The 42,257-nt window shown below is 70.6% G+C and carries 35 protein-coding genes (1 of these 35 cut by a window edge); 12 read left to right on the top strand and 23 right to left on the bottom strand.

Translation table 11 applies throughout. The features are described 5' to 3' along the window. Positions 1-322: 322 nt before the first annotated feature. The gene (locus tag ACIQFU_RS02155; protein ID WP_402548321.1) at positions 323-1,687 is read right to left on the bottom strand and encodes an SGNH/GDSL hydrolase family protein; all 1,365 of its coding nucleotides are present in this window, start codon (positions 1,685-1,687) and stop codon (positions 323-325) included. A gap of 198 nt (positions 1,688-1,885) precedes the next feature. Between ACIQFU_RS02155 and ACIQFU_RS02150 the strand changes: the two genes are divergently transcribed. The 3 genes from ACIQFU_RS02150 to ACIQFU_RS02140 all read left to right on the top strand — a co-directional run bounded on the left by ACIQFU_RS02150 (position 1,886) and on the right by ACIQFU_RS02140 (position 5,267). Then, the gene (locus ACIQFU_RS02150) at positions 1,886-3,271 is read left to right on the top strand and encodes a DUF445 domain-containing protein (protein WP_402548320.1); all 1,386 of its coding nucleotides are present in this window, start codon (positions 1,886-1,888) and stop codon (positions 3,269-3,271) included. An 84-nt stretch (positions 3,272-3,355) separates the two neighbouring features. Then, a complete protein-coding gene (locus tag ACIQFU_RS02145) occupies positions 3,356-4,861 on the top strand; it encodes an MFS transporter (protein ID WP_402548319.1) in 1,506 nt (501 codons plus the stop codon). Positions 4,862-4,907: 46 nt separating this feature from the next. Then, complete coding sequence (locus tag ACIQFU_RS02140; RefSeq protein WP_402548317.1) at positions 4,908-5,267, top strand: VOC family protein; 360 nt, start codon at positions 4,908-4,910, stop codon at positions 5,265-5,267. A gap of 15 nt (positions 5,268-5,282) precedes the next feature. Here the strand turns inward: ACIQFU_RS02140 and ACIQFU_RS02135 are convergent, their stop codons facing one another. The 10 genes from ACIQFU_RS02135 to ACIQFU_RS02090 all read right to left on the bottom strand — a co-directional run bounded on the left by ACIQFU_RS02135 (position 5,283) and on the right by ACIQFU_RS02090 (position 14,799). Beyond that, positions 5,283-5,585, bottom strand: a complete 303-nt coding sequence (locus ACIQFU_RS02135; protein ID WP_402548316.1) for a hypothetical protein — start codon at positions 5,583-5,585, stop codon at positions 5,283-5,285. A gap of 261 nt (positions 5,586-5,846) precedes the next feature. After that, the gene (locus ACIQFU_RS02130; RefSeq protein ID WP_402548314.1) at positions 5,847-7,073 is read right to left on the bottom strand and encodes a cytochrome P450; all 1,227 of its coding nucleotides are present in this window, start codon (positions 7,071-7,073) and stop codon (positions 5,847-5,849) included. 11 nt (positions 7,074-7,084) lie between these two features. Next, positions 7,085-8,317, bottom strand: a complete 1,233-nt coding sequence (locus tag ACIQFU_RS02125; protein WP_402548313.1) for a cytochrome P450 — start codon at positions 8,315-8,317, stop codon at positions 7,085-7,087. Then, complete coding sequence (locus ACIQFU_RS02120; protein ID WP_402548483.1) at positions 8,314-8,862, bottom strand: GTP-binding protein; 549 nt, start codon at positions 8,860-8,862, stop codon at positions 8,314-8,316. The genes ACIQFU_RS02125 and ACIQFU_RS02120 overlap by 4 nt, the downstream gene beginning before the upstream one ends. Positions 8,863-8,974: 112 nt before the next feature. Beyond that, positions 8,975-9,328 (bottom strand): DUF742 domain-containing protein, encoded by a 354-nt coding sequence (locus tag ACIQFU_RS02115; protein ID WP_402548312.1) that lies wholly within the window; start codon positions 9,326-9,328, stop codon positions 8,975-8,977. Continuing rightward, positions 9,325-9,747, bottom strand: a complete 423-nt coding sequence (locus tag ACIQFU_RS02110; RefSeq protein ID WP_373899893.1) for a roadblock/LC7 domain-containing protein — start codon at positions 9,745-9,747, stop codon at positions 9,325-9,327. Before ACIQFU_RS02110 ends, ACIQFU_RS02115 begins: the two co-directional genes overlap by 4 nt. A 2-nt stretch (positions 9,748-9,749) precedes the next feature. Further along, complete coding sequence (locus ACIQFU_RS02105) at positions 9,750-11,321, bottom strand: ATP-binding protein (protein ID WP_402548311.1); 1,572 nt, start codon at positions 11,319-11,321, stop codon at positions 9,750-9,752. A 677-nt stretch (positions 11,322-11,998) separates the two neighbouring features. Beyond that, positions 11,999-13,804: a hypothetical protein gene (locus ACIQFU_RS02100; RefSeq protein ID WP_402548310.1), complete on the bottom strand. Its 1,806-nt coding sequence runs from the start codon at positions 13,802-13,804 to the stop codon at positions 11,999-12,001. Between the two features lie 213 nt (positions 13,805-14,017). Beyond that, entirely contained in the window at positions 14,018-14,149 is a 132-nt protein-coding gene (locus ACIQFU_RS02095; protein ID WP_402548309.1) for a hypothetical protein, read from the bottom strand. After that, the gene (locus ACIQFU_RS02090) at positions 14,146-14,799 is read right to left on the bottom strand and encodes a TetR/AcrR family transcriptional regulator (protein WP_402548308.1); all 654 of its coding nucleotides are present in this window, start codon (positions 14,797-14,799) and stop codon (positions 14,146-14,148) included. The genes ACIQFU_RS02095 and ACIQFU_RS02090 overlap by 4 nt, the downstream gene beginning before the upstream one ends. A gap of 100 nt (positions 14,800-14,899) precedes the next feature. Here ACIQFU_RS02090 and ACIQFU_RS02085 point away from each other — a divergent pair, with 100 nt between their 5' ends. Next, a complete protein-coding gene (locus ACIQFU_RS02085) occupies positions 14,900-15,925 on the top strand; it encodes a hypothetical protein (RefSeq protein WP_402548307.1) in 1,026 nt (341 codons plus the stop codon). Positions 15,926-15,979: 54 nt separating this feature from the next. Here ACIQFU_RS02085 and ACIQFU_RS02080 read toward each other — a convergent pair whose 3' ends face one another. The 3 genes from ACIQFU_RS02080 to ACIQFU_RS02070 all read right to left on the bottom strand — a co-directional run bounded on the left by ACIQFU_RS02080 (position 15,980) and on the right by ACIQFU_RS02070 (position 19,189). Next, positions 15,980-16,819: a DUF899 family protein gene (locus ACIQFU_RS02080; protein WP_402548481.1), complete on the bottom strand. Its 840-nt coding sequence runs from the start codon at positions 16,817-16,819 to the stop codon at positions 15,980-15,982. A gap of 185 nt (positions 16,820-17,004) precedes the next feature. Beyond that, complete coding sequence (tgmC, locus tag ACIQFU_RS02075) at positions 17,005-18,222, bottom strand: ATP-grasp peptide maturase system methyltransferase (protein WP_402548305.1); 1,218 nt, start codon at positions 18,220-18,222, stop codon at positions 17,005-17,007. A 526-nt stretch (positions 18,223-18,748) separates the two neighbouring features. After that, positions 18,749-19,189 (bottom strand): hypothetical protein, encoded by a 441-nt coding sequence (locus ACIQFU_RS02070; protein WP_402548303.1) that lies wholly within the window; start codon positions 19,187-19,189, stop codon positions 18,749-18,751. A 337-nt stretch (positions 19,190-19,526) separates the two neighbouring features. Here ACIQFU_RS02070 and ACIQFU_RS02065 point away from each other — a divergent pair, with 337 nt between their 5' ends. From ACIQFU_RS02065 to ACIQFU_RS02050, 4 genes are all read left to right on the top strand, one after another. Next, entirely contained in the window at positions 19,527-19,790 is a 264-nt protein-coding gene (locus tag ACIQFU_RS02065; protein WP_402548302.1) for a hypothetical protein, read from the top strand. Further along, on the top strand, positions 19,759-20,292 hold the full coding sequence (locus tag ACIQFU_RS02060; RefSeq protein WP_402548300.1) for a DUF6879 family protein: 534 nt from the start codon (positions 19,759-19,761) through the stop codon (positions 20,290-20,292). The genes ACIQFU_RS02065 and ACIQFU_RS02060 overlap by 32 nt, the downstream gene beginning before the upstream one ends. A 24-nt stretch (positions 20,293-20,316) precedes the next feature. Further along, entirely contained in the window at positions 20,317-21,171 is an 855-nt protein-coding gene (locus ACIQFU_RS02055) for a helix-turn-helix domain-containing protein (protein ID WP_402548299.1), read from the top strand. 366 nt (positions 21,172-21,537) lie between these two features. Then, positions 21,538-21,804, top strand: a complete 267-nt coding sequence (locus ACIQFU_RS02050; protein ID WP_402548298.1) for a hypothetical protein — start codon at positions 21,538-21,540, stop codon at positions 21,802-21,804. A gap of 99 nt (positions 21,805-21,903) precedes the next feature. Here ACIQFU_RS02050 and ACIQFU_RS02045 read toward each other — a convergent pair whose 3' ends face one another. Together ACIQFU_RS02045 and ACIQFU_RS02040 are read right to left on the bottom strand one after the other, a co-directional pair. Then, positions 21,904-22,122 carry a DUF397 domain-containing protein gene (locus ACIQFU_RS02045; protein ID WP_402548296.1) on the bottom strand — a complete coding sequence of 73 codons (219 nt, stop codon included), beginning with the start codon at positions 22,120-22,122 and terminating at the stop codon, positions 21,904-21,906. Beyond that, positions 22,119-22,967 (bottom strand): helix-turn-helix domain-containing protein, encoded by an 849-nt coding sequence (locus ACIQFU_RS02040; RefSeq protein WP_402548295.1) that lies wholly within the window; start codon positions 22,965-22,967, stop codon positions 22,119-22,121. The genes ACIQFU_RS02045 and ACIQFU_RS02040 overlap by 4 nt, the downstream gene beginning before the upstream one ends. A 213-nt stretch (positions 22,968-23,180) precedes the next feature. Here ACIQFU_RS02040 and ACIQFU_RS02035 point away from each other — a divergent pair, with 213 nt between their 5' ends. Then, positions 23,181-23,819 carry an ATP-binding protein gene (locus ACIQFU_RS02035; RefSeq protein WP_402548293.1) on the top strand — a complete coding sequence of 213 codons (639 nt, stop codon included), beginning with the start codon at positions 23,181-23,183 and terminating at the stop codon, positions 23,817-23,819. A 16-nt stretch (positions 23,820-23,835) separates the two neighbouring features. Here the strand turns inward: ACIQFU_RS02035 and drmB are convergent, their stop codons facing one another. The 5 genes from drmB to ACIQFU_RS02010 form a co-directional block, all read right to left on the bottom strand. Then, the gene (drmB, locus tag ACIQFU_RS02030) at positions 23,836-25,704 is read right to left on the bottom strand and encodes a DrmB family protein (RefSeq protein ID WP_402548291.1); all 1,869 of its coding nucleotides are present in this window, start codon (positions 25,702-25,704) and stop codon (positions 23,836-23,838) included. After that, on the bottom strand, positions 25,701-28,946 hold the full coding sequence (locus tag ACIQFU_RS02025) for a helicase-related protein (RefSeq protein WP_402548290.1): 3,246 nt from the start codon (positions 28,944-28,946) through the stop codon (positions 25,701-25,703). Before ACIQFU_RS02025 ends, drmB begins: the two co-directional genes overlap by 4 nt. Further along, positions 28,943-30,847: a UvrD-helicase domain-containing protein gene (locus tag ACIQFU_RS02020; protein ID WP_402548289.1), complete on the bottom strand. Its 1,905-nt coding sequence runs from the start codon at positions 30,845-30,847 to the stop codon at positions 28,943-28,945. The genes ACIQFU_RS02025 and ACIQFU_RS02020 overlap by 4 nt, the downstream gene beginning before the upstream one ends. Continuing rightward, positions 30,844-35,610, bottom strand: coding sequence for a DEAD/DEAH box helicase (locus tag ACIQFU_RS02015; protein WP_402548287.1), 4,767 nt, complete (start codon positions 35,608-35,610; stop codon positions 30,844-30,846). The genes ACIQFU_RS02020 and ACIQFU_RS02015 overlap by 4 nt, the downstream gene beginning before the upstream one ends. 115 nt (positions 35,611-35,725) lie before the next feature. Then, entirely contained in the window at positions 35,726-35,950 is a 225-nt protein-coding gene (locus ACIQFU_RS02010) for a hypothetical protein (protein WP_402548286.1), read from the bottom strand. 503 nt (positions 35,951-36,453) lie between these two features. Between ACIQFU_RS02010 and ACIQFU_RS02005 the strand changes: the two genes are divergently transcribed. From ACIQFU_RS02005 to ACIQFU_RS01995, 3 genes are read left to right on the top strand one after another with little or no spacing between them, the layout of a single operon-like run. Then, positions 36,454-38,592, top strand: a complete 2,139-nt coding sequence (locus ACIQFU_RS02005) for a helix-turn-helix transcriptional regulator (protein WP_402548284.1) — start codon at positions 36,454-36,456, stop codon at positions 38,590-38,592. A 3-nt stretch (positions 38,593-38,595) separates the two neighbouring features. Next, entirely contained in the window at positions 38,596-39,600 is a 1,005-nt protein-coding gene (locus ACIQFU_RS02000; RefSeq protein WP_402548282.1) for a hypothetical protein, read from the top strand. Next, positions 39,597-40,460 (top strand): DUF6339 family protein, encoded by an 864-nt coding sequence (locus tag ACIQFU_RS01995; protein ID WP_402548280.1) that lies wholly within the window; start codon positions 39,597-39,599, stop codon positions 40,458-40,460. Before ACIQFU_RS02000 ends, ACIQFU_RS01995 begins: the two co-directional genes overlap by 4 nt. Positions 40,461-40,501: 41 nt before the next feature. On the opposite strand, the gene ACIQFU_RS01990 is transcribed toward ACIQFU_RS01995, so the two are convergent. Further along, positions 40,502-41,812 (bottom strand): DNA cytosine methyltransferase, encoded by a 1,311-nt coding sequence (locus tag ACIQFU_RS01990; RefSeq protein ID WP_402548279.1) that lies wholly within the window; start codon positions 41,810-41,812, stop codon positions 40,502-40,504. 11 nt (positions 41,813-41,823) lie between these two features. After that, positions 41,824-42,257, bottom strand: partial view of a DNA cytosine methyltransferase gene (locus ACIQFU_RS01985; RefSeq protein WP_402548278.1) — the 3' end only. It continues 562 nt past the right edge of the window; the window shows 434 of its 996 coding nt (coding positions 563-996); its start codon lies off the right edge, out of view; it ends in the stop codon at positions 41,824-41,826.

Raw genomic sequence — 42,257 nt, 5'->3', positions numbered from 1 at the left:
GGGCGGGGCCCGTGGGGGCCGGAGGCCGTGCGTTGTGCCGGCTCGGGGCGTGCCCGCACCGCGCCTCGCCGGGAGCCACGGGTGGGCTGGTCCGGCCGGGGTCCGTGTGCCGCACCGCACGGGGCCGTCGGGCCAGGGTCCGTGTGCCGGACTGCCCGGGGCCGTCGGGTGGGGGGGACGTGTGCTGCAGCGCACGGGGACGCCGGGCGCGGGGCGGTGTGACGCGCCGTGACCTCCGGTGGGGGTGCCGTTGCCTTCGGTGGAGCGGTGGTCGGGTGGTGTTCCTGGGGGTCCGGTCGGTCCCGGGGCCGGCCGGGCGGGCCTATGCCTTGACCGGGGCCGCGCCCTTCAGGGTGTCCAGGTCGAGGGTCCGGCCCATGCGGGCGTAGCCCTTGTCGCCGGGGTGCAGGTGGTCGCCGCTGTCGTAGTCGGAGCGCATCCGGCGCGGGTCGTAGGGGTCGCGCAGGGCCTTGTCGAAGTCGACGACCGCGTCGAAGACCCGGCCGGAGCGGATCTCCCCGTTGATCTCCTGCCGCATCGTCTCGCGGGCCCGGGTGTAGCCGCCGTAGCCGCCGAACGGAGTGATCGTCCCGCCGACGACCCGCAGCCCCCGGGCGTGTGCCTGGTCGACGAGGGTGCGCAGGCCGGTGAGGACGGCGTCGCGGTCGGCGAGTTCCGGGCTGTGCAGGATGTCGTTGACGCCGAGGAGGACGACGACGACCTTGACGTTGGTGCGTTGCAGCACGTCGCGTTCGAAGCGGCTCAGCCCGCTCGGGTTGTCGGCCGGCCGGCCCGCCCTGCCGGTCAGGATCCGGTTGCCGCTGATGCCCTCGTTCACGACGCTGTAGCGGGGCGTGTCCCGGCCGTCGCCGGCCGCGTCGTGCAGCCGCTCGGCGAGGACGTCGGTCCAGCGGTGGTTGGCGTCGACGCCGGCGCCGAGACCGTCGGTGATCGAGTCGCCGAAGGCCACGACCGTGCCGTCGGCCTCGTGGCTCAGCACGTCGAGGGCGGTCAGATAGCGCCAGTACGGCGTGGGGGTGGTGTAGGCGACGGCCGTGACGTCCGCCGTGCGGTCGCCGTCGGCGAGGTAACTGGTCTGCCGGGCCATCGGATGGTAGGTCACCGGTCCGGAGGGGATGGGGGAGTACGTGGTGACCAGCACGTTCGCCCCGTAGGGGATGGCGATGCGGGCGATGTCGCTCATCACCTGACCGCCCGCCGGGATGATCACCCGGGCGCTGCCGCCGAAGGTCAGCCGGCGCATGGTGTCGGCGATCGCGGCGGCAGTGTCGGGCCCCGCGGCCAGGGCTATCGAGGCGTGCGTGACGGTCAGCGGCGACTGCCCGTACAGGTTGGACAGGGTGATCCGCGCGCTGGTGCCGCCGACCGAGGTGTGCACGACGTTGCGCACGGAGCGGCCCGCCATGCCGGTCGTCTCGGTGCCCGGCTCGGCCGCGGCCGGCGCGGTGGCCCAGGCGCCCACCCAGGCGCCCGTGGAGGCGGGGGCGGCCTCTCCCCGTGAGAGACGGCCTCCGGCCTGCAGCGCGTGGTCCCTGGTGCCGTCGTCCGCGGACGCTCCGGCGTATATGGCCGCGGAGATCGCCACTATCAGGGTGACGATCGCCGCGAGCAGGGCACGGTGCTTGGTGGGAGGCGCCCCCGCACCCCCGTCACGACCCCGGGTCATGCTCTTCTGTTCTCCTCGGGCGAGGGGAGCCCCGAGGCTCCGGTCCGATGACCCCATGATGCGTCATGGGTGGGGGAAGTGCCGCAGGAGCCCCGGGCGTTCCCCCTCGGGGACAGACGCCGGGAACTTGTGTTCCGTTCCGGGAGTCGGTCAGGAAGGGACAATGTGTGAGGGACTTCTCAGCGAACGGTGGAGCGGATGGAACGCACGAAAGCGGAACTTCCTGAGGGTGCGGGGGCCACAGGTGGTTCCGGGGGCGCCGGAGGGGGCGCGGGGGCGGGCACCGGTGGCGCCGCCACGGGGGCGGTGCGCGACCGCGCGATGACGTCCTTCAGCCCGGCCGACGAGGAGAAGCGCCGCGGCGTGCGCCGGATGAAGCTCACCGCCACCGGCCTGCTGCTCTTCGTCGCCGTGGTCTACGTCCTGGCCGAGTGGGCCGCCCACCGGGGCGCGGGCGCCTGGGCGGGCTACGTGTCGGCCGCCGCCGAGGCCGGCATGGTCGGCGCGCTCGCCGACTGGTTCGCGGTCACCGCCCTCTTCCGCCACCCCCTCGGCATCCCCATCCCGCACACCGCGATCATCCCGAAGAAGAAGGACCAGCTGGGCGTCTCGCTCGGCGAGTTCGTCGGGGAGAACTTCCTCTCCGAGGCCGTCGTGCGCCAGCGCCTGCGCGCCGTCGGCATCGGCAGCCGCCTCGGCGCCTGGCTGGCCGTGCCCGAACACGCCGACCGGGTGACGGCCGAGCTGTCCGCCGCCCTGCGCGGAGCCCTCACCGTGCTGCGCGACTCCGACGTCCAGGCGGTGGTCGGCGAGGCGATCACGCGCCGGGCCGACGCGCAGGAGATCGCGCCCGGCATCGGGAAGATGCTGGACCGGGTCGTCTCCGACGGCGGCCACAGGCGCGCCGTCGACCTGATCGTCTCCCGCGCCCACGACTGGCTGATCCTGCACGGCGACTCGGTGATGGACGCCGTCCAGGGCGGGGCGCCCGGATGGACGCCCCGGTTCGTGGACCGGAAGATCGGCGACCGCGTCTACAAGGAGCTGCTGCGCTTCGTCACCGAGATGCGCGACATGCCCGCCCACCCCGCGCGCGGCGCCCTGGACCGCTTCCTCACCGACTTCGCCGCCGACCTCCAGTCCGACACGGAGACCCGCGCGCGGGTGGAGCGGCTGAAGACCGAGGTGCTGGGCCGCGGCGAGGTCCAGGACCTGATCGCGTCCGCCTGGACGGCCGTACGGTCCATGATCGTCTCGGCGGCGGAGGACGAGCGCAGCGAACTGCGGCTCAGGGTGCGCGCGTCGCTGCTCTCCCTGGGCACCCGGATGGCCTCCGACCCCAAGGTGCAGGGCAAGGTCGACGGATGGGTGGAGGGCGCCGCGGTCTACGTGGTGACCACCTACCGGCGCGAGATCACCTCCCTGATCACCGACACGGTCGCGAGCTGGGACGCCGAGCACACCACGAAGAAGATCGAGGCGAACATCGGCCGCGACCTCCAGTTCATCCGCATCAACGGCACGGTGGTCGGCTCGCTGGCCGGGCTGCTGATCTACACGGTCTCCCGCATCCTGGGGGCGTAGCACCCGGCGCGGCGGGCGTGTTCCCCGCGGCGTTGGGCACACGTGAGGCGTTCGCTCGGCGGAGAGCCCGACGGAGAGGGTGCCATGACAGCAGAAGCGTCGTCGTCGGGTTCGGTGCCCGCCTCCACCGGGACGGTCACCACGGCCGTACCGGCCCGCCTGGACCGGCTGCCCTGGTCGCGCTGGCACTGGATGATCGTGATCGGCCTGGGCACCGTCTGGATCCTGGACGGCCTGGAAGTCACGATCGTCGGCAACGTCGCCGGACGGATCGCCGAGGACGGCAGCGGCCTGGACATCAGCTCCGCCCAGATCACCGGCCTCGCCGCCGCCCTCTACGTGGCGGGGGCCTGCTCCGGCGCCCTGTTCTTCGGCTGGCTGACCGACCGGCACGGCCGCAAGAAGCTGTTCATGATCACGCTGGTGGTCTATCTGGCGGCGACCGCGCTGACCGCGGTCTCCTTCGAGTCCTGGTGGTTCTTCCTCTTCCGCTTCCTCACCGGCTTCGGCATCGGCGGCGAGTACGCGGCGATCAACTCCGCGATCGACGAGCTGATCCCGTCCCACTACCGGGGCCGCGTCGACCTCATCATCAACGGCAGCTACTGGCTCGGCGCGATCGGCGGCGCCCTGCTGTCCATCGTGATGCTGGACACCGACATCTTCGCCAAGGACGTCGGCTGGCGGCTCAGCTTCGCCCTCGGCGTGCTCCTGGGCCTGGTGGTGCTGCTGGTGCGGCGGCACGTCCCCGAGAGCCCACGCTGGCAGTTCATCCACGGCCAGGGCGAGAAGGCCGACAGACTCGTCGCCTCCGTCGAACGGGAGATCGAGCAGGAGAAGGGCGAGAAGCTGCCCCCGCCCGCCGGTGAGATCACCATCCACCAGCGCAAGTCCATCGGCTTCGGCCTGATCGCCAAGACCGTCTTCGGCCGCTACCCGCGCCGCGCGATCCTCGGCCTGTCCCTCTTCATCGGGCAGGCGTTCCTCTACAACGCCATCACCTTCGGCTTCGGCACCATCCTCATCACGTTCTTCGACGTGCCGACCGGCAGCACCGGCTACTACTTCGCGGTCATCGCCGCGGGCAACTTCTGCGGTCCGCTGCTGCTGGGCCACCTCTTCGACACCGTCGGCCGCCGCATCATGATCTCCGGCACCTATCTGCTCTCCGGCATCCTGCTGTTCGGCACGGCCTGGCTCTTCGACCGCGGCTCGCTCACGGCGACGACCATGACGGCCTGCTGGTGCGTGGTGCTGTTCTTCGCCTCGGCGGGTGCCTCCAGCGCGTACCTGACCGTCTCCGAGATCTTCCCCATGGAGACCCGGGCCATGGCCATCGCCTTCTTCTACGCCCTCGGCACCGCCGCCGGCGGTATCAGCGGCCCGCTGCTCTTCGCCGACCTGACCGAGTCCGGCGTGGTCGGCGACACGGTGCTGGCCTTCCAGATCGGCGCGGGACTGATGTGCGCGGCCGGCCTGGTGGCGGCGTTCCTCGCGGTGAAGGCGGAACGCCGCTCGCTGGAGGACATCGCCGAGCCGCTTTCGACGGCGTCGCCGGGAACGGCCGGCTCCGGCCGGGGGACCGCGTAGCGTCGTACCCGCCGAACCGACCCGGCACAGACGTCGAGGAGCCCCGATGAGCATTCGCAGGATCGTCCCCAACATCCACGTCGAGGCCGAGGAGCAGTGGACCACGAGCCGCGACTTCTACGGCCTGCTCGGCTTCGAGGAGGTCATGGACATGGGCTGGGTGACGACCCTGGCCTCCCCGTCCAACCCGACCGCCCAGATCAGCCTGTTCACCGAGGAGCGCACGGCGCCCGTCGTCCCCGACCTGAGTGTGGAGGTCGAGGACGTCGACGCCGTCTACGAGCAGGTCACCGCGTCGGGCGCCGAGATCGTACGGGAGCCGCAGAACGAGGAGTGGGGCGTACGGCGCTTCTTCGTACGGGCCCCGGACGGCCGGGTGATCAACGTGCTGACCCACCTGACCTGAGCGGCAGACCCTTTTTCAGGCGCGCCGGTCGGCGACCGCCCAGGAGGCCAGCGCCACCGCGCCGGCCACACCGAACACGGCGGGCCACGCGCCGACCTTCTTGGCCAGCGGGTGCGACCCGGCGAACCCGGCGACGTACGCCGCCGTCAGCGCGCCCGCGGCCCGCCCGCCGGCCCGCTCCCGCCACTGCTGCGCGGCGGCGGCCCCGGCGACGGCGAGCACGGCCCCGCCCAGCTGCCGCTTCTTCGTCCAGCGGGCCACGCCGTACCCGCCGACGAGACCGCCCGCGGCGACCACCGCGCTGGGAACCTTCGCCATGTCTGCCTCCTGCACTGCCGGACCGGTCCGGTCGAACCTGGTTCCGACGAACCGACTTGTCGGGTTCGAGGCTAATCCCCGCCCCTTTCGGCCGAGCACCGAGCCCTGATCGCGGCACTCGCGGGCATCCGCCCCGTCGGCAGCCGGCAGCCGGCAGCCGGCAGCCGACGGGCGACTGCGAGCCGGGGATGTTCGGCTGGAGCACCGGGCTCCGGCCGTCGACCCCCGGCTTCCCCGGCTCCCGGACCCGCGGCGCGCCGCTCAGCCGGCGTGCAGCAGTACCGGCAGCCGCTGGTGGCCGTTGCTGATCAGGGAGGGCACGGGCGGCAGCTCCTCGGCCGGATCGGCGAGGCGGATGTCCGGGAAGCGGCCGAAGAGGCTCTCCAGCGCCAGCGTCACCTCCATGCGGGCCAGCGGCGCGCCCAGGCAGAAGTGGACACCGTGACCGAAGGCCAGATGCTCCTTGACCGTGCGGGTGGCGTCGAAGGTGTCGGCGTCCTCGTGCCAGTCCGGATGGCGGTTGGCGGCGGCGTACGAGGCGAGGATGGCCTCCCCGCGGGCGATGGTCCGCCCGTCCGGCAGGGGAATGTCGGTGACCGCGAACCGCAGCGGCAGATGCTTGACCGCTGGTTCGTGGCGCAGCGTCTCCTCCACCACGTCCCCCCAGACGATCTCGCCCTTGCGGACCAGCGCCAGCTGGTCGGGGCGGGTCAGCAGGGTGTGCACGGCCTGGTCGATGACGTTGACGGTGGTCTCGTAACCGGCGCTGATCATCAGCAGCAGGGTGTCGCGCAGCTCCTCGGGCGAGAGGCGGTCGCCGTCCCCCTCGTCGTCCCGCGCGGAGATGAGCAGGGACGTCATGTCGTCGCCCGGGGTGGCGCGCTTGGTGGCGATGAGCTCGTCCAGGACCTCGTACAGGCGTGCGGTGTTGGCCTGTGCCTCGGCCTGGTCGAGGGTGGTGTCGAAGACGCCGTCCACGAGGGCGCGGAAGCCGTCGCGCCGGTCCTCGGGCACGCCCATGAGGTGACCGATGACCGCGATCGGCAGCGGGTAGGCCAGCTCCTGGCGCAGATCGACCGGCTCACCGGCGGGAAGCTCCGCGAGCCGGTCGACGAGCGTGGTCACCATCTTCTCGACGGCCGGGCGCATCGCGGCTATTCGGCGGGCGCTGAAGGCGGGCGCCACCAGCCGGCGCAGCTTGCGGTGGTTGGGACCGTAGGCGGTGAACATGTTCTCCACCGCCACCCACAGGGCGAGCGGCCAGGTGGAGACGACCTCGCCGAAGGCGGGCCAGTGCGCCCGCGCGTCCTTGGAGACGTCGGGGCTGGTGAGCAGGTGTTTGAGGAGGGCGGGGTCGCTCACCGACCAGGCCTGCACCCCGAGGACGTCCACCCGCGTGGCCGGGCCGCCCTCCCGCAGGGTGCGGTGCTCGGCGTGGTGGCCGGCGCCGGTGGGGTCGAGGACGAGGGCGGGCTGCTGGGTCGCCATGACCTGGCTCCTTAGTGTGCGGCGGGTTGCGCGGCGGGGAAGGTGACGGGCAGGGATTCGAGGGCGCGGTGGAACGGGCCGGGGCGCCAGGTCAGTTCGGCGGGCGGGCGGGCCAGGTCCGTCTCCGGCAGCGCGTCCAGGAGGTGGGTGACCGCGGTCTCGGCGATCAGGTAGGCGTGCGAGCGGGCGGGGCAGGTGTGCGGGCCGGTGCTCCACGCCAGGTGGGCGCGGTTGCCGCCGTGCTGTCCCTCGGGCACGCCCTCGGTGAGGGCCGGGTCGTTGTTCGCGGCCGCCATCGAGATCACCACCGGCTGGTCGGCGGGCAGCAGCACGCCCTCCACGTCGATGGGGTACGGCGGGTAGGAGATGCAGTAGTTCGCCATCGGCGGGTCGGTGTAGAGGACGGCGTCGAGCGCGTCGCGCACCGTGGAGAGCCCGGCGTGCAGGTCCGCGGAGAACTCCTCGTCGGTGAGGATCTTCAGGATCGTGTTGCTGATCAGGTTGGTCAGCGGTTCGATCCCGGCGCCGTAGAGCGTGACGAGCTGGTGGCTCATCTCCTCGTCGCTCAGCTCGGCGGAGTGCAGGGCCAGCCGGGACGTGATGTCGTCGCCGGGGTGGGCCCGCCGCAGGGCCACCAGGTCGGACACGGCGCGGGCGAGGATCAGGTTGCCCTGGTCGGCGTTGGTGGTGTCGAAGATCTTCGCCATGCCCTCGGCGATGCGCTGCCCGATCTCGTCCGGGCAGCCCAGCAGCGCGCTCAGCACGCTGAACGCGATGGGGAACGAGTACTGGGTGAGCAGGTCCGCCGAGCCGGCCGTGCGGAACCCGTCGATGGCGCCGTCGGCGACCTTCTCGACGAGGGCACGCAGTCCGTGCTGGTCGACCCTGTCGATGGCGTGGGTGTTGGCCGCCCGGTAGCGGGCGTGCTCGGCGCCGCCCGAGCGCAGCGCGTTGGGCCGCCACTCCATCATCGGCCGCACCGGGCAGGTCGCCGGGATCAGCTTCTCCCAGGCCCGGGGATCGGCCGGGAAGTGCAGCGGGTCGTTCAGGATGCGGCGGGCCTGGTAGTAGCCGATCACCAGGGTCGCGGGGACGCCGGGCGCCAGGTCGACCGGGACGAGCGGACCGTGGGTGCGGCGCATCCTCCGGTAGGCGGCGTGCGGGTCGGCGGCGAACTCCGGTGCGTACAGGGCGATCCGGCCCGGGGGACCGGCGGGCACGGACTCTGCGGAGGGCGGCGTCATCGGCGGGACTCCAGGAGGGCGGCCGAGCGGTGCTCGGAGAGGTACTCGGTGAGCGTGATCAGGGCGTGCAGGGAGGAGATGCGGTCGCGTGCGTCGCAGTACGTCAGCGGCGTCGCCGGCTCAAGGGCCAGCGCCTCGCGCAGCTCTGCCTCGGGATACTCCGGGGCGCCCGGGAAGGTGTTGATGGCGACGGCGTACGGGATGCCCGCGCCGTCGAGCAGGCCGAGGGCGTCGTGGGAGGCGTCGAGGTCACGGGTGTCCGCCAGGACGAGACAGCCGAGGGCACCCTCGGCCAGGTCCTCCCACAGCGGCTGGAACCGGGACTGCCCGGGCAGCCCGAACAGGTACAGCGCGAGCCGGCCGCCGGCCATGTGGATGCGGCCGAAGTCCATCGCCACGGTGGTCGTCGTCTTGTGCGGGGTGCCGCGCAGGTCGTCCACACCGGCGCTGGCCTGCGTGATCGGCTCCTCCATCCGCAGCGGCCGCACCTCCGAGACACTGCCGATCAGCGTCGTCTTGCCGACGCCGAAGCCGCCCGCGACCACGATCTTCGCCGACCGGGTCACCGTGGCGGGGACGTAGGTGACGGGCGGGTCGACCCGGCCGGACCGGTCGGCACCTCCGGCCCCGGCGGACGCCTCGGTCCGGTCGGCCCGGTCAGACCAGGGAGCGAAGTCCACGGAGTACCTCCTGCAGCAGGTCGAAGTCGGGCTGGTCGTCGATCGCGGCGACCGGGCTGGCGAGGTGGCCGGAGTCCATCAGGGAGGAGACGAGGATGCGCACCGTGGAGGGCGGCAGCTCCAGCGCGGCGGCGATGTCGGCGACGGCCAGGCCGCCGTCCGCGCCGCCGAACAGCCGCATCACCCGGCGGGCGTCCGGCCCGAGGGTGTCCGTGGGGCCGGTCGCGGCGATGACCACGCTCTCCAGGCGCACGTCCTCGCGCGCACGGATCCGGCCCTGGGTGCGGACGTAGGGCCGGACCATGTCGGGGTCACGCCGCGGCCCGCTCATACCGGTGAGCCGCCGTCCGCGACCGGCACGCGCTCCTCCGTGCCCAGCTCGTGCCCCACCCGGGTGGCGAGGCGCACCATGTGGTGCGAGATCAGGCCGACGTCGGCGTCGGGACCGGTCGTGCACACCGACAGCATGGTGTTCTTCGCGGCGGTGGTCGTCAGCCCGATGCAGCCGACCGACTCGATCAGCAGCTGCCGCATCCCCGCGCCGCCGGTGAACTCGTCCCAGGCCTTGCCCGCCGCGCGCAGCGCCGCCGTCAGCGCGGCGAACTTCTCCCCGTCGTCCTGGCCGATCGTCTCGGTGCGGGCCTTCAGCAGCCCGTCGCTGCTCATCAGCACGGCGTACCGGACGCCCTCGACGCTGCCGAGTTCCTGGTCCAGCAGCCAGCCCAGGCTGTTGGTGTGTGTGTCTTGCACGATCAGTGTCCTTCGTCGTCAGCGCCGTCATGGGGGGTGGGGTGAGCGGCGGCGGTGTGGATGGCGTCGGCGGAGGCGGGCGAGGGCCGCTCCCCCTCCCGGCCGCTGCGGGTGCCGGCCGCCCAGGCGGCGGCGACGGCGGGACGGCCGGGCTCGGTGTCGTCGGGGGCGGCGGGGCGGCGGGCCGGGGCGGGCGCGGGGGAGCGCCTGCGGACGGTCAGACCGCTGGCGGTGGTGGTGGCCGAGGGGGCGGGAGCCGAGAGGGCCGGCTCGGGGGCGGGTGCGGGTGCGGCGGCCGGGGCCGGCTCGGGTACGGCGGCCGGCGCCGGTTCGGGTGCGGGCGCGGCGGAAGACACGGCGGCCTCCTGTTCCGTCTCTTCTTCCGCGGCCTGCTCCGCGGTCGGACCGGTCGCCTCCACGGCCTTCGGCGGCAGCGACCGGGACACTGCCTGCGGCACCGGCTGGGCCGCCGACGGGTCGACGACCAGGTTCTTCGGCAGGACGACCATGGCCCGGGTCCCCTGGTAGATGTTGGGCGCGGTCAGCTCGACGCGGAAGCCGTAGTTCTCCGCCAGCAGGGACGCCACGCGCAGCCCGGTCTGGGGGTGGGCGCCCAGGCGGGTGATGTCGTCGCGCTGCTCGCCGGACATCACGTCGCTGGCCCACAGCAGCCGCTCGTCGTCCATGCGCAGACCGGCGTCGTCCACGATCAGGAAGCAGGCGTGGTGCCCCTGTTCCAGCGAGACGTGGACACTGGCGGCGGGCGGCGAGTAGCGCAGCGCGTTGTCCAGCAGTACGGCGAGCGCGTGCACGACCGCCTCCACGGCGCGGCCCTCGACCACCACGGACCCCATCTCGGGGTGCTTGATCCGCTCGTACCCCTCGATCCGGCCCATGGCCGCGCGCACGATGTCGGTCAGCGTGGTGGCGGGCCAGCGCCGGGACAGCTTGTCCCCGGCGAGCACGGAGTACCCGGACGCCGTGAGCAGCATCTGCTGCGCGAGGTGGTCGATCTCCACGAGCGTCGCGTACGCCTCGTCCGAGATGTGCCGCCGTACGCCCTGGCTGACGGCCCGGCCCAGCTTCGCCGAGCGGGCCACGACGTTGTTGGCGAAGCCGCGCACGGCGGCCCGGGCGACGCCGACGGACTCGTGCCGTACCTGCGCGATCTGCCGCTCGGTGTCCTGGCGCACCCGCTCGGCCGCGTGGGCCGCGGCCTGTTCGGCGGCCGCCCGCTCCTGCGCCCGTACGTCCGCCACCGCGGCGGCCACCGCGCCGGGCACGGCACGCAGCCGCTCGGCGAGCGGAGTCCCGTCGAGCTGCGCCGGTACGGGCAGCCCGCCCTCGGGCCCCGCGCCGCCGCGGCCGCCCGTCGCCGCCGCCGGGATCACGGTGGCGGCCAGGTGCCCCACGCACTGCTCGGCGGCGACGAGTTGCAGGGTGAGCCGGTCGGCGTGCTCGCGCAGCTGCTCGGCCCGGCGACGGGCCTGCTCGCCCTTGCGCCGGAAGTACCACGCGGCCCCGACTCCGGCCACCGCCAGCGCGGCGGTGACGGTCACTATCAGTTCAGTCATCAGGTCCTCACGGATCGGAAGCCGTCGGTGTGGGCGAGGTGGCCGAGGCGGGCCGGCGCACAGGGGCGGGTCGCAGCGGCGGGGGCGCGGGCCGGCCCGATGACGACCGGGCTCTCAACGGGCCCCGGCGGACCGCTGTCTTCCCTGGGCACCTCATGCCGCGAAGTCGGCAGCGGCGCGGGCGACGGCGAAGGCGCACGACATGGAACTCCAAGGAACACGCGAGGGCCGGTACGAGCAGGGGGCGCCGCCGGCGCGGACTCGAAACGGAACGGGAACGCGCATCCCCGGCCGCCTCGAACTCCCGTATCCGCGAACGGCGTTCGACGTACAGGAGGGGACACTACCGCTTGTGCTCACACGTCGTGTCAACCTCGTGACTGCGAGCCGGAACCGCCGGGGGTTTGATGCGAAAAATGCCCGGATGGCGGCTGAACGCCATTGGCCGAAAAGGGAGTTGGCCCGACGGGTGACCCCCTGGTAATGGCCCGGTCGGCTTCGGCGGGACGCCTCACGGTCACCTGCGGGGCGGCCGGCCCCGGTCTCTCCCCGTACCGCCTGATGCGCACCGTCGGGACCTGGGCGCGGACCCGCACGGACGCGGCGCCGGCCCACCGCGAGGCATACGACGGCCGCGCCGCCGCCCGTCCCGAACAGCCCGCATTCCGCCTCCCGGATCACCCGGAGGCCAGCTGCTCCGCGATCTCCTTGAGCCAGGCGCCCCTGTGCTCCGGGTCGTTGAGGCTCGCCTCCCACGCCGCCCGTTCCATCCTGTGCTGGTCGGGGCCCGCCTTCAGGGCGACGAGCAGCTCCCGGGCGGACTGCCGTACCTCGGGCGTCGTCTCGGCGCTCCCGGGGACGTCGGGACCCGCCGCCATCCGGTAGATCTTGTGCGCCATCAGCCGGCGCTCGTGCCGCGACACCTTCTTCCAGACCTTCAGGGAGTGCTTCAGCGACTCCCAGCCGGACTTGGCCGCCACCGCCTCCTCGCCCTCCGGCGTGTAGCGCTCGGGGTGGTGGGCCTCCTCGAAACGCTTCTTCGCCGCCCGGCCCCCCTTGTAGCCGGCGACGCCGAGGATGAGGCCCGCCCCCACGGCGGCGGTGATCCAGCCCGCTGGGTTGCTCCCCAGCGCCCCCGCGGCGGCGACCGTGGCCACGATGCCGCCGGCGGCCTTGGCGGGCTCGCCCAGCACACCGCCGACCGTCTCCTTGCCGATCTTGGTGAGCTGCTTCTTCTTCGCGTACTTCTGCGTCTGCCCCAGGGTCTCCACGTCCAGCTCGGCGCGCTGGTGGGCGGCATGGGCGTCACTGGCGCGGATGTACGCGGCGCCGAGGGCGTCGGCGGCAGCGGTGGCGGCCGGGTACCACAGCGCGGGCCGGCGGCCCCGGTTGGCCTCCACGACGGCCTCCAGGTTCGCGGTCAGCTCGTCGACCCGCTGGACCGCCGCGCCCACCTCGCCCTGGAGCCGGGCCAGCAGCTCCGCGTGGACGGCGCCGGCCTCCCCGAGGTTCTTGACCCGCCGGTACTTGCGGGTCGCCCCGCCGACCCGGCCCGCGGCACGGGCGCCCTTCCACAGGCCGGTGACGGCGCTGAAGACGCCGCTCACCTCGGCCGCGGTCGCGGTGTCCGCCACCGCCTGGAGCTTGACCGCGTCCTTGGCGACGGCGGCGCCGTACCCACCCGTACTGGCGGTTCCGACGACCGCGTCGGCTCCCTTGGTCTTCGACTTCTTCCTCGCCGTGTGGTGCGCGGCTCCGGTCCGGTTCTTCCTGGACGCCTTCAGGTTCTTGAGCGCGTCCAGGGAGTTGACCACGACGCCGGTCAGCTCGGTGAGGAGGTTCCACGAAGCGCCCGAGGTCCCCGAGGCGGCGGCGTCGTGCTTCAGGGCTCCGTCGCCCGACGCGGTGGCCGTCTGGCCGAGGCCGGCGCTGGTGGGGGACTGGGCGCCCTTGGCCAGGTTGTCCGTGGGTTCGAGGTTCCTCTTGAACCGCTCCAGCAACTCGGTGGCCTTCTTGAGGAGTTCCTCCCGGGCCCTAGCGTCGGTCTCCGTCCCGTCGGCTTCCGTCCCGTCGGCTTCCGGTTCCCGCGCCGTCACGAAGGTGTCAGGGGTGCCGGGCCGGGACGTGTCGTGGCTGTCCGGGGTGCCGGGCCGTGCGGTCACGAAGGTGTCCGGCGTGCCGGGCCGGGATGTCTCGTGGGTGTCCGGCGTGCCGGGCCGTGCCGTCACGAAGGTGTCAGGGGTGCCCGGCCGGGACGACTCGGCGGACTCCCGGGGCCGTTCCACGGTCGCGTTCCTGACGCGCTGCACCGCGGCGGTCGCGGCCCGGTTGCCCGCGGTGGACTGGAACTGGAGGAAGGCCTGCTCCGCCGATCTCCCGGACGGACTCCCGGTCCGGTTCCCGGCCCCTTGCCGACGCTGCCTGGCCGAGGTCGCCGTGGCCACGGACGGCCGGGTCGGGGTCTGCTGGACCGGGGTGCTCATGGGGACATACCTCTCCTGCGCAGGACCGGGCGACGTGAAGGTAGCCAGGCACGGCGAACAGAAGGGGTGCGGTGGGGAAACACTTCCCGCACGCGTGCGGAACGCGTCGTGGTCGCGGGGCACCGCCAGGAGACCGGCGCACACCAGGAGTCGGGATCAGTGACGGTCGGGCGCCGCGGTCACCCCCGGCGGGACGGGAGCGGCGCGGTCACTTCAGTGGGCCGGGAGCGGCGTGGCCGACGGCCGCCACAGCCGCAGCCGGGCGGTGTGCAGTACGGGCGTGACCAGGGACATGCACATCATCTCGCGCGCTTCATCTCGCGCCGTCACCCGTGTCGACGTCACGGCCCGACGGCCCCCTCCGCGGCGTCGAACGCGGGCGCGAGCGGGGCCAGCGCCGCACGGAGCCGGTCGGACAGCGGGCCGACGGGCACGACCAGCCCCCCGGAGTCCAGGCCCCCGTCGGCCCCCGCGTCCCCGGCCGGCCGCAGCCAGCCTTCCAGCGCGATGCGAACCGCCGCCGCCACGCTCGCCGCGAGAACACGGGCGGTGGGTGCTCCGGAGTCACCCAGGCGTTCGGCGATCACCGCCGTGAGAGGGGGTTCGATGCCGGCGGTGGTGTCGAGGAGCGCCTCGCGCAGCGCGGGCCGGCTGGTGATGAACAGCAGCGCCTCGGGGGCGCGTTCACCGGCGTTCGTGTACTGCTCGACTACCGCTTCGGTGACGGCTTCGGCCAGGCGTACCCCTACGGGCCGGGCCGCGACCGCCGCCGCGATCCGCGCCTCCCGGTCCGCGGTGACGGCGGAGACGATCGCCTGCTCGCGGCTGGCGAAGTAGTTGTTGTAGGTGCGCGGCGAGACCCCGGCCGCCTCGGCGATGTCCTCGACCCGCACCCGGTCGGGGCCGCGCTCCATGGCCAGACGCAGGGCCGCCGCACGCAGCGCCTCGCGCGTGGCCTGCTTCTTCCGCTCCCGCAGCCCCGGTGGTGTCGTCACGGTGCCAGCGTTCCACAGAAGGCTGCGCGCACGCAAACTTGCGTGCACGCACTTTTACTGCCAGCCTCACCCCACCGAGACCGACCGGGAGGACATCACCATGCGGGCAAGAGGAATGACCTACGACACCGGATTCGTCCTGCACGGCCAGACGGCCCGCGAGCACTTCGACCCCGAAGTGGTCCGGCGCGAACTCACCGTCATCCGCGACGACCTGCACTGCAACGCGGTCCAGATCATCGGCGGCGACCCGGACCGCCTGGAGCAGGCCGCCGCTGCCGCCGCCGAGCTGGGCCTGGAGGTGTGGTTCTCGCCGTATCCCCTGGAACTGGATCCCGGGCAGATCCTCACCCTCTTCCGCGACTGCGCCGAGCGGGCGGAGCGGCTCCGGCAGCGCGGGGCCGAGGTCGTGTTCGTAGCGGGGGTCGAGCTGAGCGTGATGAACCGCGGGTTCCTGCCCGGACAGAGCCCCGAGGAGCGGGTCGCGGGACTGATGAGCCCACCCGAGCGCCGGGCCGAGACGATTCGTGAACTCGGCGTACGCGTCAACGCGTTCCTCGGCGACGCGGCGGCCGCGGTCCGCGAGCGCTTCCAGGGTCGGCTCACCTACGCGGCCATCCAGTTCGAGCAGGTCGACTGGACCCCCTTCGACATCGTGACGTACGAACTGCTCCGCTCCGCCGAGGTCGCCGACCGGTTCCGGGACGCGGTGCGCACCCTGGCCCGGGGCCCGAAGCCGCTCGCCGTCACCGGGTTCGGCACCGCCGCCTACCGAGGCGCGGGGGACCGCGGCGGGCGGGTGCTGGAAGTGGTCGAGTACGAGCCGCGGACCAAGGCCCCCCTACGGCTGGACGGCGTCTACGAGCGGGACGAGGCCGGCCAGGCCGCCTACCTCAGCGAACTGCTGGAGATCTTCGAGACCGAGGGCGTGGACAGCGCGTTCGTCTTCCTGTTCGCCCTGCCCGGCTACCCTCACCGCCCGGACGGCGACCCCAGGGACGACCTGGACCGCGCCGGCCTCGGCATCGTCAAACTCCTCGAAGGACGCCGGGGGCAGACCTATCCCGACATGGACTGGGAACCCAAGGCCGCCTTCGCGGCGGTGGCGCAGCGGTACGGGAGGTGACGGGACGGTTCGGGGACGTTCACCCTGACTGGATCCTGACACGCTGACACGCGATCAGTGGCAGTGACCGGGCTCGGCCGCCGGGCCGGTGGCGGTGGCGCCCAGGTCGTCGGAGCGTCCGGCGTCGACGCGCGGCCACTGCGCTGTGGGACGTCCACCCGGCCATTCCCGCAGAGGGGGCCAGTCGGGAGCCCCGCCCAGGGTCCGCGAGGCGTGCCCGAGGCGCGGCCAGTTGGCCGGAGAGTCCTCCCAGGCCTCCTGACGCCCGAAGACCGTGAGATCCATGAGCGCGTAGCTGTAGTCCACCGCCTCGGCCCCGCGACGCTTGGTCCAGTAGGTCTCGAAGACACGGTCGCCGTCGCGCAGGTAGCACACCAGGTGGAACAGGCCGAGCTCCCGGCCGGCAAGAAGCGAGTCGAGCGAGGGCTGGGCGGAGTACCAGGGCATCGCCCAGCCCATGAAGGCGCGGTAGCGCAGGCTCTCCTCGTACGACGTCCGCGCGTCCCCGAAGCCGTAGGCCGTGTTCCGCCCCTGACAGAACACGGCGAAGGTGATGTCGCGGGAGTGCAGATAGGCCAGCTCGCCCACGTGACTCATCACCCACGTACAGCCTTCGCACTGCTCGGCGGCCGGCCGGCCGGGCCACCACATGAAGTAGTAGGTGATCATCTGCCGTCGCCCCTCGAACGCGTCCAGGAGCGTGATGGGGCCGTCCGGCCCCAGCAACGGACTGTCCGCGGCCACCTCGACCATCGGGAGCCTGCGGCGCGCCGCGGCGATCGCGTCACCCTCCCTGGTGTGGGCCTTCTCCCTCGCCCGCAGCCCTTCCAGCTGCTGCTCGAACGTCGCGCGGTCGACGACCGGCGGTTGCGCCTCGCTCGGATTCCCGGACATCAGCGGCTCCCGGCATCGCTTCGTCGCGACCACGGGGCCTCCTCAGCAACGCAGCCGCCGGTCGGGATCGCCGTCATACGCGATCCCACCTGCCTCCATCGTCTCCGAACCTGCCGACGACCGCTGGGTGGGCGTATCGATTCCAGTCCCCCGCGTGCTTCCGTGAGGGCGCCCTTCTCTGTTCATCAGTCCCCTGAGGGAAGCCGCAGCTGCGGCACCTGCGTGTGCAGCAGCCGTTGGCCGTCACCGTCCACCCGCAGGGTGTACGTCTCCGGTCCCGGCCGCCCCGCCGCGTCGAAGGCGTCGACGAAGTCCTCGATCCGGCTCCACAACTTCACCGGTCCGCTTTCCCGGACACCCCAGTACCCGTCCTCGGGCGTGAGCGTGGCGACGGCCCCGGAGACCACGTCGATGAGGTGCAGCACCCCGCCGACGGTGACCATCTGCGCGTCGGGTACGGCACTCTGGGCGAGGAACCGCAGGTGGAAGGCCTCCTCGGTCGCGGCCGTAATCCGCTCCGGCGCGTGCCGCGCAGACCGGGGCCGCACCTCGTGCAACCCTGCGGCCCAGTCCGCGGGATTCCCGTACGCCGGTGCCGCATGGGTGCGGGCGGGCATGAAGGAGATGGTGCCGGGCAGCAAGGGCCCCTCGGCGGTGCCGTCCCCGGCGACGGTGAGCAGAACGCGGGCGTTGCCGTAGAGCCACCCCGACAGGGGGAGCAGGAGCTTGCCGCCGGGCCGGGTCTGGCTGAGCAGAGCCGACGGCGCGGAGCGGAAGGAGCAGGCGGCCACGATCCGGTCGAACCAGGCCTCGGGCCAGTAGCCGTACGACCCGTCGGCCCGGCCGAGCGTCGGCGTGTAGCCGCAGCCGTACAGGGCGTCGGCCGCCGCCTCCAGCCTCACGGCGTCGACCTCGACGCTGGTCACATGGGACGACCCCAGCCGTTCACAGGCCAGCGCCGTCGAGTATCCGGTCCCCGTCCCGATCTCCAGGACCGTGTGCTCCTCGGCGACGTCCGCGTCCGACCACATGCGCAGGACGAGTGAGGGCAGCGTCGACGACGAGGTGGGCGCCCCTCCGTGCCGGACGGCCGGCTGCCGCCAGTCGGTCTCCTCGCCGTCGAACTGCGTGATGAGTGTGGTGTCCGAGTACGAGGCGGCAAGCCAGCGCCCGTAGTCGGACTTCGACGTCACCGGCTCCCACACGGTCGGCCCGTGCGCGTCGGGTTCGTCGGAGGGGAGGTAGAAGCCGGGCACGAACGCGTGACGCGGCACCTTCTCCGCGGCCGCGAGCCAGGCCGGGTGGACCGGGAGCCCGGCATCGGGGTCGACTTCGGAGAGGCCCTTGACCATCGCCGCGCGCAGTGCCCCGGCGTCGTTGTCGAGGTCCGCGGGCAGAGTCATGAGCTGCCGGTTCCTTTCATACTCGATGCTTGCGCGTAGTCGGAGCCGAATCAGGCGACGGGGGACATGAACCGCGGTACGACAGAGCGATTCGGCCAGTCGTCAGGACTTCGTGATTGGCGAAGAGCATGCCGAGTTCGAAGCGTCGGCCGATGTGGGCAGTCCACTTCACGCTGCCCACATCACCGGAGTTCACGATCCGGGCACGAACCGCCTGAGTGAGGATCCATCGGGCCTGCTCCTCCGGGGTGCTACGGCCGCCCAGGTCCCGGGACAGGTGCCAGAGTTCGTCTCCATTGCTGTTGGCATCCACAACGGCGACAAGCCCAATGTCGCCCAACTCGCGCTCGTCAGTGGAACGAGTGGTGTACGCGACGGGGAGGCGATCGAGCGAGAAGAGGGTTACACGGCTGCTGGCTCTGAGTTCAGTTGGAGGCATGGAAGGGAGCCCCTCGGGACGTGGGGGAGGGCAGGGCGGTTCCAGGAGTAGACCGGCCTGCCCTCTGAGAGACGGAACGGGTGTGCGTCAGCAGCAGGGGCCGTCGCCACAGCACGTGGGAGCGTTGCATTCCGAGCTCGTGCCCCACAGCCGGTCGTCGACTTCGAACCCGGCCGATCGGATCCTGCCGGTGACGGAGGTCATCAGCCCGCGCGAACGGAGCTTGCTGTTCGGCTGGTGGTGGAGGAAGTAGCCGAAGTGCCTCTGACACCAGTCGGCGTACCAGTCGGTGTGCAGGATGAGTGTGTGCCACCCGGGGTCGACGAGTTGGGACGGCGCCATGACGGAACCGGAGCGGGTCGTACCCATGACATAGGTCAGGGCGAGGGCCTGATCCACGACCTGGTTGGCCACGCATCGTTCCAGCCCGTACTCGTCGGCGCAGAACGCGGCGAGCATGTCGAACTCTTGCTCCGTAATGAGCGAGCGTCCTGAGCGCTTGCCGACGGCGACGGCGGTGGTGGTCATCGGGCGACCTCGCTCTCACGCCCACCACTCATGGGCGGTACTGGACCTGGAGGTTTCTCAGGCCCCGGCCCCGGCGGGCTGGATCGGAAGAGTGCTTTCACTCGGCTGACCTCCTCAAGGGTTACCCACCGACGTCCCAAATCCGGAGCGAGCGGTGAGGCCGGCTGTCACAGTCCGAGACGCTAGAGACGCGAGGCTCACCCTTCCAAGGGATGTGCATATTTGTGCAGCCGGCAGCCCGTACAGACCATTTCGTCGGCGCCCTCTTGACCCGGGGCGCAGTTGCCCATGACTGTGGTGCACACTGCCGCACATCCCGTCGCCGTCGGAGGTTCCCATGCCCCTGCTGTTCATCGGGATCGACCCGAACACCGGAGATCACGAGAGTCCGACTGTCTGGGTCGACCAGGACAACAAGGAACTCGTCATCCAGGGTTGGAAGCCTGATGCGGGTCTGGAAGCCGAGTGCGCCGCCTTCGAACTACCGGGCCATGCCAGGGGCATCCCGGAGAGCGAAGCGGTGATCCGGGTCCCCGCCAGGATGGTGTCAATGATCAGGGAGGCGTGCGATGTCGTCGAACGTGCCAGCGACGTTCACTGATCTGCTCGCACGCTGCACCCACTCCGCCGTGCACCTGGAGTTGCGTGACTCCTACGCGGTGGACTACGAACACGGGCCCTTCGCCGACTGGCGAGCCGGGCACCGCCACCAGCCGGACGACCGGGCTTCTTGGTGGCGACCGTGGCTCGACATGGTCCAGGAGACCGTGAACCGTGGCGTCGCCATGCGACGGGCGCGGATCGTGTCCGAACCGGTCAGTGAATACACCCAGTTCCTGTACGACGGCACGTTCACGAATGTCGCCGCGGGTGAGGAGATCCGCTGGTTGCCTCGTCGCCGGGCGAGCGACATCGCCCTGCCCGGGAACGACTTCTGGCTCTTCGACGGACGAATCATCCACTGGAACCACTTCGCCGGTGACGGCTCGTCACTGGGAAGCGAAGTCTGGGACGATGCCCCGGAGGCAGCGGAGCTCTGCGCCGACGCCTTCGAGGCGGTCTGGGCGCGTGCCATCCCGCACAGCACGTACAGAGTCAACTGACAGCACGTACCGACAGGCCAGCTCATGCCGATATCCCCGTCCTCCTCCGCTCAGGCCGCGCGCGAAGTCGTTGCCCGACGACTTCGCGACCTGCGGAGAGAAGCAGGGCTCACCGTCACCGAACTGGCCGGCCGGTGCGGCTGGCACCACGCCAAGACCTCCCGCATCGAGAATGCCCTCACCGCACCGTCCACCAAAGACATCCGTGCCTGGGCCTCCGCATGTGGCTTCGCCGATCAGCAGGACGACCTCGTCGCCCAGTCACTGCATGCCGAGTCGATGTACACCGAGTGGCGTCATCGCGTCCGCAGCGGCCTGAAGCAGCTCCAGGACAGCTCGGTCCAGTTCTTCCGTGAGACCCGCCTGTTCCGCGTGTACTCGTCGTCTCTGGTGCCGGGTCTTCTCCAGACCGAGGGCTATGCCGCCGGGGTACTGGGCATCAGCGCCCGCTTCCGTGACCTCCCGGTGGACGACAGCAGAGAGGCCGCCAGAGCACGCGTCACCCGCTCGGGGGTCGTCCATGAGCAAGGGCATCGGTTCGTGCTCGTGGTCGAGGAGTCCGCCTTGTACTACCGCGTCGCGGACGAGGACTCCATGGCAGCCCAACTCGGCTACCTCCTCGCCGCAGGGGCACTGCCCCAGGTCTCCCTCGGTGTCATTCCGTCGGCTGCCCGAGTCCGAACGCAGTGGCCTCGGGAGACGTTCCACATCTACGACGACAAACTGGTGTCGGTGGAACTCGTCTCCGCCCAAGTGAGGGTCACGCAGCCCACCGAGATCGAGCTGTACCTGAAGGCTTTCGAGGAGCTGCGGGGCATGGCCGTCTACGGGGCGGAGGCACGAGGGCTGATCCTCAGAGCCATCGAGGCGTTGCGGTAGACGTACGTCCCGCGTCGTCGTTTCACGTGCTTCCGCGGGTGATCCGCGAACCGTTGTCCCCAGCGCCCACGGCCCTTGAAGGCCCTGAGCCGTAGAAAGTCCGCCACGACGGTGAGAGAGCCGGCTGGTCGTCCGTCACGTGTGCCTCCATCAGCCCCCTGCCGCCATCAGCCACGCCTGTTCGATCGCGGCCGGCCCCACGATGTCCGGTGGCGGGCCACGGCGCACCGCCGCGGGGCCGTCAGCGGAGCCGGGACGGCGGGCTCTCGCCGACGCGGACCTCAGCGTCAGCGCGTACAAACTGTTCCACAAGATGTGCGCCCTCCAGAACCGCAAGGATCACGCCGGGTCCTGGTGGAGAGCCAGGTGAAGTTCGCCGAGCAGGTGGGCATGTCGCGGGCGTCCCTCTCACCGCGCCCTCAAGCAACTCGCGGCCGAGGGATCATCTACCCCGACGGTCGCAACTGGCGCCTCCGTCCTGACTTCGTCTTCAACGGCAACGGAGTGGCGCAGGGACGGGCGGCGCGGAGCATTCCGGTCGGCACTCCCGACCCGTATGCCGGGGCGCGTGCCGACCTGAAGGTCGTCGACGGCGGCGATCAGGGGCAGGGGAGTGACGGCGACCAGGCCTGAGGTTCTCCCGAGGACGGCAGGTGAACGCTTGGCTACTCGAGAATTCGCCGTCTGGTGTGACTCCGTTGTCTGCCCGAAGAAGCCCTTGACCAACCCCTCTTATCGAGCCGTCGGCCACCCCTGGCCCGTCGCGTGGGTGAAGGCGAGCCACGCCTGGACACTCATTCGCGTCACCAGGGCATCACCGACCTTGGTGTCGCGTACGAAGATCCGGCCGTCGACGCGGGCGCACTCGACACACTCGCCGCCTGCGCCGTTGCTGTAGGAGGACTTGACCCACGAGCTGGGAAGCTCGGAGTCGTCGAGGGCTTTGTTCACCGTGTGTGTTCCTTCACGACGTTGTTGATCAGTTGTATGGTCCGCCGCGGGCTCAGGGCCGAGGCTCGCAACTCGTCGAACGCCCGGGTGTACTCCCGAACATGAGGTTCGCCCTCCAAGTACATCGCATCGGTGATGCCGTCGCGATACACGATGTCGGGGTCTTCGGGATCGGGGAATCCCAGCATGGTGAACGGTCCGGTGGTGGGGCAGGTGCCTGCGTCGAAAGGGAGCACCTGGAGGGTCATGCTCGGCTTCTCCATGGCCTCCAGGACGTGTTCCAGTTGGGTTCGCATCAACGCTCGGTCGCCGATGACTCTCCGCAGGGCTCCCTCGCTCACGATGAACCAGCAGTCCGGGGCGCCGGATCCACTGAGCATTGCCTGGCGTTCCAGTCTCACCTGTACGGCTCGGTCAATGTCCGCAGGGGGCATGTAGGAGCCGCACGTGTGGAGTTCACGGACGTAAGGCTCCGTCTGCAAGAGCCCGGGCAGGACTTCGCTCTGGTACTGCCGGAGCGTGGACGCGTCCTGTTCGAGGCCGATGTAGATGGAGAACCACTCGGGCACTCCCGAACCGTGAACCTGCCACCAGCCGCGTGTCTTGGCCTGCCGTGCCAACGACTTGAGGAACTCCCGCAGCTCGTCCGTGGTCTCGTAGAAGCGGCACAGTGCTTCGACGTCCGACGGCTGGACCCGCCCGCTGCCGGTTTCCATGCGATTGACCTTGGAACCGCTCCAGTCCAGGGCCGCGCCCACCTGGGCGCAGGTCATCGAGTTCTTCTCCCGCAGCTTCTTCAGCTCGATGGAGAGGCGACGGCGGCGTGCCGTCGGTGATCCGGCCATGTGGTCCCCCTTTGTCGCGACGGCGTTCAGTCTCTGTGCCAAGGGCTTCGCCTGCCAATCACCCGATGGTGGGATTCTCGCTGTGCACATTGCACGACGGGATGCGTGCCGGCCATGCTTGCCGACAGGACGACCGGTGCGGGCCGGCGCGGCGCACCGGCGTCCGCGCGGACCCACAAGTGTGGGGAGTCGGAAGTGTTCCCGAGCGCATGCATGACGCAGCCGTCGTGGGTCGTGGAGTTCGCGGCTCGCGAGGAGGAGGTGGCGGTGTTACGACGCACCGTGCGGGCGCACCTCGGAGCGTGGGGGCTGCAGGACCTCGTGGACGAGGCACAGCTCTGCGTGAGCGAACTCGTGGCCAATGTCATCACGCACGTGGGTGCCGGTACCCCGACGACGCTGGCGGTGCGGCTGAACGGCACGTCTCTGCGCATCGAGGTCCACGACCCCGACACGCGTGCTCTGCCCACGCTCATGGCCGCTGACTTCGAGTCGGAAGGCGGGCGCGGAATGGCGCTCGTCGGGGCGGTCACGGATCGGTGGGGCGTTCAGCTCGGCGCCGACCGGAAGGTCACCTGGTGCGAACTCGCCACGGGGCTGCCGCCGGTGAGGGGCCATGACGGCTGTCTCAGGATGACCCGCGTCCAGGCGATGATCGGTCTCTACGGCGCCCGTGACTCCGGGCATGACCCTCGGCCCGGCAGACTCGGCATCACCGAGGGGGAGGAGGCGGCGATCGCTGTGATCACCGACCTCCTCCACTGGCTCAGCGCGTACGGCCGCGACGCGGACGACGTACTGGACCGGGCCCAGGTGCGCTTCGAGGCCGAGACCTTCGAGATGCACCGGTGAGACGGGGCCGCGGATGTCAGCCCTCAGGGAAGGGCGGGAAGAATCCGAGGGCGGGATCCTCCGGTGTGCCCACCAGCAGCGCCCGGTCCAGCAGGATGTTGTTGTGCTCGCAGCTCGTCTCCGGGAGCATCACGCAGGCGTGACAGGCGGCGAGATTGGTCCCGGACGAGCCTGCCGCCTCGGCCTCCATGCAGAGGGGATCGGAGGAGCACCATCCGGCCCGGCGCATCGCCGACCGCACCGTGCCGTCGAGGAGCTCCGGCTCTCCCTGGGCGACCAGGCCGCCGAGGCTGCCCGCCGAGTCGCTCGTCGCCGTGTAGACGAGCACTCCGGCCATGTCGTCGGCGGCGTACAGGCGCTCACGCAAGGAGGCGGACGGGTAGCCCGCCTCCAGGCTCCACTCGTTGATGAGGACATGGGCCAAGGTGTGCAGCAGCACCATGCGAGGTGTCGCCGGAGACTGGACGGCCAGACTCGGATCGTCGGTCCGCTGCTCGAGCATCCGTTGATGAGCGGCACGCATGCGCTCGACCCGGGCCGCCACCGCCGGCGCCTTCTCCCAGGCGTCCAGCCGGTTCTCGTCCAGACACAGGAAGACGCCCTCGCCCTGGACCTCCATGGCCGGCAGCCAGCGCAGAGGCCTCTGGGAGAGAGGCATCTCCTTCGGATCGGTGGTCGACTCGGCGTCGACGAGGCGGGTGAAGCCCTTCAGGGCTCGCACCTCCCGGAGCTTCTTCACCAGCATCGGACCGGTGATCCCGAGGGGCTGGAGCACACCCGGGTCACCGAGTGGGGTCTCGCAGACGAACTGCTCGCCCTGGGAGTGCTCGCTCTCGTCGTTCCCGGAGCGCAGGCGCTCGTACTCCTTGTTGCGCAGGGCGCGGTAGCGGCGGTCGAAGCCGGATTCCTCGTCGACCTGCGGATCCTCTTCGCGTTCCGCGTCGAGCAGCGTCATCACCTCGTCCAGGGAGACAGGCCACTCCCCGTCGAAGACGGCGTCGAGATAGACGGCGACGTGCGCGCTGTCCTCGTACTTCCTGAGCTTCTCCCAGTGTCCGGCGAGCGGATCCGCACGACCGCTGCTCCACGGGGGGATGGAGAGCGCCGACTTCAGCACCGGTTGCCACACCGACGAGGAACCACGTTGCAGGGTGCGCAGGGGGAGCCCGCACCCGGCCGGGTCCGTGGCGAGGACGCCGAGCCACGGGCGAGCGCCGCGACAGGTGAGGCGCAGGTCCTTGAGCGCGTTCCTGCGGAAGGAACCCTCCATCGAGACCTCGGGCACCTGACCGCAGGTGCAGGAGATGACGATGGAGCGGAGCGAGGCTGTGCGGCCGTTCGTACGCATCCTGAGCTTGCCGCCGCACGCCCCGATCCTCGTGGAATCACGGTCGGTCGAGCGGTGCACCCACTGCCAGTAGGGGAACTCGTCGAGGTGCCCCGCCTCGCAGGCGACGACGAAACGGGAGGGGACGAGGTCCACCTCGCACGTGCCGCAGACGCTTCGACCGGCCGGTGGGGAGAAGTCGCGGTGCGGCTGCAGCTCGTTGCACTCGGGGCACGAGTGCATCAAGGGGAAGCGGCGGACCCGAAGGCCGTCCTTGCTCGTGTCGGTGGACGCCGGCGGCAGCCGGAAGTGGTCGACACCGAGCAGCCGGGCCAGTCGCCGCTCATGGATGACGGGTGCCTCGTCCCTGCGCCAGCTGTGGTCGGCCTCGTCCAGGCCCGAGACGACGAAGGACTCGTGGTCGACGGCGATGAGCGACCCGACGCCGTACGTGCTGATCGCCTGGGCTCGGCGGACGGTGCCGCGGCGAGGGAGGTTGTGGGCCGGTGCGGTGCCGTCCGCCGCGGTCCGACGGCGGCGGGCGGGGGGCGGGGTCATCGGGTTCCCTCCATGAACAGGGCGGACTCGGCGTCGACGTCGCGCAGGCTCCACAGGGTGGGCCACGCCTCGCGGTCCTCGGACTCGTCGTCGTACGACTTCAGGATCGACGGGGCACGGCTGCCCCGCTTCGGTTCGAAGAGCAACCCGCTGTGGATGTCGGCCTCCTGGCACCACCAGTCGACGAACCTGTCGAAGCCCTGCTCCACGGCTTCGGCCTCCGAGGGTGTGACCGCGAGGACGCGGTCGAGGAGCAGGGACCTGATGCGGCCCCGAAGGATGTGCTCGTAGGAATCGACCTGTCCTGCACCCTCGTTCGGGCGGGCGGCCGGGACCAGGATGCGGGCCAGAGCGACGATCACCGCGTGCAGTCCCCGTTCCCGCGCGCGGGCGGAGAACGGGGTCACGGAGGTGGACTCGACCTCGCGGTAGAGCGCCGAGTGATAGTGCTGGAAGTTCTCGTAGTGGGAACGGTCCCGGGCACGGGCCGAGTTGAGCATGACGGCGACCAGACCGGGGTGGGCGCGGCCGACTCGGCTCGTGGCCTGGATGTACTCGGCGGTCGTCTGGGGCTGCCCCATCACGGCCATCAGACCGAGCCGGTCCACGTCCACGCCCACCGCGATCATGTTGGTGGCGAGCAGGACGTCCACGGTGTCCTCGTCGGGGAGCCGCTTCTCGATGCCCTTGAGTCGCGTGGGAATCTCGCTGGCGTCGATCCGGCTGGTCAGCTCCGAGTAGTTGGCGACGGAACGCACCGCCACGCCCTCGCGTTCCGCGAGCAGCTCCAGATACGCCACCACGTCGTCGTGGACCTGGAGTTCGGCGGCGGAGAGCAGGCGCAGGCTGTTGAAGTAGCCGACGAGACTCCAGTAGGCGTCGCGCACCTTGTCGTCGGTGTCCGCGTGCATGGCCCGGTGCAGCAGCGTGGCGTACGTCCGGATCAACAGCGTGGACTGGCTGGTGCCCGGAGCCAGCAGACCGATGTAGCGGCGGCTCGCCTTCTCCTCGCGCGGGGTCTCCACGGCGAACCACGAGTCCCGCGAGTCCAGGCCGGCCGGCGGGAACTGCCGCACCTCACGGGCGAAGAGGTGGCGACCCTGGTCGGCGGCGCGACGGATGGTTGCCGTGGAGGCGATCACCTTGGGACGCTCGGCCAGCGCGTCGACGGCGGTCTCGTAGAGACCTGTGAGGGTGCCGAGGGGGCCGGAGATCAGGTGGAGCTCGTCCTGGACGATCAGCTCCGGCGGAGGGGTGGCGTCGGTCGGGTCGTCCAGGTTGAAGAGCGCGGAGGTCGCCGGACGCCACGGCATCGAGGCGAACTTGTCCACGGTGGCGATCACCAGCGTCGGGCGTGCGTCGTACACCGCCTCGTCGATCAGGTGGACGGGGAGGCCGCCCGCGAAGTCGCAGTCCGCGCCGGGGCAGCGGACGTACATCCGCTTGGCGTCCTCGTCCGCCTCGTAGTCCCGGGCGTCGAGTCGGGTACCGCACCAGGGGCAGGCGTGCAGCTGAACGGGGTTCTCGGTGGTGAGTCGCTTGTCGAGGTCGGAACGCAGCTCGTCGAGCCTGGCGGCGGCCTCGGCCAGCGTGTTGGGGGTGGCGGAGCGCCCCACCCACATGCCGACGGAGAACGGCTTGTCGCCCAGCTCGGGCGTGTGGCGCCTCATGTGCTCCATGGCGCAGAGCAGGATCGCCGCACGTTCGAACTGCTGCAGGGTGAGCAGCCGCAGCGTGTAGCGCATGAGGACGGTGACACCGCCGCCGTTCGCGCCCTTGCGGATGCGGCGCAGGAAGGACGTCAGGGCGATCAGGCCGAGGTAGGCCTCGGTCTTGCCACCACCGGTCGGGAACCAGAGCAGGTCGGAGATCTTCCGATCGTCGTGCTCGGGGTCGTCGATGCCGGCCATGCAGAGCAGCAGGAAGGCGATCTGGAAGGGACGCCAGCGGCCGGCGGACGGATCGGGACGGCCGATGCGTCCGCCCTTCACCCAGGCGCTGCGGGCGCGCTGGTCGGCCATGGCACGGTTGGCGAGCCGGAACGCCCGCATGAGATCGGGCTTGGTCCGCAGCAGTTCGATGCCTTCGCGGATCCGGCCGAGTGCCTCGCGACAGGCGTCCACCTGGTCCCGCGCGGGCTGCCCGTGGGGGCCGCCCGCCAGGGAGTCGGCTTCGGCCGACTTGCGGGCGATCCAGTCCTCGTACCCGGTGGCCAGTGCCTCCAAGGCGGTCAGCACCTTGGTGTCGGGCTTCTCGGCCAGCCCCAGCATCGCCAACGACGAGCTGTCGATCTCCGGATTGGAGTCGGTCAGCAGCACCTCCACGCTGGGCACGAACTCGCTGCGCACCTCGGGGACGGCGGCCGGGATGCTGTCGGTCACGCCGATGGGCGACGGAACCCAGTCCCAGGCCGCGGCGCAACCGTGGCCGATGGCGAAGGTCGGGGCGTGGCGGTGCAGCAGCCGACTGGTCGCGATCTCGCGGTCGTGCGCGGCGTCCGGGGCGGTGCGCTCGACGAAGGCGCTGGAGCCGTCGGCGGCCCAGATCGTCAGACCGCACTGGAACAGGGCGAAGGCGTCCTGGAGGTCCCGCTCGCCGACCTTCTGCCGGTTGATCAATGTGACCGTGACGGTGACCGTGCCGGTGACCGGAACGGGGCGTCGGACAATGATGTGCAGGGCGACCTTCTCCGGCACGAGGTCGATCAGCATGCCCGGGGTCGGGGTGGTCACGTCGATGCTCTGCTCGGGAAGCTGGAGTTCCTCGCGCCGCCACCGCTCCCGCTGCTCCGCGACGGTCCGGGCCTCGGCGCGGCGGGCGGGGACCGGGTTGCCGTACGTGTCGGAGGGCTCGTAGACCGCCGCACGCGTCGAGACCACGATCGTGTCGCTCACCGCCGGGTCGACCGCGAAGGTCAGGCCCATGGAGGACGGGCGCTTGTCGCCCGACGCGCCGGTGTCCTGTGCGGCGCCGGACTCCTCGGCGTCCTCCCTGGCGAGGAGGGGCGGCGCGTCCAGGCCGTCCTGTTCGGAGGCGTCCTCGACCTTCCGCTCACGCGAGGCACGCGGATACAGCACACCGGTCAGGTAACGGTCGATCGGCGCGTCCTGGGCGAGGACCTCGTCCCGGTCCTCCGGCGCCGCGTCCTCGACGGGTCCGAAGAGTTCCCTGCGCAACCCCACGAGGAGTTCCTCGTCCCGCACCCGGTAGTGCTCGGAGTGCCGACCTGCCACGTGCGTCATGCGCCCTGCTCCTGTTCGTCGTCAGCCCGTCGAAACATGCCGATGCCGGTGATCCGCGGTGCGATCCACACACCTCGGTCGCCGAGGCCGGCGTTGGCGCCGGCCGCCGTGCTGCCCGCCACCGTCTCCAAGGTGTCGATCCGCAGCCCGTGGATCTCGTCGGGCCACCACGGATCCCATGTCCGGTTCACCTTCTGCACCCGGAACAGCTCCTGCCGGAACCGCTCCGAAGCCTCGCCCATCTCCCGCCCCCGGTGCAGCAGGGCGTACGGCGGGCTCTGGTCCTCGGCCGCCGGCAGGTCGTGACGCTTGCGCAGCAGTACCTCCTGGCCGGGGCCGACCTCCTGCAGGAGGTACGTCTGGGTCGCCACGGCGTCGGTCAGGTGACCGGGCGGGTCGTCCCGACAGACGTCACCGGCCTCGGCCACCACGCCGAACCTGTCGTACGGCCGCCACCCGCCGACGTACCGCCGCCCGTTCTTGCGGTTCCCCGCCCTCTTGATGATCGGCAACTCGGGAGAGTGGACGTGGTAGAGGTCCTGTCGGACGCGGGTCATCGCCACGTACAGGGCCCGGGCCTCGGCGGGCATGTCCACCTCGGTGCCGTACTGCTTGCGGAGCTCGGCGACGGTCGGCGGAGTCAGGACCACCACCCGATCGAACTCCAGGCCCTTGGCCCGGTGCACCGTGGAGACGACGATGCGGGCGGTCTCCGGATCGGCGGCCTCGTCGGGGAACCGGCCGTCGGCGACCAACCGCCGGAGCCGGTCCAGATCGAGCGCGGTGCGTCCGGGCGAGCGAGTGGCGCGTCGCAGCACCGTCCACAGGGCGCCGACGTTCGGTTCGTGGGGCAGGGGAATCTGTTCCAACAGGGAGCGGAACCGGTCCTCGGTCAGGCCGGTCGCCTCGGTACGGCGCAGCAGCTCGGCCACCCAGTAGGGCACAGGCCGCTCCTCGAGAGGACGGCGCAGCCGGTGCCCGATGCCGTTCTCGTGGAGCAGCCGGGAGACCACGAGCGCCTGCCGGTTGTCACGGGAGAGGACGGCGCAGGTGTCGTCCAGGCCTCGCAGACCCTGCAGCGTGTACTCGTCGGTGAGGTCGCCCAGCGAGTTCGCCGGGTCCAGGAGCAGGTCGCGCAACTCCTCGTAGAGTGCCGCGGCGTCGTCCGCGTCTCGCACCTGCTGGAGACGGGGGCCGTGCGAAAGCGCGACACGTGCCTCCGCGGTGACGGCCCGGAAGTTCCCGGTGAGGCTCAGCTCGACCAGGTCGTCGGGGTACGAACTGCGCAGCCATGCGAAGAACCGACCGGTCTCGTCGTTGCGTTCGGCCGGGTCCTCGACCTGGAAGCCGTACACGGACTGGGCGGCGTCACCGACCACGGTGAAGCCGCAGCTGTCCTGGTAGCGGTCGAGCAGGGCCTCCACCAGCTCCCGGCGGTCGCCCAGCAGGTCCTGAACCTCGTCGATCACCACGTGGGACGGTGGGACGGAGTCACCGGACTCCAGCGCACCCTCGTCGACGGCCCCCGCCGCCGCCGTGATCCGCTCGTCGAAGGAGGTCGCGGCCCAGTCCCGGTCCGGGTATGCCTGGACGAGTACCCCGTACGCCCAGGCGTCGAAGGTCTGGGCGCGCACCCGGCGGGCCCGGTCCCCGTGCCGGGTGATGCGCTCACGCAACTCGCGCGCGGCCGCTCGCGAGAACGTGAGCACGAGGATGTCGGTGGCCTCCAGGGCCTCCTCCGGGTCCTCGTGGCCGCACAGGGCGTCCAGCCGACGCACCAGCGTGTGCGTCTTTCCCGCGCCGGCCCCGGCGGTGACCAGGACCCGGGCGTCCCAGGGCTGCTCGACCACGGCCCGCTGCTCGGCGGTGAGCGGTGGACTGTCGAGGTAGACGTCGGTCACGCACGGCTCCAGAGGTGCTCGAACTGGGTGAAGGCCAGCTTGGTCTCGAAGTTGGTGATGTTGTCGTCGACGTTGAGGATCAGGCAGGTGTCCTTGCCGCCGTTCTTGGGGCCGCGGAGACCGCGTCCGATCATCTGCTGGTACACGTTGGTGCTGTAGACCGGCCGTGCCACGACCACGACCCGGGTGGCGGGAGCGTCGAACCCCTGGGTGAGCACACCGTAGTTGGTGAGCACACGGATGCGGCCGTTCCTGAAGTTCTCGATCCGCGTGCGACGGTCCTGCGCGCTGGTCGTCGAGTCCACGGCGGCGGAACGGACACCACGGTCGTTGAGCATGGCCGCGAGGTACTTGGCGTGGTCGACGGAGGTGGCGAAGAGCAGCGTCGGCCAGTCCGACGGCAGGGCGGCCACCGAGTCGACGATGCGCAGGCTGCGCGCGTGGTCGTCCGCGAGCCGTTGCTCGGCGGCACGGGACAGCATCGCCATGCGTTCGGCGTGGGTCTTCTCGTCCTGGCTGAGCGCGATCCGACCACCCGTGAGGGTGCGGTGTTCGACCTGGGCGAGCATGCCCCACTCCTGCAGATCGCGGTACGGGTCGCCGGACGGGAAGACGCCTTCGTCGAGCCGCCGGTTGCCGAAGCGCGTGATCAGCCGGCGCGTCTCGTCCTCGTTGGTGTTGCGGAACGGAGTGGCGGTCAGGCCGAGCAGATGGCGACGCGTCTCGTACTGGGTCAGGCCCAACCGGCCGAGGATCTCCGTGTAGCGCTTGGAGATCGCGGTGTGCGCCTCGTCCACGATCACGAGTGCGGGCTCACGCAGCCAGGTGTACTGGTCGGTGCTCAGGCACCGCTCCAGTTTGGCGTCCGTGGCGACCACCAGATGGGGATGGTCGACGACGTTGCCGACCTCGTTGCTGCTCCACAGCCGACTGATGGTCAGCGGGCGCTCGGCGCCGACCTTGCTCCAGACGAACTTCCAGCTCTGCACCGCCTGTTCGCACAGCTCCTCGGTCTGCGCGATCCACAGCAAGGGACCCTTGAGGTCGCCGACCCGTTTCACCCAGCGGATGACGGCCTCGGCGGTGACCCGTGTCTTGCCGGCGCCGGTGGGCAGGGACAGCATGCCGCGCTGAGGGGCCAGCCGGTCGAGCAGCGTGGTGATGTTCCGGACCAGGTCCTCCTGGTAGTCGTGGAGCCTGGGGAAGTCCCGGGGGCCTTCGACGGTCTCGAAGGGAGGCGGCGAGGGAGTCCGGGAGCCCGCGAACGTGACCGGGAGACGCAGGTCGGAGACGAACGCGATGGCGGCCGACGAACCTCCATAGGCCACCGGTGCGTTCGGGAAACGCGCCTGGATGTCCCGGGCGTGCTGCTGGAGCACCCCGTCACCGTGCGCGTTGAACGCCATCTGCGCGATGCGGCGCCCGGTCGGCTCCACGCCGCCCGTCGCCTGGAGTTCGGCGTCCATGAGTCCTTCGGGGAGGCCGGCCCTGAGTGCGTCCGCACCGATCAGCAGCTCGAGTTTGGTCACCACGTCCTCGGCATCGCGCACGGCCTTCTGTGCCGCCTTCAGCGCGCTGTCCTTGGCCATGCGGTCCTGATGTTCCAGCACCGCGCGGCAACCGGCCGCGCCGAGACCGAGTCCGAGCTCGCGGTCGATCAGCCGCAGCATGGGCTCCGGCTCCACAGGCACACGGATCTTGACCGTGCTGTCCTGGCGCACGGCGTCCAGGGGGGAGGTCTGCGTGCCGTTGGGCGTGCGCGTGACCTCCTCCAGCTCGGTGCACCGCTGCACCACGCTGTTCCGGCTGCCGCTGTTCAGGCGCTGCCGCAGGGCAGGGAACAGTTCGACGAGAGGCACGGGGTCGCCTTCGGGGACCTCACGGGTCTCCCGACTGATCACGTCGGCGTAGCGGAGCATGCCCCACTTCTCGACCATCAGCTCGGCGTCCTCGGCGGTCGGCGCGAGCAGAGCCGGGAGCTGCTCGGCTCGCAGGGCCCGGTACTCGGCGGTGCCTACGGCGAGGGTGATCTCGTCGTCGGGACGGGTGCCCCAGGTGTCACCGATCCGGCAACGGGTCAGCGAGTCCTCGGGGAAGTCCGCACCGAACCGGGTCAGCATCACGTAGGTGGCACCGACGAAGGCGTCGTCCTCGCTGCGGGACACCTCGTCGAGGAGTGAGTCCCAGCGGTCGGCGGGGACCTCGTCCACGGTGATCGGCAGCCGCAGCTTGCGGGCCTTCTCGGCGGAGATGTCGGCGACGGGAAGGACGTCGCGGTAGGCGGCGAGCTGAGGGCCCACGGCCTCTGACAGCGGCTTGATGCCCTGGGAGGTGGCGACCCTGCCGTACTTCCGCAGCATCCACCGGATCGGTGACATCACCGCCTGCCGCGTGCTGGTCTGGGCGCCGAACTGGCGCGTCCAGTTGTCCACCACGGCCTCGTCGGGCAGCGCCTTCAGGAAGGCGGCGCGGGACTCCTCGGACAGGTTGCGGAAGAGATGGAGGGGACCACCGATCGCGGCGCCCTCGACCTTCATCCGGTTCAGCGCGGGACGGGGAGCTCGGCTGTCCAGAGAGCGCAGGTGGGCCGCGTGAACGGCTGCTCGGTACTCCTCGAACCACGCCTCGTCCGCCGCCGGTTGGACGCCGCCGGCCGGTCGCTCCCGAAGGCCGATCAGGGAGAAGACGTACGTGTCGTCGGAGTGGAAGGTCATGTCGACGGCGATGCTCGGGTCACGCTCGGCGTCGACCACGACGCCGGGCAGCATGCAGTCCGCGACCGGCCGGAAGTGCTTGTCGGTGGTCCGTACCCGGAGCGTGGAGCGCGGATCGGGCATGCGCTCCAGGACCTTGTGGGCCAGCCGACGGACACCGCCCTGGCGGAACAGTTCCCAGAAGCGCTCCCAGTCCGACTCCCCGTAGTGGTCGAAGCCCTGGTCGAGGACGCTGACGAACCGTCCCTCGGCATCGGCCTCGCGGATGCCGAGAACGCCGAGCGCGTGCGCGAGCGCCGGGTCCTGGGCGAGTTCGTCGACGACGTACACCGTGGATTCGCGCAGTCCGTCCTGGTGCTCGGCCCGACGGAACACCTTGCCGTGCACCGGGGCGACCAGCCCGTGCTCCTCGGTCAGTACGACGCGGGCCCTGCGGGCGTCGTCGGAGAAGGGAGAGCCCTTCTCGATCATGTCGGCCAGGATGCGGACGGCCACCGCCGACGCCGCGGCGGTGCCGTTCGCGACGAGGGCCTCCAGCCAGTCGCGGACCCCGGCGCGTTCCTGTCGTGCTGTACCGAGGATGTGCTCGACCTTGCCCGAGCGCAGGGGGTCGGCCTCGACGCTCGGGTGCAACCAGTCCACAGGGCGTCCGGGGCACTCGTGCCACATCCGCAGCCATCGCGTCAGCTGCTTGAGGTCCTTGTCGAGCCGCGGATGGACGTGGAGCTGCGTGGGAAGGCGCAGGACACCGTCCTGGTCCGGCAACGAAGGACTCGTGGCGGTGCGGGCCCAGATCTCCCGCGTCAGGAACTCGTCGGCCCAGCTGATCGCCTCTTTGACGCGACCGGGCAGCAGGGAGAGGTAGGCGGCCGGGTCCTCGGCCGGGGCCAGCCCGGGGAGGGACTCGACGACCAGCTTCGCCGAGACCCTGATCATCTCCTGGTTGAACGGGGAGGAGTCGAGCAGGTTCTGCCGGTCCTCGTTGGTCTTCCACGCCCCGTTGAGGATGCCGCTCAGTGACATCTCGTACTTGGTGGGAAAGAAGGACCAGAACTTGCCCCGGCCGCGAGACCGCGGGCTGACGTACAGGCCGCTGTCGGCATCTCGTTCCAGCGCGGGGACGGCCCAGGAAAGGTCGAGCGCGACCCGGTCGTGCAGCTCCCCGGCATCCGCGCGGGCCGCGGGGCCCGGCTCGTGCGTGGTGGTGAACACGCGCCAACGCTGCGTGGAGAGAGCCTTGCCCGTGCGCTCCTCGGTCACGGTGTGCAGGTCGCCGGAGTGCTGGGTGGTCAGCGTCCGCCGTGCCTTGGGCCTGGGACGGTGATCCTCCAGAACCACCTCGGCGACGTGTGGCGAGAAGAGCTGGAACCCGACCGGGAACTCCTCACGAGGCTCGCCGTGTTCCTTGCCACGGTTGCCGTGCATGTCCTTCCCCAGCCGGTCGTCGGCCTTCGGGAGCAACGGGAGCCGAACGACCGTGGTCGCCCAGGTCAGCAACTTGTCCAGCACGGGGTCGGAGGCGCGTTCGGCCTGCATGTCGAGCGGGCGGGCCATCCGCAGGACCGGGGCGTCGAACTCCGGACCGTAGCGCTCCTTCACGCCGGGCACGGCCTTGATCTGCTCGTAGGACCAGGCGCGGTCGAATCCGAAACTCCCGGAGCGGCTGAAGAATTCCGGCGCGTCGGTCACGACGAGGACCGACTTCACGCCGACCCCGAACCGCCCGATCTGCCCACCACGCTTCTTCGACATACTCATACGAAGGATGGTCTCCGCCCCTTCGGGGGTGACCGGATTTCCCTCGTTGGCGCAGTAGAGGTGGGTCTCCGTGAGGACCACGTGGATGCGTCCACCGGGTTCGTCGGCGATTTCGTCGGCTGCGTTCTGGACGAGCTCGAAAAGCTGACGGTCGCCATATCCGCCCTGCGTGATACGGCGCTCGCCATTGGCGTGCTCCGCCACCAGGCCGGGGTCCACGGCGTAGGTCTGCAGAACGCGGGTGGACTGTTCGAGAACGGTTTCGATCACTGCTCGGGACGAGGACGGCACTTTTGCTGCGCTCCTGATGTCAAAAGTGAGTGAAGTCTGGGCTGCCGGCCGGCTCGTCGGCTGTGCCGCGAGCCGGCCCGTGCTTCGTCGTGCGCTGGTCGTGAGGGGGGTGACCTCAGGGGTCAGGCACCGGAGAACTGTCGTCCGGCAGCTCCTGGACCGTCTTCGCCAGCCCGGGGAACTCCGTGAGTAAATCCTCTTCGGACAGTCCGTGGTAAGTCCCGTGTCGATTCAAGATTGCCGATGCTTCGGCCTTGCTCTTCGCCGAATCAATCTCCTGCTTCAGCGCACTGCACTCCCGCTGAGAGAGCAGCAAAGAAAAACAGTCGTCCTCGTTCAACTTGTATCCCACCCCTGTCGGTACATCTCTTTGTGATTGCACAGGGGTGCATTGGGTCACGCCCCCGTGAAGCGAAAAGGTTTCTGCTGCGGGATTCGATCCCGATGATCACGGTAGTGGGCGGTCCCTCCGACCCGCCAGTCCTTTCAAAAAACGTTTCCCCGTGCGCCTGCTGAGCGTATGTAGACGCACTTCTCCCCTTGTCGCCCGACCCCCGGATTCCCGGTTTGCGAGCGAGCTGGATTCCCCAACGGTGGTGAATGTAGCGGGGTTCTTCACCATCAGCAACCCCAACTTGCGTTCGATTAAGTGGAGTTCGTGGTTCCTCTTTCGTGGCACCGCCCCGAGGTGGGGTCGAGGTGGGGTCGAGGTTGGTCGAGCCGGACTAATCGGGCAACGAGAGTAGGTCTGCCGGTGATCCTTGTCCGGTTAACTGTTGGTTGACGTGGACGCAATCGTCAAATTAGCCTCCCTCGTACGTCTTGAGGAAGAGCAGGTGACGCGTGGAGACAGGTGAGGAGTTCGGGCCATGGCTGGCCCGGCAGCTCAAGCTCGCGGGGAAGACGCAGGCCGAGTTGGCCAAGGAACTCGGGCTGACCCGGGCGGCCGTCTCCGCTTGGATCGCCGGACGGTCGACCCCACGCCCGACCGTGATGACCGACATCGCCAGGGCTCTCGGCACCGACGTCGGCACGGTGCACACCCGCACCACCGACACCCAAGCCGGCCTGCCGGTCACCTGGTACCACCGACCCGGCTACCCCGACGGTGGCCGTGACCTGGGCAATGCCGCGGCCTTCGCCTTCGACGCCGACGTCCAGGTTCTCGCCCGCGAGACGTGCCAGAACAGCCTCGACGAGCGCCTGACGGAGAACGGTCGACCGGTCAGGGTCCGCTACACCCTGCACGAGCTGACCGGAGAGCACCTGGAAGCCTTCCGCGACGCGATCCTCTGGAACGATCTCTTCCCGCACTACTCGGCCGTCTCGGAGCTCGCCGGTAACCAGAAGGTGGGTCGGGTCGTCGACGCCGGTGTGCGCGACATGTACGAGAAGGGTCGACTGATCCTTCTGCGGGTGGACGACTACAACGCCTCCGGACTCACCGGCGACGACTACGGGGACGGCAAGTTCGCCGCTGTCGTCCGGCGCCAGCTCGAGAGCCTGAAGTCCGGCACCGCCGCCGGTGGTTCGTACGGTCTGGGCAAGTCCACGCTGTGGGCGACCAGCGCGCTCGGTCTCGTACTCATCAACTCCACGCTGTCGGTGCCGCACGAAGGGCGTACCGAGCGAAGGGTGATCGGCCGCCTCGAACTGCCCTGGCGGGAGGTCGACGGGCGCACCTGTGCGGGCCCCGCCTGGTTCGGGCGCCCCGACCCGGACACCCCGGGCGCCGAGGTGGCCCGTTCCTGGTGGGCGGACGAGGAGACCCTGGCCCGCCTGCACCTGAGCCGGGACGGCGACGAACCCGGTACGTCCTTCCTCATCGTGGGTGCGCACGACGTTGCCAGCCTCGAGGACCAGGTCGACGACGACAAGCCGCGCGACGAGGAGGGGCCCGAGGACACCCGCGACATCGAGAGGATGCACAGCCGCCTGGTCGAGGCGCTGGGACGGGACTTCTGGGCGGCCATGATCGGTGGGGGAGGCCGGCTGCCGCTGCTCGAAGCCTCGGTCCGCGCTCTGCGCAACGACGAGGAGGTCGTTCCGGAGACGAAGGTGGACCCGTCCGTCGAGCAGCCCTCCCGAACCCGCGCCCTGCGGGCCCACTACGAGGGCACCACGGTGGAGCGGCTCACCGAGTCCGGACAGGTGGCGTCAAGAAACGTTCCGCTGAAGCTGCCGCTGGCCGGAGGCGCCCCGGGCACGCTCGGCACCCATCAGGCTGTTCTGCTGGTCACCGAGGCCGCCGGAGACAAGGACATCCCCGCGAACCATGTGCACTCGCTGCGCGGCAACCGCATGACGGTCAAGAAGGCCAAGGTCCCGAACCTGCCGATCGGCACCAATCCCTTCCAGGCCGTCGTCCTGGTGGGTGAGGCCGCCGGGGATTCCGCTCCCTTCGCGAAAGAGGCCGAGGAGTTCCTGCGGGCCGCGGAACCGCCCGAGCACGACCGTTGGGGGCAGACGGAGGAACTCACTCTGCGCTGGTCCCCTTCCGCGTACAGGCGGATCAACAACCTGACCACCGAGGTCAACAGCGCCGTCAGGGAACTCGTCGCCCGGCCGAGACGCGGCGGACGCGAAGGCGGCGAGGCGCTGCGCAAGGCCCTGACCGTCAAGAGCCGGCCCAAGGCCAAGGTGCCCTCCGGGCCGGTGGTCCCGGTACTGGAAGGACTCGACGCGACCATCGGTGACCAGGGGGAGTGGTTGATCACCGCGGAGGTGAGCATCCCCCGGGGCGACGAGATCGTCCCCATGGTGCCGGTCGCCCTGTTGGACGTCCGTTCCGGTGGCCGTCCGAGACTCGACTGGGCGGAACTCGTGGCCGTCGAGGGCTGCGAGGCCGAGGACGGCACCCTGCGCTTCCCGCCCGGCACCCGCCGCGCGAAGTTCCGAGGAGCGACCGATGCCTCCAGCCACCCGGTGAGGACCGCGCTCACCCGCCTCGTCCTCGAACTGCGCGCCGGCAAGGAGGCGTGACGCGTGAAGATCCGCCCGATCTACCCTTACAAGCGGCTCAACCGTCCCATCACGTTGCGCGTGACGTCGGTCGCCCTCGATCTCTCCGACGGCACCCGTGACCCCCTGGACACCAGCGCCTACTCGACCCAGGACCAGGTCGTCGCTCTCGGCGTCGCGGGCCACACGGACTGGGTGAGCGCCACGATCGGTGTTTCCGCCACGCTGCCGCCCGGCTCCGACGCCTCGGACGCCGCCTGGTCCGACCTGCGTGTCCTCGCCGTGTTGACCGACGGCGAGACCAATGTCCGTACCTCGACGGCTCTCACTCGTGACACGGAGGACGGTCACGACTGGTCGGGCACCCTCACGGTGCTCCGAGACGACCACCTCGGGCGCGCGGCCCTCGCCGCGTACGCCGTCGGGACGGTCGACGGAGTGAGAGGTCGGTCGATCGACGAGACCGACCGGAGTTGGGTCGTCGACACCGTCTCGGACGACCCGGTCAGAGGTCTGCGACTGGACGTCCGTAAGGCGTCGTTCAGCAAGAGCTCCAGGGAATGGCTGCGCGCCTACGCCGACGCGCCCTGGTTGGTGGACACCACGGCACGCGTCCCGACCGTGTACGTCAACACCGACATCGACGGGATCGTGGGGCTGTTGGACAGCAACGGCTCAGCCGTGGAGAGCAAGGTGCGTGACGTCCTCGTCGCCCAGATGGCCACGGACGTGTGGACGGCTGTGTTCCACGGCGCCATCGGCGACCTGGAGGTGGAACCGGGCGGCGGCCCGGTCTTCCCGACCGACTGGCAGGGCGAGGTGCTGCGGGAGATGCTCCCGGACGTCGTCCCCGGTGTGCATGTCGAGGAGGCCCTGCGACAGGTCCACCGCCGACGCACGGGCGAGTCGGGTTGGGGCGAACTCCAGACCCGCATTCATTACGCGGCGGTCCGGCGTGCCGAGGCCGCCAAGGCGGTGGGATACGTCATCCGCGGTCTGGAACGGTCGAACAGGGAGAGCGCGTCGTGATCACCCAGCCTCACCACGTACCGGAGCGTCTGGCGCTGCTCTCCGGATCGGCCGTGGACACCTTCCTCACCGAAGGACTGCTCAGGGGAGAACAGGTCCACAGCGGCATCGACCTCGCCAAGGTCGTCGAGCCGCTCCCCGAGGACGACGCCAGGTGGTGGGTCGAGCCGATCCGCACCCTGGTCGAGGACGCCATGTTCGAGTTCGGCAAGGACCGGACCCGCGCCGACGCCTGGCTCGCGCCACGGCTCCACGCCACCCTGCGTCTGACACGGAGGGAAGCGGCGGACAAGCGCCTGTGGAACCACCTGGCGCTGGCCGTGGCCCCTGACTACGTCGTGTGGCGTCACCAGTCGGACTCGACACAGCGCGTCGCCGCGGAGCGCTTCCGGGGCCCTTCGGACCGGCAGTGCTTCTCACGTCTGTGGTGGGCGGCCGAACTCTTCCGGAACGGGCCGGACTACGGGCCGGTCGAGATCGCTTGCGGCAATCAGGACCTCATCCACACCGTTCTCCGGAAGGATCTGCTCGACCACCGTCCCACCGCTCAGGCCCTGGTCCGTCTCCTGAAGGACGGAAAGGTCACCACCGGGCGGGAGATCGAAGGTCTGAGCGTTGCCATCAACGCGGCCGGAGCGACCTTGATCTACGACGTCCTCGCACCGGACGAGCCCAGGAACCCGGCCCGTCTTCGGGACTGGATCACCGAGGCGGAGACGGCCCCGCCCGTCTCACGCCACGTCCTCCCCGAAGGGCCGGACGAGGACCCCGTCCCCGAGGAGTCCCTGGCTGCGCTCACCGACTACTTCGCCGAGCTGTTCGAGACCGCTCCGGTCAGGGGCAGGAAGATCGAGGACTGACGGGCGGGTCGCCCTGCATCACTGTCGCGGGGCGGCTCCTGCTACTCGGGGCGCGGGCAGCGGGCGGTGCAGTCGTCCGCTGCTCCGCAACCGTGGCTGCGCAGCTTGGCCCGGTGTTCCTCCGTGGCGGGAGCCCACGGCTTCCTCATGGCCTCCGGGGCCGGCGCGGGGAGACCGAGCGCGGCGCTCAGGAGGTGCGCCCCGAACAGGGGCGGCACGGCGTTGCCGACCTGCTGGGCCTTGGCCGTACCCGACCACGGGTAGTCCGGCGGGAAGCTCTGCAGCATCCCTGCCTCGTTCATCGTGAACCTCGGACCTTCCCGGACGATGTCGGGGTGGTCGCCGACGGGTTCGAAGACCACGAAGCGCGAGATGCGTCCCGTGACGGTGGTGGCGGGTTGTCGGTCGGTCCGGACCCCCCGTCGTCCCGGGACTCCGGAGCTGCCGTAGTTCGACCGGACCAGGAAAGGCGTCTTGCGCCCCAGGTGTGTGCCGACCGGCTCGGCGAGGGCGTCGCCCATCGACGCCCAGTGCTTCAGTTCGTCGTCCGCGTCAGGGTGCGGGGCAGGTTCGGGTACTTCCGCGTCGTAGAGGGTCGGCTGAGCGGGCACCGCCGCCGCGTCGCCGCCGTTCCTGCGATTCCACTCCCTGGCCTCGTAGGCATGGTGGGTCGCGTCGGGCAGCGAGGGCTCACCGAGCCCTTCACGGCGGGCGATCAGCACGGCACGGGACCGGGTCTGCGGTACTCCGAAGGTCTCGGTGTCCAGGACGTCGACGACGACGTTGTACTTGGTGCCGTCGGGAAGGCCGATCTTCTGCAGCACCTCGGCGTAGCGGACCCAGAGCGCCTCGACAGCGGGGACCTGCTCCAGGACGATGACGTCGTACGGTCGGTGCCCTCGGTTCGGGCTCCTGGTCGCCTGGATCGCGTATCGCAGAGGCTCGAGCACCAACGCCGTGCGCGGGTCGCTGAGGTTCTTCAGCTCCTTGTCGATCTCCTCGTCGGGATCGCCCGCCATGAGCCGTGCGATGAACTTCTTGACCTCTTCCAGAGCCTTACGACCCGCACCCTTGCCGGCCACCGAGTACGTCTGGCACGGCGGACCGCCGGCAAGCACGTTGATCTCGGGCGGAAGAGACTCGAAGGACTCCCTGCGGACCGCGCTCACGTCGGCGTGGAGCGTGTCCAGGCCGGCCGCGTAGCGCGTCAGGCACGCGCTCCTGTCCCACTCGACACCGAGACTGGGGACACCCAGCCGGTGTCCGGCCACGTCCAGCCCACCGGGCCCCGCGAAGAGGTCCAGGACAAAGGGCCTGTCGAGGATGGACTGGTGGGGCGGCGTGCTGGTCATGTGGCGGAAGTCTAGCCGGCCGCGGGGGCCGCCGACTCCCCGCGCAGTGCTTCGGCGACGGCTCGCCCCAGCGCCCGACCGACGGGCGGCGGTGTCGCGTGTCCGACCTGGCGGTAGCGGGCGGTCTTGCGGCCGGTGACTTCCCAGGAAGAGGGGAAACCTTGGAGCAGCGCCGCCTGTTCGACTGTGATTTTCACCATGTTGTCTCTGCCGAGCGAGGGATCCCACACGAAGTCCGGACCGGGTACGGTGTCCCCCACCGTGTGGGCGTTGACACCCATGGTCGCCCACTTCCGCTTGGCTCCCGTCGGCCCCAGGTCGGCACCCCCTCGGTTCTTCGAGCCTCCGACCAGCGTCGGCGCCGGCTGGTCGGCCTGGGCGGCCCAGCGGGCGGCGTCACGCCAACCGCGCGAGGCCATGGACGCCCTCAGGGCGGCGCCGACCG

Origin of the sequence: Streptomyces sp. NPDC093065 (assembly GCF_044754585.1) — a bacterium.
Lineage (GTDB): Bacteria > Actinomycetota > Actinomycetes > Streptomycetales > Streptomycetaceae > Streptomyces.
The sequence above is the reverse complement of the archived record's forward strand: the minus strand, read 5'-3'. Positions and strand labels throughout refer to the sequence as shown.

Excerpts from the sequence above, each read along its gene's own strand:
- ACIQFU_RS02115 (WP_402548312.1), bottom strand. The coding sequence starts at position 9,328 with ATGAGCGGGCCGCGGCGTGACCCCGACATGGTCCGGCCCTACGTCCGC.
- ACIQFU_RS02130 (WP_402548314.1), bottom strand. The coding sequence starts at position 7,073 with ATGGCGACCCAGCAGCCCGCCCTCGTCCTCGACCCCACCGGCGCCGGC.
- ACIQFU_RS02060 (WP_402548300.1), top strand. The coding sequence starts at position 19,759 with ATGTCGTCGAACGTGCCAGCGACGTTCACTGATCTGCTCGCACGCTGC.
- tgmC (WP_402548305.1), bottom strand. The coding sequence starts at position 18,222 with ATGACTCTGCCCGCGGACCTCGACAACGACGCCGGGGCACTGCGCGCG.
- ACIQFU_RS02085 (WP_402548307.1), top strand. The coding sequence starts at position 14,900 with ATGCGGGCAAGAGGAATGACCTACGACACCGGATTCGTCCTGCACGGC.
- ACIQFU_RS02155 (WP_402548321.1), bottom strand. The coding sequence starts at position 1,687 with ATGACCCGGGGTCGTGACGGGGGTGCGGGGGCGCCTCCCACCAAGCAC.
- ACIQFU_RS02065 (WP_402548302.1), top strand. The coding sequence starts at position 19,527 with ATGCCCCTGCTGTTCATCGGGATCGACCCGAACACCGGAGATCACGAG.
- drmB (WP_402548291.1), bottom strand. The coding sequence starts at position 25,704 with ATGACCCCGCCCCCCGCCCGCCGCCGTCGGACCGCGGCGGACGGCACC.
- ACIQFU_RS01990 (WP_402548279.1), bottom strand. The coding sequence starts at position 41,812 with ATGACCAGCACGCCGCCCCACCAGTCCATCCTCGACAGGCCCTTTGTC.
- ACIQFU_RS02105 (WP_402548311.1), bottom strand. The coding sequence starts at position 11,321 with ATGACTGAACTGATAGTGACCGTCACCGCCGCGCTGGCGGTGGCCGGA.
- ACIQFU_RS02140 (WP_402548317.1), top strand. The coding sequence starts at position 4,908 with ATGAGCATTCGCAGGATCGTCCCCAACATCCACGTCGAGGCCGAGGAG.
- ACIQFU_RS02070 (WP_402548303.1), bottom strand. The coding sequence starts at position 19,189 with ATGACCACCACCGCCGTCGCCGTCGGCAAGCGCTCAGGACGCTCGCTC.
- ACIQFU_RS02125 (WP_402548313.1), bottom strand. The coding sequence starts at position 8,317 with ATGACGCCGCCCTCCGCAGAGTCCGTGCCCGCCGGTCCCCCGGGCCGG.
- ACIQFU_RS02150 (WP_402548320.1), top strand. The coding sequence starts at position 1,886 with ATGGAACGCACGAAAGCGGAACTTCCTGAGGGTGCGGGGGCCACAGGT.
- ACIQFU_RS02040 (WP_402548295.1), bottom strand. The coding sequence starts at position 22,967 with ATGGCCGGATCACCGACGGCACGCCGCCGTCGCCTCTCCATCGAGCTG.
- ACIQFU_RS02100 (WP_402548310.1), bottom strand. The coding sequence starts at position 13,804 with ATGAGCACCCCGGTCCAGCAGACCCCGACCCGGCCGTCCGTGGCCACG.
- ACIQFU_RS02025 (WP_402548290.1), bottom strand. The coding sequence starts at position 28,946 with ATGACGCACGTGGCAGGTCGGCACTCCGAGCACTACCGGGTGCGGGAC.
- ACIQFU_RS02035 (WP_402548293.1), top strand. The coding sequence starts at position 23,181 with ATGACGCAGCCGTCGTGGGTCGTGGAGTTCGCGGCTCGCGAGGAGGAG.
- ACIQFU_RS02135 (WP_402548316.1), bottom strand. The coding sequence starts at position 5,585 with ATGGCGAAGGTTCCCAGCGCGGTGGTCGCCGCGGGCGGTCTCGTCGGC.
- ACIQFU_RS02055 (WP_402548299.1), top strand. The coding sequence starts at position 20,317 with ATGCCGATATCCCCGTCCTCCTCCGCTCAGGCCGCGCGCGAAGTCGTT.
- ACIQFU_RS02080 (WP_402548481.1), bottom strand. The coding sequence starts at position 16,819 with ATGTCCGGGAATCCGAGCGAGGCGCAACCGCCGGTCGTCGACCGCGCG.
- ACIQFU_RS02145 (WP_402548319.1), top strand. The coding sequence starts at position 3,356 with ATGACAGCAGAAGCGTCGTCGTCGGGTTCGGTGCCCGCCTCCACCGGG.